This is a genomic window from Methylobacterium sp. 2A, from assembly GCF_009806555.1.
Lineage (GTDB): Bacteria > Pseudomonadota > Alphaproteobacteria > Rhizobiales > Beijerinckiaceae > Methylobacterium.
In genome coordinates, this window is sequence record NZ_VUOK01000052.1 from 111,922 (window position 1) to 155,764 (window position 43,843).

The 43,843-nt window shown below is 70.7% G+C and carries 38 protein-coding genes (1 of these 38 cut by a window edge); 19 read left to right on the forward strand and 19 right to left on the reverse strand.

All coding sequences use genetic code 11. From position 1 onward, the window contains the following. The 3 genes from FVE89_RS23315 to FVE89_RS23325 form a co-directional block, all read left to right on the forward strand. A protein-coding gene (locus tag FVE89_RS23315) for an ABC transporter ATP-binding protein (RefSeq protein ID WP_160536648.1) crosses the window boundary here: on the forward strand, nucleotides 1-575 show its 3' portion. Its footprint begins 196 nt before the window's first position; 575 of the gene's 771 nt are visible here — the last part of the coding sequence; its start codon lies off the left edge, out of view; it ends in the stop codon at nucleotides 573-575. Continuing rightward, nucleotides 568-1,506, forward strand: a complete 939-nt coding sequence (locus FVE89_RS23320; protein WP_246731144.1) for an ABC transporter permease — start codon at nucleotides 568-570, stop codon at nucleotides 1,504-1,506. The genes FVE89_RS23315 and FVE89_RS23320 overlap by 8 nt, the downstream gene beginning before the upstream one ends. A 485-nt stretch (nucleotides 1,507-1,991) precedes the next feature. Continuing rightward, nucleotides 1,992-2,441 (forward strand): MucR family transcriptional regulator, encoded by a 450-nt coding sequence (locus tag FVE89_RS23325; protein ID WP_342390074.1) that lies wholly within the window; start codon nucleotides 1,992-1,994, stop codon nucleotides 2,439-2,441. A gap of 19 nt (nucleotides 2,442-2,460) precedes the next feature. Here the strand turns inward: FVE89_RS23325 and FVE89_RS23330 are convergent, their stop codons facing one another. From FVE89_RS23330 to FVE89_RS23355, 6 genes are all read right to left on the reverse strand, one after another. Beyond that, complete coding sequence (locus FVE89_RS23330) at nucleotides 2,461-2,781, reverse strand: hypothetical protein (protein WP_160536650.1); 321 nt, start codon at nucleotides 2,779-2,781, stop codon at nucleotides 2,461-2,463. Between the two features lie 149 nt (nucleotides 2,782-2,930). After that, nucleotides 2,931-4,565 (reverse strand): ABC transporter ATP-binding protein, encoded by a 1,635-nt coding sequence (locus tag FVE89_RS23335; RefSeq protein ID WP_160536651.1) that lies wholly within the window; start codon nucleotides 4,563-4,565, stop codon nucleotides 2,931-2,933. Between the two features lie 3 nt (nucleotides 4,566-4,568). Beyond that, nucleotides 4,569-5,990, reverse strand: coding sequence for a M20 family metallopeptidase (locus tag FVE89_RS23340; RefSeq protein ID WP_160536652.1), 1,422 nt, complete (start codon nucleotides 5,988-5,990; stop codon nucleotides 4,569-4,571). 56 nt (nucleotides 5,991-6,046) lie between these two features. After that, entirely contained in the window at nucleotides 6,047-6,982 is a 936-nt protein-coding gene (locus FVE89_RS23345; RefSeq protein ID WP_160536653.1) for an ABC transporter permease, read from the reverse strand. A 14-nt stretch (nucleotides 6,983-6,996) separates the two neighbouring features. Further along, nucleotides 6,997-7,914, reverse strand: coding sequence for an ABC transporter permease (locus FVE89_RS23350; protein WP_160536654.1), 918 nt, complete (start codon nucleotides 7,912-7,914; stop codon nucleotides 6,997-6,999). Nucleotides 7,915-8,153: 239 nt separating this feature from the next. Next, nucleotides 8,154-9,686, reverse strand: coding sequence for an ABC transporter substrate-binding protein (locus FVE89_RS23355; protein WP_160536655.1), 1,533 nt, complete (start codon nucleotides 9,684-9,686; stop codon nucleotides 8,154-8,156). A gap of 170 nt (nucleotides 9,687-9,856) precedes the next feature. On the opposite strand from FVE89_RS23355, the gene FVE89_RS23360 reads away from it, so the two are divergent. Then, a complete protein-coding gene (locus tag FVE89_RS23360; RefSeq protein WP_160536656.1) occupies nucleotides 9,857-10,759 on the forward strand; it encodes a LysR family transcriptional regulator in 903 nt (300 codons plus the stop codon). 129 nt (nucleotides 10,760-10,888) lie between these two features. After that, nucleotides 10,889-11,431, forward strand: coding sequence for an AAA family ATPase (locus FVE89_RS23365; protein WP_160536657.1), 543 nt, complete (start codon nucleotides 10,889-10,891; stop codon nucleotides 11,429-11,431). A 4-nt stretch (nucleotides 11,432-11,435) separates the two neighbouring features. Here the strand turns inward: FVE89_RS23365 and FVE89_RS23370 are convergent, their stop codons facing one another. Then, nucleotides 11,436-12,200, reverse strand: coding sequence for a CDP-diacylglycerol diphosphatase (locus FVE89_RS23370; RefSeq protein ID WP_160536658.1), 765 nt, complete (start codon nucleotides 12,198-12,200; stop codon nucleotides 11,436-11,438). A gap of 138 nt (nucleotides 12,201-12,338) precedes the next feature. On the opposite strand from FVE89_RS23370, the gene FVE89_RS23375 reads away from it, so the two are divergent. Next, a complete protein-coding gene (locus FVE89_RS23375) occupies nucleotides 12,339-13,343 on the forward strand; it encodes a DUF2891 domain-containing protein (protein WP_160536659.1) in 1,005 nt (334 codons plus the stop codon). A 325-nt stretch (nucleotides 13,344-13,668) separates the two neighbouring features. On the opposite strand, the gene FVE89_RS23380 is transcribed toward FVE89_RS23375, so the two are convergent. Next, on the reverse strand, nucleotides 13,669-16,500 hold the full coding sequence (locus tag FVE89_RS23380; RefSeq protein ID WP_160536660.1) for a PAS domain-containing protein: 2,832 nt from the start codon (nucleotides 16,498-16,500) through the stop codon (nucleotides 13,669-13,671). 438 nt (nucleotides 16,501-16,938) lie between these two features. Here FVE89_RS23380 and FVE89_RS23385 point away from each other — a divergent pair, with 438 nt between their 5' ends. Together FVE89_RS23385 and FVE89_RS23390 are read left to right on the forward strand one after the other, a co-directional pair. Further along, nucleotides 16,939-20,232: a DEAD/DEAH box helicase gene (locus FVE89_RS23385; protein WP_160536661.1), complete on the forward strand. Its 3,294-nt coding sequence runs from the start codon at nucleotides 16,939-16,941 to the stop codon at nucleotides 20,230-20,232. 74 nt (nucleotides 20,233-20,306) lie between these two features. Continuing rightward, the gene (locus FVE89_RS23390; protein ID WP_160536662.1) at nucleotides 20,307-20,741 is read left to right on the forward strand and encodes a heme-binding protein; all 435 of its coding nucleotides are present in this window, start codon (nucleotides 20,307-20,309) and stop codon (nucleotides 20,739-20,741) included. A gap of 7 nt (nucleotides 20,742-20,748) precedes the next feature. Here the strand turns inward: FVE89_RS23390 and FVE89_RS23395 are convergent, their stop codons facing one another. Further along, nucleotides 20,749-21,300: a PAS domain-containing protein gene (locus tag FVE89_RS23395; RefSeq protein ID WP_160536663.1), complete on the reverse strand. Its 552-nt coding sequence runs from the start codon at nucleotides 21,298-21,300 to the stop codon at nucleotides 20,749-20,751. 380 nt (nucleotides 21,301-21,680) lie between these two features. Between FVE89_RS23395 and FVE89_RS23400 the strand changes: the two genes are divergently transcribed. Continuing rightward, entirely contained in the window at nucleotides 21,681-22,949 is a 1,269-nt protein-coding gene (locus tag FVE89_RS23400) for an allantoate amidohydrolase (RefSeq protein ID WP_160536664.1), read from the forward strand. A 376-nt stretch (nucleotides 22,950-23,325) separates the two neighbouring features. Here the strand turns inward: FVE89_RS23400 and FVE89_RS23405 are convergent, their stop codons facing one another. Next, on the reverse strand, nucleotides 23,326-23,565 hold the full coding sequence (locus tag FVE89_RS23405) for a DUF4926 domain-containing protein (protein ID WP_202131023.1): 240 nt from the start codon (nucleotides 23,563-23,565) through the stop codon (nucleotides 23,326-23,328). A gap of 131 nt (nucleotides 23,566-23,696) precedes the next feature. On the opposite strand from FVE89_RS23405, the gene FVE89_RS23410 reads away from it, so the two are divergent. Both FVE89_RS23410 and FVE89_RS23415 read left to right on the forward strand, forming a co-directional pair. Then, nucleotides 23,697-24,002: a hypothetical protein gene (locus FVE89_RS23410; protein WP_160536665.1), complete on the forward strand. Its 306-nt coding sequence runs from the start codon at nucleotides 23,697-23,699 to the stop codon at nucleotides 24,000-24,002. A 54-nt stretch (nucleotides 24,003-24,056) separates the two neighbouring features. Further along, nucleotides 24,057-24,575 carry an SRPBCC domain-containing protein gene (locus FVE89_RS23415; RefSeq protein ID WP_160536666.1) on the forward strand — a complete coding sequence of 173 codons (519 nt, stop codon included), beginning with the start codon at nucleotides 24,057-24,059 and terminating at the stop codon, nucleotides 24,573-24,575. Nucleotides 24,576-24,588: 13 nt separating this feature from the next. On the opposite strand, the gene FVE89_RS23420 is transcribed toward FVE89_RS23415, so the two are convergent. Continuing rightward, nucleotides 24,589-24,840, reverse strand: coding sequence for a hypothetical protein (locus tag FVE89_RS23420; protein WP_160536667.1), 252 nt, complete (start codon nucleotides 24,838-24,840; stop codon nucleotides 24,589-24,591). A 116-nt stretch (nucleotides 24,841-24,956) separates the two neighbouring features. On the opposite strand from FVE89_RS23420, the gene FVE89_RS23425 reads away from it, so the two are divergent. The 4 genes from FVE89_RS23425 (at nucleotide 24,957) to FVE89_RS23440 (ending at nucleotide 28,990) form a co-directional block, all read left to right on the forward strand. Beyond that, on the forward strand, nucleotides 24,957-25,700 hold the full coding sequence (locus FVE89_RS23425; RefSeq protein ID WP_342389733.1) for a hypothetical protein: 744 nt from the start codon (nucleotides 24,957-24,959) through the stop codon (nucleotides 25,698-25,700). A 66-nt stretch (nucleotides 25,701-25,766) separates the two neighbouring features. Beyond that, complete coding sequence (locus tag FVE89_RS23430; RefSeq protein WP_160536668.1) at nucleotides 25,767-25,973, forward strand: hypothetical protein; 207 nt, start codon at nucleotides 25,767-25,769, stop codon at nucleotides 25,971-25,973. 93 nt (nucleotides 25,974-26,066) lie between these two features. Further along, a complete protein-coding gene (locus tag FVE89_RS23435; RefSeq protein ID WP_160536669.1) occupies nucleotides 26,067-28,412 on the forward strand; it encodes an Orn/Lys/Arg decarboxylase N-terminal domain-containing protein in 2,346 nt (781 codons plus the stop codon). Beyond that, entirely contained in the window at nucleotides 28,412-28,990 is a 579-nt protein-coding gene (locus FVE89_RS23440) for a GNAT family N-acetyltransferase (protein WP_160536670.1), read from the forward strand. The genes FVE89_RS23435 and FVE89_RS23440 overlap by 1 nt, the downstream gene beginning before the upstream one ends. 194 nt (nucleotides 28,991-29,184) lie before the next feature. On the opposite strand, the gene FVE89_RS23445 is transcribed toward FVE89_RS23440, so the two are convergent. Further along, nucleotides 29,185-29,793, reverse strand: coding sequence for a YceI family protein (locus FVE89_RS23445; protein WP_160536671.1), 609 nt, complete (start codon nucleotides 29,791-29,793; stop codon nucleotides 29,185-29,187). A 101-nt stretch (nucleotides 29,794-29,894) separates the two neighbouring features. Between FVE89_RS23445 and FVE89_RS23450 the strand changes: the two genes are divergently transcribed. Then, the gene (locus tag FVE89_RS23450) at nucleotides 29,895-30,833 is read left to right on the forward strand and encodes a LysR family transcriptional regulator (protein WP_160536672.1); all 939 of its coding nucleotides are present in this window, start codon (nucleotides 29,895-29,897) and stop codon (nucleotides 30,831-30,833) included. Nucleotides 30,834-30,970: 137 nt separating this feature from the next. Then, nucleotides 30,971-31,384: a hypothetical protein gene (locus tag FVE89_RS23455; RefSeq protein ID WP_342389734.1), complete on the forward strand. Its 414-nt coding sequence runs from the start codon at nucleotides 30,971-30,973 to the stop codon at nucleotides 31,382-31,384. A 72-nt stretch (nucleotides 31,385-31,456) separates the two neighbouring features. On the opposite strand, the gene FVE89_RS31340 is transcribed toward FVE89_RS23455, so the two are convergent. The 4 genes from FVE89_RS31340 to FVE89_RS31350 form a co-directional block, all read right to left on the reverse strand. Continuing rightward, nucleotides 31,457-32,197, reverse strand: coding sequence for a hypothetical protein (locus tag FVE89_RS31340; RefSeq protein WP_246731145.1), 741 nt, complete (start codon nucleotides 32,195-32,197; stop codon nucleotides 31,457-31,459). Between the two features lie 29 nt (nucleotides 32,198-32,226). Continuing rightward, nucleotides 32,227-33,207, reverse strand: coding sequence for a hydroxyacid dehydrogenase (locus FVE89_RS23465; protein WP_160536673.1), 981 nt, complete (start codon nucleotides 33,205-33,207; stop codon nucleotides 32,227-32,229). A gap of 138 nt (nucleotides 33,208-33,345) precedes the next feature. Next, nucleotides 33,346-34,071, reverse strand: coding sequence for a phytanoyl-CoA dioxygenase family protein (locus FVE89_RS31345; RefSeq protein ID WP_342389736.1), 726 nt, complete (start codon nucleotides 34,069-34,071; stop codon nucleotides 33,346-33,348). Then, complete coding sequence (locus tag FVE89_RS31350) at nucleotides 34,020-34,385, reverse strand: hypothetical protein (RefSeq protein WP_246731146.1); 366 nt, start codon at nucleotides 34,383-34,385, stop codon at nucleotides 34,020-34,022. Before FVE89_RS31350 ends, FVE89_RS31345 begins: the two co-directional genes overlap by 52 nt. A gap of 265 nt (nucleotides 34,386-34,650) precedes the next feature. Between FVE89_RS31350 and FVE89_RS23475 the strand changes: the two genes are divergently transcribed. Then, complete coding sequence (locus FVE89_RS23475) at nucleotides 34,651-35,418, forward strand: hypothetical protein (RefSeq protein WP_160536674.1); 768 nt, start codon at nucleotides 34,651-34,653, stop codon at nucleotides 35,416-35,418. 9 nt (nucleotides 35,419-35,427) lie between these two features. On the opposite strand, the gene metB is transcribed toward FVE89_RS23475, so the two are convergent. After that, nucleotides 35,428-36,588, reverse strand: a complete 1,161-nt coding sequence (gene metB, locus FVE89_RS23480; RefSeq protein WP_160536675.1) for a cystathionine gamma-synthase — start codon at nucleotides 36,586-36,588, stop codon at nucleotides 35,428-35,430. A 661-nt stretch (nucleotides 36,589-37,249) separates the two neighbouring features. Here metB and FVE89_RS23485 point away from each other — a divergent pair. Beyond that, on the forward strand, nucleotides 37,250-40,297 hold the full coding sequence (locus tag FVE89_RS23485) for an autotransporter domain-containing protein (protein WP_160536676.1): 3,048 nt from the start codon (nucleotides 37,250-37,252) through the stop codon (nucleotides 40,295-40,297). 112 nt (nucleotides 40,298-40,409) lie between these two features. On the opposite strand, the gene FVE89_RS23490 is transcribed toward FVE89_RS23485, so the two are convergent. Both FVE89_RS23490 and FVE89_RS23495 read right to left on the reverse strand, forming a co-directional pair. Then, a complete protein-coding gene (locus FVE89_RS23490; RefSeq protein WP_160536677.1) occupies nucleotides 40,410-41,297 on the reverse strand; it encodes a BLUF domain-containing protein in 888 nt (295 codons plus the stop codon). Nucleotides 41,298-41,320: 23 nt separating this feature from the next. After that, nucleotides 41,321-43,042 (reverse strand): EAL domain-containing protein, encoded by a 1,722-nt coding sequence (locus FVE89_RS23495; protein ID WP_160536678.1) that lies wholly within the window; start codon nucleotides 43,040-43,042, stop codon nucleotides 41,321-41,323. Nucleotides 43,043-43,843 lie beyond the last annotated feature (801 nt).

A 43,843-nucleotide genomic window follows, 5' to 3' on the forward strand; every position in this document is an offset into this window, starting at 1 on the left:
GCGAGATCCGCCTCAAGGGCCGGCCCGTCACCCAGCCCGGACCCGACCGCATGATGGTGTTCCAGGAGTTCGACCAGCTCCTCCCCTGGAAGACGGTCCGCCAGAACGTCGTCTTCGCGCTCGAAGCCTCCGGCCGTCTGAAGGGCCGGGAGGCGCGCGAGCGGGCGGACCTGTATATCGACAAGGTCCATCTGACGCGGTTTGCCGACAGCTACCCGCACACGCTCTCGGGCGGCATGAAGCAGCGCGTGGCCATCGCCCGCGGCATGGCCATGGAGCCCGACATCCTGCTCATGGACGAGCCCTTCGCGGCGCTGGACGCGCTCACGCGCCGGCGCATGCAGGACGAGCTTCTGGCCCTGTGGGAGGGCACGCGCTTCACCGTGCTGTTCGTCACCCACTCGATCCCCGAGGCGATCAAGGTCGGCGGGCGCATCCTGCTGCTCTCGCCCCATCCGGGCGAGGTCAAGGCCGAGCTCAACACCGCCGATACGCCCGAGGCCGCGCTGGCCCTGGAGAGCCGCATCCAGCACATGCTGTTTGCCGAGGACATCCCGGAGGCCGAGAATGTCTAGCGCCCCTCTCCTCGACGCGGCCCCCGCCCGCACAGCGGCGCCGGTCGCCCCGTCCCGCCCGGCGCCTTCGGCGCGGCCCGAGATCGAGCACGCGCTGGGCCCGGCCCGCGGCGGGGCGGGTGCGCCGGTGGTGGAGAAGCCGCTGTCGGTCTTCGAGCGGCTGTTCAACCAGGGCTGGCTGCGCAAGCTGGTGATCCTGGCGGTGCTGGCCGGGATCTGGGAGGCCTATGGGCGCTACCTCGACAACGACCTCCTGTTCCCGACCTTCTCGGCCACCGTAGAGGCCTTTGTCCGCGGCATCCTGGACGGCACCCTGCCGGCCCGCGCGTGGTCCTCGCTCAAGGTGCTGCTGATGGGCTACGCGGCCGGGGTCGGGCTGGCGAGCCTGCTCACCGGAATCGCCATCGCCTCGCGGGTCGGCACGGACGTGCTGGAGACGCTGACCGCGATGTTCAACCCGCTGCCGGCGATCGCGCTGCTGCCGCTGGCGCTGATCTGGTTCGGCCTCGGCAACGGCAGCCTCGTGTTCGTGCTGGTCCACTCGGTGACCTGGGCGATCGCGCTCAACACGCATTCCGGCTTCCTGTCGGTGAGCCGGACGCTGACCATGGTGGGGCGCAATTACGGGCTGTCGGGCCCGCGGCTGATCGGCAAGATCCTGATCCCGGCGGCCTTCCCGGCGATTCTGACCGGGCTGAAGGTGGGCTGGGCCTTCGCGTGGCGCACGCTGATCGCGGCGGAACTGGTGTTCGGGGTGTCGTCGGGCTCGGGCGGCCTGGGCTGGTTCATCTTCGAGAACAAGAACATGCTCGACATCCCCAACGTGTTCGCCGGGCTGCTCACCGTGATCCTGATCGGCCTCGTGGTCGAGAACCTGATCTTCCAGACCATCGAGGCCCGCACCATCCGCCGCTGGGGCATGCAGGCCTGAGGTCACGCGGTTCCCGCGGGCTCGTCTGGCCGAGCGGATCCCGGTTCGAGGCGGGCGAGCCGCGTCGAACCGGGATCCGGCGCTGCGCGGCGAGACGGTGCGATCCGCGACGGCGATGCCCTGTCCGCCGACGCGACGCTGATTCCCCTTCGACAGCTCCAGCAGCCGCGGAGCCCGATCGCCCCGCTTCGCGATCCACAGGCCTTCCCTTCATCGCGGCCGGGAACAGTCTTGCACCGTACAAAACGGTCGGTACCCCGCAGGATGATGTATTAAACGCCGGCCACATCCCGTGGTGCCGTGAATAACGGCGGCTTTTTGCTCAAATGCTCGCAGAAAGGCCCATTCGCGGCCGGATGTGCACGGTGCGAGTCGGGCTGCGCCCTCGTCGATGCACGGTCGTCCAAGGCCATCTTGACATATGCATGTTTTTTGCTTTTGAAATCTACGACCTCACCCTCAAAAGCTTTGATCGGACTGGCGTCGTGCCCGAAAAAAATTCAGAGATCGCCCTCGAACGCGTCAAGCTCGCTGCCGAGATCGTTGCGGCTTATGTCGCGAACAATTCCGTTCCGCCGTCGGCGCTGCCCGAGCTGATGGCAGGCGTGCATGTGGCGCTGAACAATCTCGGCGGTCAGCCCCCCGCCGTGGCCGCGCCGCCGGTCGAGCAGCCGACGCCCGCGCAGATCCGCAAGTCGGTCCAGCAGGACGGCATCACCAGCTTCATCGACGGGCGGTCCTACAAGACCCTGAAGCGCCACCTGACCGCCCATGGCCTGACGCCCGAGCTCTACCGCGAGCGCTACGGCCTGCCGGAGGATTACCCGATGACGGCGCCCGGCTACGCCGCGCAGCGCTCGGCGCTCGCGAAGGCGATCGGCCTCGGCGTCCCCGGCGGCCGGGTCGATCAGCGCAGGACCGGCACGAACGGCTGATCGCCGCGCTCCGCCGATCCTACCGGGTCCGGAACGGCAGCACCTGGGCCGTCACCGGATCGGACCGGAACAACCGCCCGAAATCGGGGCGGGCGGGACGGCCGAAGGTATCGGCCCAGCTCAGCTTGATGACCTGGCCCCGCATCACCTGCCCCGGCATCATCTGGCCCGTCGCGCCCGCGCCCATGGTCTCGGCACCCGGCAACGCTGCCTTGTGCTGACCCGAGCCGATCCGGCGCGCGACCCGCTTGTCGGCACCCCGACGAAGCGGGGTCGGCACGGCCGGCACGGAGTGCTTGGCGGTTCGCCGGAGGTCCTGGGGCTTGTCTGAGGTCGACACGCTGAAAAATCCCGTCCACGTTCGAAGTGCCGAGCGTGGACGGATAGCGGGTTCGGCCGTGAATCCGTCGGGGCGCTCGACCCTCGACACGGCCCATCCTACCGAAAGGTCCGATCCCGGACAGGGCAACTCTGTCCAAAAAACTTGTCTCAGCGTCCCAGATGGGCCCGATCGGCCTGCTTGGACGCGTGTGCGCCCGGAACGGCCGCCAGCAGGCTGCGGGTGTAGGCGTGCTCCGGCGCCGCAAACAGATCGGCGGTGCCCCGCATCTCCACGACGGCGCCCCGGTGCATCACGGCGATCCCGTCGCAGATCGTGGCCGCCACCCGCAGGTCGTGGGTGATGAACAGCATCGCCAGGGACAATCTCTGCTTCAGATCCTCCAGCAGGTCCAGCACCTGCCGCTGGACCGAGACGTCCAGCGCCGAGACCGCCTCGTCGGCCACCAGCACGTCCGGCTCCATGGCGAGCGCCCGGGCGATGCCGATGCGCTGGCGCTGCCCGCCCGAGAAGGCGTTCGGATAGCGGGCGGCGGCCCTGGGATCGAGGCCGACGAGATCGAGGAGGCTGCGCGCCCGCTCCCGCGCCTCGGCGGCCGGGACCCCGTGGGCGATCGGGCCCGCCGTGATGATCTGCTCCACGGTGCGCCGCGGGTTGAGCGACGCGAACGGGTCCTGAAAAATCATCTGGATGCGGCTGCGCTTGGCGCGCAGGGCCGTCTTGCCCAGGGCCGTATAGTCGAGGTCGCCCAGCCGGACCGTGCCGCCGTCGGGCTCGATCAGGCGGATCGCGAGCCGCGCCGTGGTCGACTTCCCCGAGCCGGATTCGCCCACGATCCCCAGGGTCTCGCCGCGGCGGACGTCGAAGGAGACTTGCCTGACCGCCGCCACGACCCGCGGCTTGCCGAACAGGCCGGAGCGCCCGGAATAGGTCTTGGACAGCCCGGTCACCGAGAGGGCGACCGGGGCCGCCTCCAGGGCTGCGCGCGGCGGCGGGGTGAGGCTCGGGACGGCGGCGAGCAGCGCCCTGGTGTAGGGCGCCTGCGGGTTGCGCAGCACGGATTCGGCGGTGCCGGATTCCACGAGCCGCCCGCGCTGGAGCACCGCCACGTGGTCGGCGATCTCCGCCACCACGCCGAAATCGTGGGTGATGAACAGGACGCTCATCCCGCGCTTCCGCTGCAGGTCGCGCACCAGCCGGAGGATCTGGGCCTGGGTGGTGACGTCGAGCGCCGTGGTCGGCTCGTCGGCGACCAGGACGGAGGGTTCCAGCGCCAGCGCCATGGCGATCATCGCCCGCTGCCGCTGGCCGCCGGAAAGCTGGTGCGGATAGGCCCGCACCGCCTCCTCGGGGTTCGGCAGCCCGACCTCGGCGGCGAGCGCCACCGCCCGCGCCCGGCGCGCGCTGCGGGTGAGCAGGTTGTGGGCCTCGAACATCTCGGCGATCTGGTCGCCGATCCGCATCACCGGGTTCAGCGCCGTCATGGGCTCCTGGAACACCATGGCGATGCGCCGGCCGCGCAACCCGCGCCATGCGGGCTCATCGAGGGTCAGGAGGTCCCGGCCCTCGAACAGGATCGTGCCGGTGGTGGGTTTGAGCGCCCGGGGCAGGAGGCCGGTCAGCGCATAGGCGCTCATCGACTTGCCCGAGCCCGATTCCCCGACCACGCACAGGATCTTTCCGGCCTCCAGGTCGAGGTTCAGGCCCTCGACCGCGTGCGGCCGGTCGGCGCCTTTGGGAAGCGCGATCGTCAGATCGCGGATGCGGACGACCGGCTCGCTCATGGTTCAGGCCCTCGCTGTGCGGCGGCGGAGGATGTCGGGTCCGGCCTCGGCCAGATCCCAGAACAGGCCGGCCATGATCGCCAGGCCCTCGCGGGTGCCGGAGGCCAGCATGTGCTCGTCGGGCCCGTGCTGGCGGCAGGCCGGGTAGGAATGCGGCACCCAGAGGGTCGGCAGGCCCAAAATCTCCGAGAAGGCGTCGTTCGGCAGCGAGCCGCCGAGATTGGGCAGCAGCGCCGGTTTTTTGTTGGTGCTCGCCTCGATCGACTGGAGCGCCCACGCGACCCAGGGATCCTCCACGGGCAGACGCGTCGCCTGGAAGACTTCCGCCGCGCGCGCCGGCCGGACCTCGATCATCGGGAAGCCGTGCGCATCGAGATGGGCGCGCACGTTCCGGATGAGGTTCTGCCAGTCGGTACCGACCACGAAGCGCAGCTGCAGGGTCGCCTTGGCGTGAGGTGGCACGGCGTTGAGCGGCCCGTCGGGATCGCCGGTCTTGAAGGCCAGCACCTCCAGCGTGTTCCAGGCGAAGACCCGCTCGGCCGGGGTGAGGCCCGGCTCGCCCCAGTCGGCATCGATCTTCGGGGCGGTCGGGTCCTCGCCGACGCGGATATCGGCGAGCGCCGCGCGCACGCCCTCGGGGATCGGCGGCGGCCGCAGGGCCTCGACCAGGATGCTGCCCCGCGCGTCGACCATCGAGGCGATCGCCGAGGCCAGCACCGTGCCGGGGTTGCGCAGCAGGCCGCCCCAGTTGCCGGAATGGTGCGGGCCTTCCCGCAGGTTGAGGCTCAGCTCGAAATTGTAGGCGCCGCGGGAGCCCAGGAAGAGGGTCGGGCGCTCGCCGTTCAGCCGCGGCCCGTCCGAGGCGATCAGCACGTCGGCGCTGAGCGCCTCGGCCTGCTCCCGGCAGAACGGCCGCAGGCCCGGGGAGCCCGATTCCTCGCCCATCTCGATCAGCAGCTTCACGTTGAAGCCGAGATGGCCTTCCCGGGCCGCGATCACCTGCTCCAGGGCGGCGAGGTTGAGGACGTGCTGGCCCTTGTTGTCGGCGGTGCCGCGCCCGTACCAGCGGTCGCCCTCGACCACGATCTCCCAGGGGCCGAGCCCTTCCCGCCACTGCTCGGGATAGCCCCGCACCGTGTCGCCGTGGCCGTAGATCAGCACGGTCGGCAGGTCCGCGCCCTCGTGCCGCTCGGCGATCAGGAACGGGCCGTGCACCCCGTCCGGGTTGGGGAAGATTTTTGGGGCCGCGAAGCCGAGGCGAGCGACGAGCGGCGTGATGAAGGCGTCGAGATAGGCGCGCAAAGCCGCCTCCTGGCCGGGGGCCTGGCTCTCGGTCGGCATCGCCACCGCCTCCCGGAGGAGCGCGAGGAACGCCCCTGAATCGAAGGCCTCTGTGGCGCGCGCGATGGCGGCGTCTCGCGTCATGGTGTGTGTCCCGTGAAACATGTCGGTGCCGGGCCGTCAGGTCCCGTGCCGGGCGGTCAGTGGCGCGCCTCGGGCGCCGTGATGTCGCGCAGGCCGTCGCCCAGAAGATTGATCGCCAGCACGAGGAGGAGGAGTGCCACGCCCGGGATGGTGATCACCCAGGGCTGGAAGAACATGTACTGCTTGCCCTCGGCGATCATCAGGCCCCAGGAGGGCAGGGGCGGCTGCACGCCGAGCCCGAGGAACGAGAGCGCGGCCTCCAGCAGGATCGCGTGGGCCATCTCCAGGGTCGCCACGACGATCAGCGCGTTCATGATGTTGGGCAGGATCTCCTGGCCGATGATCCGCAGGTCCGTGAGGCCCGCGGCGCGCGCCGCCGAGACGAAATCCTGATTGCGGATCTGCTGGGTGGCGGCCCGGGTCACCACGGCGAAGCGGTCCCAGAGCAGGAAGCCCAGCACCAGCACCACCACCTTGAGCGAGCCGCCGACGAGGGCCGCCATGGCGAGCGCCACCAGCACCACCGGCATGGCGAGCCGCGTGGTGACGATGTAGCTCACCACCGAATCGACCCAGCCGCCGAAATAGCCGGCGCAGAGCCCCAGCGTCGTGCCGATCAGCCCGGAGATCAGCGCCGCCGAGAGCCCGATCAGGAGGGAGATCTGGCCGCCGTAGAGCAGGCGGCTCAGGTAGTCGCGGCCGAGCTTGTCGGTGCCGAGCACGTGGTCCCAGGTGCCCTTGGCCTGCCAGACCGGCGGGATCAGGCGGCGGGACACGTCCTGCGCGTAGGGATCGTGCGGGGCGATGAGCGGGGCGGCGAGCGCCGCCAGAACGATCAGCCCGAGGATCCCGGCGCCGATCAGGAAGCCGGAGTGGCGCAGGCCCCGCCGCAGGATCAGGCGTGTGGGGGAGGGGACCGGCGCCAGCGCGACCGGCGTCTCTGGGGGCAGGGCGGGGGCGGCGAGCGCCGCCGTATCGGGGGGGAGGCTCATGGCAGGCTCCATCCTCACGACTGGCGCAGGCGCGGGTCGAGGAAGGCGTTCAAGAGGTCGGCGGCGAGCGTCAGGCCGATATAGATCATGGCCAGAACCAGCACGATCGCCTGGACGACCGGGAAGTCGTTGCGGGCGATCGACTCCCAGGCGAGCTGCCCAAGCCCCTGGAGCGAGAACACCGCCTCGATCACGATCGAGCCGCCGAGCATGAAGCCGAACTGCACCGCCGCGAGCGCAATCACCGGGATCACGGCGTTGCGCAGCGCGTGGCGCACCAGGATCTTTCGCGGCGGCAGCCCCTTGGCGCGGGCGGTGCGGACATAGTCCGAGGCCAGCACCTCCAGCATGCCGTTGCGGGTCAGGCGCATCACGGCCGGCATCGCGTAGTAGCCGAGCGCCACCGCGGGCAGGACGAAGTTCTTCCACGTGGCGTTGCCCGAGACCGGCAGCCAGCGGAGGTTGACGGAGAAGATCAGGATCAGCGTTAGGCCGAACCAGAAGCTCGGCATCGCCTGGCCGAGCACCGAGACGGCGAGCGCCGTCCGGTCGATCCAGGTGTCCCGCTTCACGGCCGCGATGACGCCCAGCGGAATCGCCACGAACAGCGCGACGGCGAGCGCGATGAACCCGAGATAGAGGGTGATCGGCAGGCGAGCGGCCAGCAGGTCGATCACCCGCTCGCGGAAATAGAAGGAGTTGCCGAAATCGAGGTGCAAAGCCCGCCAGCCCCAGGTGAGGAACTGGGTCAGCAGCGGCTGGTCCAGCCCGTAATCCTGGCGGATCTGCGCGATCTGCGGCCCGGTGGCCTCCGGCCCGGCGATGGCGGTGGCGAGGTCGCCCGAGAGGTGGAGGAGCAGGAAGCTCGCCACCGAGACCGTGACGGCCACCGCCAGGGCGACCAGCACGCGTCGGACCGTGAAGGCCAGCATGGCTCAGGCTCCCTTTTGGCCGTGACGGTGGCGTGCGCGTTCCCTCCGCCCGTTGCGGGGGAGGGTGGCCCCTGCGTCAGCAGGGGTCGGGAGAGGGGAGCGACGGTGCCGGAGGAGACATCGGCCTTCATGAAGGCTGCGCCGGATCCTGAAGCCGGGTTCCCCTCTCCCGCCCCCCTTCGGGGGCCACCCTCCCCCGCAGAGGGGGGAGGGGGACCGTCGCGATGCGGCCACCGCCCTCACTTCCAAGACGCCGCGTAGAAGCGCGGCACCTCGTCGGGCTGGGCGGTGAAGTTCAGGTCCGACGTGAAGGCGTAGTTCGTCGAGTAGGAGAACATCGGCAGCGCGTAGGCCTGCGCGGCGATCCGCTGGAGCGCCTTGGCGTAGGCGGCCTTGCGCGTCTCGGGATCGGTGGAGCCGTCGCCCTCCTGCAGGTCGGCGATCACCTGCGGATCCTTGGTCAGGTCCTCCTCGCCGCCGCGGAAATACACCCCGTCGAAGGCCGAGACGTCCAGCACCGAGAACGACCCCCAGGTCTGGTAGCCGATCGAGACCTTGCCGGCCCGCAGCGAATCCCGGAACGCCGCGTAGCGCAGGTAGTTGAGCCGCGCCTTGATGCCGACGGCACCCAGATACCCGATCACCGCCTCGGCGTAGTCGCGCTCGCGATAGGCGCCGAGATCGATCTCGAACCCGTTTCCGTAGCCGGCATCCTTGAGCAGAGCCTTGGCCTTGGCGGGATCGTAGGGGTAGCGCATCACCCCCTGGTCGGTGCAGCCGAACTGGTCGACGAAGCACAGCGCGTTCATCACCCGCGAGGCGCCGCGCACGAGGTTGTCGACCATCGCCTTGCGGTCGATGGCGTAAGAGATCGCCTGCCGGACGCGCACGTCCTTGAGGGGCGAGTTCTCCTTGGCGCGGCCCAGCGTGTCGAATTGCAGGAAGCCGACCCGCATCGTCTCGGAGTTCAGCACCGTGATGTTGGGGGCGGCGCGCAGCTGCTCGGCCTGGTCGCTCGGCACCCGCCAGATCCAGTCGACGCCGCCGGTCATCAGCTCGGCCATCCGGCTCTCGCCGTCCGGGATGACGCGGAACTGCAGCTTGCCGATCTTCGGTTTTCCGAGCGGGCTCCCCGCCCAGTACGTGTCGAACCGCTCCATGCTGACGCCGCGGCCGCTATCGACCTTGGTGATCCGGTAGGGACCGCTGCCGACCGGCGCCTTGGCGAAGCCGTCGAGGCCGACCTTCTTGAAGTAGGCGGCCGGGAAGATCGGGGTCGGGCCGGCGAGGTATTCGAGCGCGGCCGGGAACGGCGCCTTGAGGTGGATGCGGACCGTATGCGGGCCGGTCACCTCCACCGACTTCATCCAGTCCACGTTCTGGCGGGTGACCGTGCGGGCCTCCGGCGTCAGCACGTAGTTGAACGTGAAGGCCACGTCCTCCGGTCCGAGCGGGTCGCCGTTGTGGAAGACCACACCCTCGCGGATCGTGAGATCGAGGGTGGTGTCGTCCGCCCAGGTCCAGGCTGTCGCCAGCATCGGCTTGTAGGTGCCGTCCTCGGGGTCGCGCCACAGCAGCGTGTCCCAGCAGTTCCGGGCCAGGATCACGCCCTCGCGGGCGCTGTTGTGATACGGGCTGACGTTTTCGGGCTCGCTGTCGGAGGCGTAGACCAGGGTGTCGTCCGCCTTGCCGGCGAGCGCCGGGTGCGCGGCGATCAGGGTCGCGAGCGAAGCGGCCAAGGCGGCGGCCCGGGTGAGACTCCGTAGCGGCATTGAGGCTCCGACGGCGCGGCGGACAGGTCCCACGGAGCAATCCGCGTCTGCCGCCTTTTTCACCCTGCGATGATGTTGTGCATCTGGGATCGCAACAAGTAGAATTTGGCGAGTGCTGCCTTGCCAAATCGGCAACGGGTGTGGCTGTATTGTCGGACTGAGGTAAGATAGTGCAAACGACGGGCCTCCGCTACTTCCTGGCCGTGGCCCGCACCGGCTCGATTGCTGCGGCCTCCGCGCAGCTCAACGTCGCGGCCTCGGCGATCAGCCGGCAGATCGCCAACCTGGAGGCCGAGCTCGACTGCGTGCTGTTCGAGCGGCGCCCGCGCGGCATGGTGCCGAGCCCGGCAGGCGAATTGCTGGCCCAGCACGCCCATCAGGTGCTGATCCGCGCCGAGCAGGTGGTGACGGAGATTCGCGAGCTCGAAGGGCTTGCCCGGGGGCTGATCCGGGTGGCGAGCGCCGAGGGATTCGCCCTCGATATCGTGCCGAACGCCATCGCGGCCTTCCACGCGGCCCATCCGGGCATCCGATTCGAGGTGACGGTCCTGCCGCCCGCGCAGGTGACCCAGACGGTTGCGGTGGGGGAGGCCGATCTCGGGATCACCTTCGCGCTCGCGCCCACCGCGCAGGTCGAGGTGCTGTATGACGGGCAGGTGGAGATGCGGGTGCTCGCCGCCGCCGACCATCCCCTGGCGGGCGCGCCGGCCCTGCGCCTTGCCGATCTGGCGACGTATCCGGTCGCGCTGACGACCCGGGACACGACCCTGCGGCAGGCCTTCGACGCCGCCTGCGCACTGGAGGGCATCGCGGTCGAGCCGATCCTGACCGCCAACACCCTCTCGACGCTGCTGCCCTTCGTGCGGCGCTCGCGGGGACTGGCGCTGATGTCGGCGCTGTCGGTGCAGACGCCCGTGCAGCTCAAGGAACTGGTCAGCCTGCCGATCCGCGCCCGGGGGAGTCTCGCCCGCGGCATCCAGGTCCAGGCCATGCGCGACCGGCGGCTGCCGAAGGCGGTGCGGGCATTCCTGCGCCAGCTGCTGAGTGCGCTGCCGCCGCCGGTCCTGTCCTGATCGCCTCATCCCAAGACGCGGCGGCGCCGCGCGAAGCTCTGCCGAAGAACAGATTGGCCCGACGGCTCGGATGTGCTTGACGGGATCGATCAGATTCGTGCCATCAGCCTACGATATCGAGCGATCGACATGAGAATCGAGGCGCTCGGCCCGCGCATCTGCATCATCGGGCCGTCGAACAGCGGAAAATCCACCCTGGCGGCGGCGATCGGCCGGGCGCGCAATCTGCCGCCGATCCATCTCGATCAGCTCTACCATCGGCCGAACACCGACTGGGAGCCCCGCCCGGCGGAGGAGTTCCAGGCGCTGCACGACGCCGCCATCCTGGGCCCGCGCTGGATCATGGACGGCAACTACTCCCGGTGCCTGCCGCAGCGTCTGGAGCGGGCGACGGGCCTCATCGTGCTCGATGTCCCGACCGCCGTCAGCCTCGTCCGCTACCTGCGCCGGACGTGGTTCGAGCGCGACCGCTACGGCACCCTCGAAGGCGGTCGGGACAGCGTGAAATGGTCCATGATCCGCCACATCGTCGTCACTACACCGGCGAACCGGAAACGCTACGCGCAGATGTTCGGAGCAACCGGCCTTCCGACACTACGGCTCGACACGCCGCAGGCTCTGGCCCGGTTCTACCGGCGGGAAGGCCTGAGTCGGATGCCGGGCGGCCGATGATGGCTCAGGCGCCCCGGTCCGCGGCGGCGCAGCTGTGGTCCAGCACATCCTCGGCGCTGGCGCTCGGGGCCCGGTAGGCCAGCAGGATGAAGCCCGGCTCCGGATCGCCCGGCGGCGTCGCCACCGCCGCGAAGCTCGTCCGGTGCAGGTCCGGCCGGGCGCCCGGCAGGCGGTGCAGGGCCGCGAACGGGTTGAAGCGCTCGGCCTCCGCCTCCGGCACGCGCAGGGCGAAGTAGCGGTCGCCGGCGAGCGGCACCGGGAAGCGGCTCCAGCTCCGGTGGATCTGGCGGCCATGGGCTTTCAGGGCCGCCAGGACGCCCGGCCGCAGGCAGTCGAGATGGATGTGGAGCTGGTCCTGGCTGCGGCCCCGGGCCGAGTTGACGGCGAGCCCCACCGCCGCAGGCGACAGCTTCCCCTTGAACACGTCCGACACGTAGGGCCGCGCCGCGAGCGCCGCCCGCCAGTAGGCGGCCCCGCGCGGGCCCCGCAGGACCGGTGCCTCGAGGCCCGCCACCGTGTCGGTGGGCATGATGACGCTGTGGGTCGGCTCCCCCGGCGCACGCAGGACCGCCGTGCCCGGACGCTCCCCGTCGCCCAGATCGACCGAGAGGCAGGGAAAGGTCCGGTTGGCGAGGCGCTTGGCGAGCACGCAGGTCTTCAGCGCCGCCCAGAGGATGTCGCGGCTTGGATCCGGCGCGGCCGCGAGCGGCGCGGGGACCACGAGGGCGGCCAGGGTGGTGAGAAGGACGGCGAGCAGCGCGCGGCGCATGGGGGCTTCCGGTGCGGCCAGCGAGGCGGCCCGCGGCCTCGATAGCCGAACTGCCGGCGCGCCGGCAAAGCGTCCCGATGTCCTGACGGCGGGCTTGGGAACGGCTATGCCGGCCCGTCCCGAACCCGGAGTCCCGCGATGGCGCCAGCCCTCACCCCGGAGATCGCCGCCCGCTTCGCGGCGCTCGCCCTCGGCCACGTCACCCGCGAATACCCGAACAAGCCGGGCCATGTCCTGGCAGGGCCGGAGGATGCGCGCACCCCCGCCGAACTGCATCCGGTCTTCCACGGCAGCTACGATTGGCATTCCTGCGTCCACGCGACCTGGCTGCTCGCCCGCGTGCTGCGCCTGTTTCCGGAGGGCGCGCAGGCGGGCGCGATCCGCGCGCATTTCGACGCGCAGCTGACCCCCGAAAAGGTTGCCGGGGAATGCGCCTATCTCGGCCGGCCCAATGCCCGGGGCTTCGAGCGGCCCTACGGCTGGGCGTGGCTCCTGAAGCTCGCCGACGAGCTCGCCCGCCTGGACGAGCGCCGCTGGGCCGAGGCGCTGGCGCCGCTCGCCAAGATCGTGGTCCGGCGGTTCCGGGATTTCCTGCCGCTGGCCCCCTACCCGGTGCGGGTCGGAACCCATTTCAACACCGCCTTCGCGCTGCGCTTGGCCGCCGACTACGCCGAAGGCGCGGGCGATGCGGCGCTCCGGGCCCTGCTGCTGCAGAAGGCCGAGCGCTGGTACGGGGCGGACGTGGAGTGCCCCGCCTGGGGCGAGCCGGGCGGCGACGATTTCCTGTCCTCCGCGCTGATCGAGGCCGAATGCATGCGCCGCCTGCTGCCGCCGGAGCGGTTCGGCCCCTGGTTCGACCGGTTCCTGCCCGATCTCGCATCGGGCCGGCCCGCGACCCTGTTCCGCCCGGCCGCGGTCACGGATCGCAGCGACGGCAAGATCGCCCATCTCGACGGGCTGAATCTCAGCCGGGCGTGGTGCTTCCGGGCGCTGGCCGCCGCCCTGCCTCCGGAGGATCCCCGCCGGCCGCTGCTGATCGCGGCGGCCGAGGTGCATCTGGCGGCGGGGCTGCCGCACGTGGCGGGCGACTATATGGGCGAGCACTGGCTGGCGACCTTCGCGCTGCTCGCCCTGGAAGCGTGAGGCAGCTCCTCATGGCGGCCGGCAAACGATGAAAGGGTCCTGAGAACGTCCCGTCGCGGGCTGCCTTGATCCTCCTTGGGCAAAAAAAGACCGCCCTCAAGGAGCGGTCCGAAGTCTAGGGAGGAAACGCCCACGAGGGGCAGCAGCGCGACGACGCCATCGTCGTGCTGCACTGCGTCAACCCGAGAGGGGCGAGGTTGTTCCGGCTCGGGCTTCTTGAGGTTCGGGGCTTGATTGGCGGGGGCTCACCGATCCGTGGCCCGACCCTGTCCCGGGCGCCTGCCGCGCGCTCAACCCAGGACACCGCCGCCCCGGTCGCGGGCCGTCACTCCTGCGCCGCACCTTCCACGGGGAGGCGGCGCAGCGCCCGTGGTGGGCCGCGCCGCTTGGCCGCCTCGTACAGCACCTGGGCGAGTTGCGCGGCCGAGTAGGGCTTGCGCACGAGTGCGAAGCCGTGGGCGTCGTCCTTGGCGAGCACGTGGCTGTAACCCGAGGTCAGCACCACCGGCAGGTCGGGCCGCGTGGTCTGCAATTGCCGGGCGAGCGCGAAGCCGCCCATGCCGGGCATCACCACGTCCGAGAACACCACGTCGAAGCGGTCCGGCGTGCTGTCGAGTTCGGCGAGCGCCTCCTCGGCGGATTTCGTCCAGACCGGGGCGTGGCCCAGATCCTCCAGGATCTGGGTGCAGAAGCGGCCGACCCCGAGATTGTCCTCCACCACGAGGATGCACAGGCCCCGCTGCGGCTCCGTCTCCGGCTGCGCATCGCGGCCGGTCTCGGCCGCCGCCGCGGGGGCCGCGACCTGCGGCAGGTAGAGAGTGAAGGTGGTCCCGCCCCCAAGCGCGCTCGCCACGTCGATGTCGCCGCCCGATTGCTTGGCGAAGCCGATCACCTGGGACAGGCCGAGCCCGGTCCCCTTGCCGACCTCCTTGGTGGTGAAGAACGGCTCGAAGATCCGCCCGAGATCCGGGGCCGGGATGCCGGCGCCCGTATCGGAGACCCGCACGGCCACGAACGGCCCCCGCGCGCCGGCATGCCCGCGGATCGGCGGCATCGGGCAATCGCCGTCGAGGCGCAGGGTCAGGCCGCCTTCCCCGTCCATCGCGTCCCGGGCGTTGACCGCCATGTTGATCAGCGCGGTCTCGAACTGGCTCTCGTCGGCGCGCACGTAGCGGGGCGTGTCCGGCAGGTCGATGGTGACGCGGATCCGCGCGCCGGTCACCGAATCGAGCATGTCGGCGATGCTGCGCAGCCGGGCGCAGATGTCGAAGACCTGGGGCTTCAGCGCCTGCCGTCGGGCGAAGGCGAGGAGCTGGCCGGTGAGCTTGGCGGCCCGGTCGACCGTGTCGGAGACCGCATCGAGGTAGCGCCGCCGCCGCTCCTCAGCCAGCTCGGGCCGGCGCAGGAACTCCACGGAGGAGCGGATGATCGTCAGCAGGTTGTTGAAGTCGTGCGCCACGCCGCCGGTGAGCTGGCCGATCGCCTCCAGCTTCTGCGACTGCCGCAACGCCTCCTCGGCCTGGCGCTGCTCGGTGATGTCGCGGCCGAATCCGTAGAACAGCCCGTCCTCCGGGACGACCGTCCAGAGCACGCGCCGCCGGTCCCCGGAATGGGTCACGCAGGCGAGTTCCACGTCCTCGACCCGCCGGTCCTCGCAGAGCGGCCGCAGGGCGGCCCGCGCGGCCTCGCGCTCCGGCTCCGCGATGAAATCCAGGGCGGCCCGGCCCAGGGTCTCCGCCTCGGACCAGCCGAGCGCCCGGCTCCAGGAGGGGTTCACCGACTGGACCCGCCCGTCGCGATCCGAGACGAGCTTCAGCACCGGCGAGAGCGTCCAGACCCGGTCGCGGTCCCGGGTCTGCTGGGCGACCTGCGCCTCCAGGCGCTCCGCCCGGGATTGGAGGAGTTCCTCGATCCGCTTCCGCTCGGAGATGTCGTGCGCGAAGACGTAGAACCCATCGACCTGCCCGTCCGGCCCGCGCCGCGGGAGGTAGCGCGTGTCGGCGGTGCGGCTCTCGCCGTCCGGGAAGGTCCAGGCCCATTCGTGCCGGATCTCCTGGCCCGCGAGCGCCCGCGCGATGGCGGCGCGCCGGGCCTCGAAGGCCTCGGGGCCGAGGAGGTCGACCACGGTTCGCCCCACGACGTCGGCGGCCGACAGGCCGGTCCAGGTCTCGTAGGCCGCGTTGGCGAACTGGTAGACGAGGTTGCGATCGATGAAGGCGATCAGCACCGGCATCGCGTCCGCGACGAGGCGCAGTTCGGCCTCCCGCGCCTGCAGCACCATCTCGCTCCGGCGGCGCTCGGTGATGTCGTTGAACAGGATCGCGACGCGGTTCCGCAGCGGCCCGTCGACCCGGTAGGCATGCACGTCGTACCAGCGGCCGAGGCCGGCGGCCTGCTGCTCGAACCGGACCGGCTCCCCGGTGAGGGCGACCTGGCCGTAGAGGTCGAACCAGTGCTGCTCGTGGCCGGGCACGAGCTCCCGCATCGTGCGGCCGACCACGCCGGCCAGGCCGGTCTGTTGCTCGAAGGCGGGGTTGACCTCGAGGAAGCGGTAATCGACCGCCCGGCTGTCCGCGCCGAAGATCAACTCCACGATGCAGAAGCCGGCATTGATGAAGGCGAACAGCGAGCGGTGGCGCTCCTCGGTGCGGCGCAGGGCGGCCTCGGCGCAGCGGGACTCCAGCTGCGTCATCACCGCCCGGGCGAGCGCCTTCAGGACGAAGACCTGCTGGTCGGTCAGGATGCGCGGCTCCCGGTCGAGCACGCAGAGGGTACCGATCACCCAGCCGTCGGGCGTCACCAGGGCGACGCCCGCGTAGAAGCGCAGATGCGGCTCCCCGGTGACGAGGACATTGCCGGCGGTATCCGGCTCCGCCGTCAGGTCCGGCAGGATCAGGATGCCGTCCGCGCGCATCGCCTCGGTGCAGAAGCCGAAGGCGAGCGGCATCGCCTGCTGCGCGTGGCCTACCGCGGCCTTGATCCATTGCCGGTCGGCGTCGATGAAGTTGATATGCGCCATCGGTGTGCCGCAGGCCAGGGCGGCCATCTCGGCGATCTCGTCGAACGCCCGTTCCGGGGGCGTGTCGAGAATCGCGTAGGCTCGCAGGGCCGCGAGGCGCTGGGGATGCTGGGGCTCGAAACCCGACGGGCGGGGCATTGTCTGGGTCCGCGACACGGAGGCGTCATAGCCTACGCCTTCGACCCTCCCAAGTGAGTCCATGCAACGCAGCTCCGGCAATAAGACCAACAAAGGGTTTGCGCGGGGGGAAGCTCCTGAACGCGCAGGGCGGATCCCGCCCGGCCTTCATCCCTGCGCGGGTTCTGCGAATCGCCGCGCCCCCCGCGGCGCGGCGGATTGCTATCTTGAGTTGCAGATATGACTCTTACGGTTACGGGAGGGGGGAACGGGCCGCCCTGATCGCTCCCGCGTTCCCGCCCGCGGTAACATTTCCGTGTTCCGGGGGCTGCCCGACCGGGCGGCGCGTACCCGGCAACCGGACCGGCACGGTGCGCCGCTGTGGATGGGATTGTCGCGTCCGGGAGCCCCTGCGGCCCGTGCCGCGTTGGCGGGGCTGGGATATGGATCCGGACCGAGATGGCCAATCGCAGGTTGAAGTCGCGCGTGCAGCCCGGCGGTGAGGACGCGCCGCTGATGCCCACGGGGGCCCTCGCTGTGGCGCTCCTCGGCTACGACGCGGGGACCGCGCCCCTCGTCCACGTCGCCCGGGACGGCCGCCGCCTGGAGGAGCTCGCCGCGACCCTGCGGGCGCTCGACCCCGAGGCCCGGGTCGCGATCTTCCCCGAATGGGATTGCCTGCCCTTCGACCACGCCTCGCCGTCCCGGGCCACCATGGGCGCCCGGGCCGCCGTGATGCGCTGGCTGACCGACCGGGACGCGCTGCCCGATTTCGTGCTGACCACCGCCCCGGCCCTGATCCAGCGTGTGCCCCCGCCGGAGACCTGGGCTACGGCCCGGGTGACGCTCCGGGTCGGCGACCCCCTCGACGTCGCGGCCGCGACCGCCGACCTCAAGCGCCTCGGCTACATCCTCGACGAGCGGGTCGACGAGCCCGGCGAGATCGCGGTGCGCGGACGGACCGTGGAGGTCTTCCCCGCGGCGGCGCCCCGCCCCTGCCGGATCGAGCACATGGAGGGCCGCGTCGCCGCGATCCGCTCCTACGACCCGATCTCGCAGCGCTCGGTCGCCGAGGCGGACGAACTCGTGATCGATCCCGCCACCGAGATCATCCTGGAGCCGGGCTCCGGCCAGAGCTTCGAGCCCTTCACCGGCCAGGAGCACCGGCTGGAGCGCTACTACCCGCGCCTCGTGACCCTGCTCGATTACGTGCCCGAGGCGCGCCTCGTGATCGAGGACGGTACCCAGGCCCGGATCGACGCCGTGTTCGAGCAGATGGCGGAGGCGCGGGGCCGGCTCGGCGCCCGCGACGGTCGGGGGCAGGCCGAGGCCGGCCTCTATCTGACGCCGCAGGCGTGGCGTGACATCGTGGCGGCCCATGATCGGATCGCCGCCACCGAGGAGGCCGGGGACTCGCTGGCGCTGCCCTCCTTCGCCCGCGAGCGCCGGCCGGGCACCGCCTTCGCCAAGCTGCTGCGCGAGCGGCTGAAGGCCGGCGACGTGATCGTCCTGGCCGGCGGCCGCCAGCCGCTGCGGCGGCTCGTGCGCCAGGCCGGCAGGATCGCCGAGCGCCCGATCCGGCTGATCGACGCCTGGGCGGATGTCGCCGCTTCCGCCCCGGGGGACGTCCTCGCCCTGGAGGCGCCCCTCGGGGCCGGGTTCCGGGTGCCCGACGAGGGCGCGACCGTCATCGCCGCCGCGGACCTGTTCGGGCCGGATGCCGCGGTGGCGGGGGGCACCCGGGCGATCCTGCCGATGGGCGAGGTCGACCTGCGCCCGGGCGACGTCGCGGTCGACCGCGATCACGGCCTGTGCGTGTTCGAGGGGCTGGAGCCGGTGGCCACGCAGGGCGCTGACCCCTCCGAGGCCCTGCGCCTGCGCTTTGCCGGCGACGCGATCCTGATGGTGCCGGTCTCCCAGGCGGACCGGATCTGGCGCTACGGCCCGGAGCCCGACGCCGTCACCCTCGACAAGCTCGATGGCGGCACCTGGCCCCGCCGCCGCCTGGAGGCCGAGGCCACCATGGCGCGCACCGCCCGGCTCATGCTGGAGGCTGCCCGCGCCCGCCGGGAGACGGACGCGCCGGTCCTGGCGCCGCCGGCCAGGGAGATGGAGCGCTTCGCCGCCGGCTTCGGCTTCGCGCCGACCCCGGATCAGGCCGGTGCCATCGACGAATTGATGGCCGATCTCGCCTCCGGCCGGCCGATGGACCGGCTGGTCTGCGGCGATGTCGGCTTCGGCAAGACCGAGGTGGCGCTGCGGGCGCTCGCGGCCGCGATCTTCTCCGGCAGGCAGGCCGCGCTCATCGCCCCCACCACCGTGCTGGCGCGGCAGCACGCCGAGACCCTGCGCCGCCGTTTCGGCCGCTTCGGGATCGAGGTCGCGCAGCTCTCCCGTCTCGTGGCGCCGGCCGAGGCCAGGCGCGTCAAGGCCGGGCTGGCCGATGGCTCGATCCGCTTGGTCGTCGGCACCCATGCGCTCGCCGGCAAGGGCGTCCATTTCGCTGACCTCGCCCTGACGGTGATCGACGAGGAGCAGCGCTTCGGCGCGAAGATGAAGGCCGATCTGCGCCGCCTCGCCGAGGGCGGGCACGTGCTGACGCTCACCGCCACGCCGATCCCGCGCACGCTCCAGGCGGCGCTCGTCGGCCTCCAGAGCCTCAGCGTCCTGGCGACGCCGCCGGCGCTGCGCCAGCCGGTCCGCACCGTGGTGGCGCCCTACGATCCCGAGGCCGTGCGCGAGGCGCTGATCCGCGAGCATCGGCGCGGCGGCCAGAGCTTCGTGGTCTGCCCGCGGATCGAGGACATCGCCCCCATGGCCGAGCGCCTGCGCGCGCTCGTGCCCGATCTCTCGATCCTGGTGGCACACGGGGACCTCAAGCCCTCCGCCATGGACGAGGTGATGGTCCGGTTCGCGGAGGGCGACGGCGACGTGCTGCTGGCCACCGCCATCGTGGAGAGCGGGCTCGACGTGCCCCGGGCCAACACCATGCTGGTCTGGGAGGCGGCGAAATTCGGGCTGGCGCAGCTCCACCAGCTGCGGGGCCGCGTCGGCCGCGGCCAGCGGCGCGGCACCGTCCACTTGCTGAGCGACCCGGCCGCGCCCCCGCCGCCGGCCGCGCTCCAGCGCCTGCGCGCCCTGGAGGCGCTCGACCGGCTCGGCGCCGGCTTTGCGGTCAGCGCCCGGGACCTCGACCTGCGCGGAGCCGGCGACCTCGTCGGCGAGGATCAGGCGGGGCACGCCAAGCTCGTCGGGCTCGGCCTCTATCAGCACCTGCTGCAGCTGGCGCTGACCGCCGCCAAGGGCGGCCGCGCCGAGGATTGGAGCCCGGAGATCGAGCTCGGGCTGCCGAGCCGGATCCCCGAGGATTACGTGCCGGAGCCGGAGATCCGCCTGAGCCTCTACACGCGGCTCCTGCGCCTGCGCGAGGCCGAGGCGATCGACGCCCTGGCCGGGGAGGTGGAGGACCGGTTCGGCGCGGCCCCCGCCTCGATGCGCGCCCTGTTCGATCTGGCGCGGCTGCGCGCGGCCTGCTGCGAACTGGGCGTCGCGCGTCTCCGGGGCGGCCCACAGGGCGTCGCGGCTGATCTCAGGCCGGACCGGCCGCTGCCCGCCCTGCCGGTGACGGATGGGGTGATCCTGCGCGAGGGCCGCGTGGTCTGGAAGCGGCCCTGTCCCGACGCGGACGCCTGCGCGGCGCTGGCGGGCGAACTCTTGGAGCGTGTCCGCACCGCCCGGGAGCGCGCCGGCTGAGCCTGTCGGAACTTGCGCCCGGCGCTTCAAAGGGTCACAGCCTGTCGATCAGAAACTGCGAACGGGAGCGCCACATGCACGTCACGATTGAGCAGGCCGAAAAGGCCATTGCCGCCGCCCGGGCGAAGGCGATCGAGCTCGGCACCCAGATGTGCATCGCGGTGGTGGATTCCGGCGGCAACTTGAAGGCGTTCCACCGCATGGACGACGCCTGGGTCGGTTCCATCGACATCGCCCACAAGAAGGCCAAGACATCGGTGTTCTTCGGCATGATGACCGGCCAGATCGGCCAGCTGTCGCAGCCCGGCGGTCCGCTCTACGGCATCGAGCACTCGAACGACGGGCTGATCACCTTTCCGGGCGGCATTCCGATCGTCGATGCCGATGGCGTGATGTCGGGCGCCATCGGCGTCAGCGGCTCCACGGTGGAGAACGACCACACGGTCGCGGAGGCCGGCGCCAAGGCCATCGGTCGGACCGAACTGCCGGCCCATCCCTGGCGAACGTAACGGGCGGTCAGGACGCGCGCTGCGCGAGCGCGCGTCCGATCCCGAGCAGCAGCATGCCCGACAACTGGCGCAGGGCAGTATCGCCGTGGCGCTCCAGGGCGGTATGGGCCTGGATGCAATGGTCGGCCGCGGCGTCCAGATGCTCTGTCGGCGTCGTGTTGTCCTCCCGCGGTGACGCCCAGCGCCGGTACAGCTCGGTGATGTCGATATAGGCCCCGCACCCGTGAAGACGCCCGGCCTCGTCGGGAGCCAGGAGGCCCTGGTCGAGGATCCAGCGGGTCTCGCCCGTCCCGGTCAGGATGCGGAACTCGATGGCCACCGGTCCGCCCACCGCGTGGAGGGCCTGGATCGTCCCGAAGACTCGCTCGCGATCCTCCGGGTGGATCCGCCCGAGGGCGACATCGAGGGGCAGAGGCTTGCCGACCAGCCCGGGATTCCCCGCCAGCACGGATGCGGCGCCGAGGTCGAGCACGGATCGGCCGGCGGGAACATCCGTGTCCCAGGTGCCGATGAATCCCGCGGCTTGCAGGGCTGGTGCGGCCGTGGAGGCCAGTAGCATGAGAACCCCTATCCGCCTGAGGCCGGCCCGCGTTCCGCGGCCGGATGAACCATCCGACGAGTATCTGCGGCGGCGCAGTCCGGACGGCGCAGAAGCATCAGGGCATTCGAGACGCTGATCAGGATCTCATAAACCATTGCATGGGTCAAATATTTGGCAAAAATAGAACGTCCAAAACTAAGTGCAGTTTTATACAAAAACGTATCGTCGAACTTTGGCGCCTGTCTTGGCTCTGCCCGTTGGCGCTGCCCGCCCCGTGGCGGGACCGTCCGCCGTCCTGCAGGCTCCGGACGTCCGATCCCGGTCCCGCCCTGGTGCCGATCCGGATCGCGGCCTAACCTTCGCATCCGGTACGCCTTCGACAGAGAGGCATCGCAGCCATGGATCGCATCAACCTCCCGCTCTCGCGGGACCGGCTCTGGGACAGCCTCATGGAACTCGCCGGGATCGGGGCGTTGCCCAACGGCGGCAACGACCGCCAGACCCTGACCGATCGGGATGCCGAGGGGCGCGCCCTGTTCCGGCGCTGGGGCGAGGCGGTGGGGCTCACCCTCACCGTCGACCGGGTCGGCAATATGGTCTTCCGCCGCCCGGGGCGGAATCCGGACCTGAAGCCGGTGGCGATCGGCAGCCATCTCGACACCCAGCCCACCGGGGGCAAATTCGACGGCCCTCTCGGCGTGCTCGCCGGGCTCGAAATCATGCGTGCCCTGGACGAGGCCGGCCTCGAGACCGAGGCGCCGCTCCTGCTGATCAACTGGTGCAACGAGGAGGGGTCGCGCTTCCCGCCGCCGATGAGCGGCAGCGGCGTCGCCATGGGGATCGTCCCGGAGGCCGAAGTGCTGGCGACCCGGGACCTCGCGGGCCTCGTCTTCGGCGACGAATTGCGGCGGATCGGCTGGCAGGGCGAGGCCGATCCGGCGGCCCTGCGCGGGATCGGCGCCTATTTCGAGCTGCATATCGAGCAGGGCAAGCGCCTGGAGGATGCGGGCCTGACCATCGGAGTGGTCGACCGGGCGCTGGCCCAGATCTGGTACGAGATCACCGTGCAGGGCGAGGAGGCCCATGCCGGCAGCCCCATGGACGGGCGGCGCGACGCCCTGATGGCCGCGGCGGCGCTGATCGCCTCTCTCGAAGGCATCGCGCGGGACGCGGTCGGGGCCGGCGGCGAGCGCGGGCGGGCCACCGTGGGCGTGCTGAAGGCCGAGCCGGAGAGCCGCAACATCACGCCGGGCCGGGTCTGGTTCAGCCTCGACACGCGCCACGGCGACACGGAGCAGCTGGAGGCGATGCGGGGGCGGATCCAGGCCCGGGCTGACGCCCTGGCGGCGGAGCGCGGCGTCGCGATCCGCGTCGAAGAGTTCTGGCGCGCGCCGCCGACCCCGTTCGACTCGGTGCTGGTCGACCGGATCCAGGCCGCCGCCGAGGCAAGGGGCCACGCCTGGACGCGGATGCCGACGGCGATCTACCACGATGCGGTCTACTGCGCCCGCGCGGTCCCGGCCGCCCTGGTGTTCTGCCCCTGCCATGGCGGCATCAGCCACAACGAGGCCGAGAGCATCACGCCCGATTGGGCCGGGGCCGGTCTGGAGGTTTTGGCCGACGCGGTCCTCGCGACGGCGGGCTTGGGCGCCAGGAAGGCAGGGTGAGAGACCTCACTACGGTCCGGGTTTTGAGCGACGGCGCGTCAGGAGAACCGCGGTCACGAAGTGCATCTCGCGCACGGACCCGATATCCCGCGGTTCCCAGACCGTGCGCAGGGGCGTGTCCCGGCCATCAGGTGCCAACACCGTTCCCTCGAACACGACGGCCAGCATGCCGACGCGCGTCGTGGAGGGCTGCCGGACAGGTTGCCCGTCGCGTGCAGGACGAGGGCATTCGCGAGGATCGCGGGCTCGGCGGGCGTGAAGCCGAAGCGCATCAGGTACTTCGCCTTCGGGCCGCCGACCGGATGCGCCAAGTCGGTCAGGTAGCGGGAAATCTTATGCGCATCGATGTGCCATGTGACCGGCGCGCGATCATCGGTCAAAGGGCTGGATGCTCGACGCGGCGTATCTCATGCGGGAAGACCGAGACGAGAGCCCCGGGCGGCTCGGCGAACTCGACGACGTAGCTTTCGCCCTCGCCGTGGACGCTGACGATCGTGCCTTCACGCCCGCTCGGAATGAGCTCGCCGTCATCGCTCACGGTGTCGGCGAGCAGCACCACATCGTCGAGGTCCCGAAGGCTCGACTGCGGAACATCCTGCTGGAATCGATAGGCCAACGCGACCGACCTGCCGATAGGGTAGGATGTCCGATAAGACTGGACAAGTCGGCCGCCTCCACGGGCCGCAAGGGAGGAGCCCGGGCCGATCCCGGTGTCCGGCACGCGGCTCGCAGAGGGAGGTTCCCGCCATGCCCGACGACAACGTCATCCGCCCCGCCTTCGGCACGCCGCGCCGGCCTGAGCCCGCCGGGCCGGAGGCGGCCGACCAGCCGTCCCTGCGCGTTCTCGGCACGGGGGCGGGCCATCGGGTCGGCCTGATCCGGGATCCGTCCGCGCAGGAGGGCGAGGTCTTCCGGATCGTCGTTGGACTGGAGGACGAACCCGAGGTCGAGACCGTGGCGCTGCTGCCGGCCACCGCCGGCGCGGAGGAAGAGGCCGAGCGGATCGGCTTCGCGGTCCTGCGGGCCCTGGAGGTGGTCGAGGGCGCGATCTGAGCCGCACCGTTTTCGGTCCAGGGGTGTTCTTCACGACAGGCGCGGGAGGGACGCATGACGGTCGGCAAGAGGACTGTCGACAAGAGAACCGTCGACAAGGGGGCAGCCGGCAAGGACCGCCCGGCCGGCCGGGTCAGCAGCACGACGATCGCGATTCCCGCCCGGGCCGGGATGGTCTGGTCGGTGCTGACGGATCTCGAATCCTATCCGGACTGGAATCCGTTCATCCGGAAGGCCGAGGGGCAGCGGCGCGCGGGCGCGCGCTGGCGCCTGGAGCTGACCCTGAACGGCCGGTCCTACCGGACGGTGTGCGTGCAGGTGACCGGCTGGGAGCCCGGCCGGTGCCTGACCTGGCGCGGCGGCATCGCGACGCCACCCCTGATCATCGGCACGCACGCGTTCCGGATCGCCGAGACCCGGCAGGGCGTCGACCTCGTCCAGGCGGAAACCTTCGCGGGCTGGCTCGCCCCCGTGCTGTTCCCCTGGCTGCGGGCCCGCATGCAGGCCCGGTTCGCCGAGATGAACGCGGCGTTGCGGGACGAGGTCGCGCGCCGGACGGCCGAGACGGCCTGACCGGCGGCCCCGCTCAGTCGACCGGCTTCGGCTTGACGATGGGCGAGCGGGTCAGACTCTGGATCTCGCGGCCGGGCCGCCCCGCCTTCAGGGCGATCTCCGCCTCCTGCTCGAGGATGAGCTGCCGGGCCGGCTCGTCGCCGTCCAGCCCCCCCAGGATCTCCATCGGCACCCGCCGGTTCGAGGCCCGGGAGCCGTCGGTATAGACGACATCGAACATCACGAAGCCCCGCTCCTGCGGTCTCGACTTGATACGCTTGGCCATAGGTGCTGATACGCCGCCGGTATTGGTCGCGGCAAGCCGCTGCGACGCGCGGGGGGCGTGCGGCGCGCAAAGGCCGCGCCCCCGCGGCACTCCCGCGCCAGACGAGGACGCTGCCCGTGATACCCTGGGTTCATCTCGACACCGGATCCGTGCCCGGCGGCGGCACGCCCTTGCGCCTGATGCGGCGCGGCGACGAGTTCGCGATCCTGGCCGATACGATCGAGCTGATGAACAACCGCCGCAGCGGCTCCGAGGTGGCGCTCGCGGCGATGACCTGCGCCCGGCTCGCCGACCGGCCCCGGGCCCGGATCCTGATCGGCGGCCTTGGCATGGGCTTCACCCTGCGGGCGGCGCTCGCGAATCTCGGCCCCGAGGCGCGGGTGGTGGTGGCCGAGCTGGTGCCGGCGGTGATCGCCTGGGCGCGGGGTCCGCTGGCGCATGTCTTCGCCGGCTGCCTGGACGATCCACGGGTCGACCTGCAGGAGGCCGACGTGAACCGCCTGATCCAGGCGGGGCCGGAGCGCTACGACGCGATCCTGCTCGATGTCGATAACGGCCCGGAGGGCCTGATGCTCCGGTCGAACGACCGGCTCTACGACACCTGGGGCCTCAAGCGCGCCCGCTGGGCCCTGCGGCCGGGCGGGATCCTCGGCGTCTGGTCGGGGGCGCCGGACCGGAAGTTCAAGAGCCGGATGCAACGCTCCGGCTTCGCGGTGGACGAGCAGCGCGTCCATGCCAGCGGCCGGGGCAGCGGGCCCAAGCACGTGGTCTGGCTCGGGACGAAGGTCGCCAATTTCGCCGCGCCGGCTCACGATGCGCCGGCGCAGGCCGTCGCCGGCCGGGTGAGGCGGGTCCGATAGGTCGCCTGCTGCCGCTCACGGTCGCACCCCCTGTACCGGCGGCGCGGTCTCCCGCACATTCAGCCCATGGGTGCGAATTGCGGGCATCTCTACACGGTTGAAGTCAGGCCGAGCCGGCATGATCCGGGTCGCTTCACCTGGGCGATCCGGGATCGCGGCAAGCTGGTCCGGGGCTCGTACCGTCCGCACGCCTCCGAGCACGCCGCGCGCGCCGTGGCCCTGGCCGAGGTCGAGCGGCTGATCGGGCATGACGGCCGGTCGGGCGGGGCCTGATCCGCCGATTCCGCGCCCCGGCCCAGCGCTGTCATCCAATCGTCACGGGCCGGCCAGAAAGCCTCGCGCTGCATCCCCGGCAGAGAGGGCTCCATGGACTTCCACCGTCGCTTCACGGTCCTGATGTGCACGCCGGCCTTCGATCCGGACGACCTGGAGGGCGCGCGCGTCAATCAGATCGTGGCGGCCGTGGAGAGCCGCGGCTTCGAGGTGGTGCGCGCCCGGCGGGTCGAGGACGCGGCCATCGCCGTCCAGACCGACGCGGCGGTGGGCTGCCTCGTGGTCGATTGGGGCAAGCGCGGCCTCGACGGCAAGGCCGCCGCCCTGATCGACATGATGAGGAAGCGCGGCCTGGAGATGCCGATCGTCATCATGGTCCGCCGCAAGCGGCTGGAGGACATCCCGGTCGAGCTCCTGGACTTCATCGACGGCTACATCTTCCTCGCCGAGGAGACGCCGGAATTCATCGCCCGCGGCCTCGTCAGCCGGGTGACGCAGTACGCCGAGACGCTCAAGACCCCGTTCTTCGGCGCGCTGGTCGACTACGCCGAGAAGGGTAACCAGCTCTGGACCTGCCCCGGCCACAACGGCGGCATCTTCTACAACCGCTCGCCGATCGGCCGGATCTTCGTCGAGCATCTGGGCGAGGCGATCTTTCGCGACGACCTCGACAATTCGGTCCTCGATCTCGGCGACCTCCTGACCCACGAGGGTCCGGCGCTGAAGGCCCAGAAGGAGGCCGCCCGGATCTTCGGGGCGGAAAAGACCTACTTCGTCCTCAACGGCACCTCGGCCTCCAACAAGATCGTCCTGTCCTCCCTGGTGGCGGAGGACGACCTCGTCCTGTTCGACCGCAACAACCACAAGGCGGCCCATCACGGCGCCCTGTTCCTCGGCGGCGGCATCCCGATTTTTCTGGAAACGGATCGGAATGCCTATGGGCTGATCGGCCCGATCTACCACGAGGCCCTGGACGAAACGCGGATTCGCGAAAAAATCCGCCGGAACCCGCTGGTGACCGATCCGGAGGCGTGGCGCCGGGAGCGGCCGTTCCGCGTCGCGGTGATCGAGCAATGCACCTATGACGGCACGATCTACGACGCCCAGGAGATCCTGGAGAAGATCGGCCATCTCTGCGACTACATCCTGTTCGACGAGGCCTGGGCGGGCTTCATGAAGTTCCACCCGCTCTACGCCCGCCGCTTCGCCATGGGGCTGACCGGGCTCGACGAGACCTCGCCCGGCATCGTCGCCACGCAATCGACCCACAAGCAGCTCGCGAGCTTCAGCCAGGCCTCGCAGATCCACACCCGCGACGGCCATATCCGCGGCCAGACCCGGCGGGTCGAGCACAAGCGGCTGAACGAGAGCTTTCTGGTCCACGCCTCCACGTCGCCGTTCTATCCCCTGTTCGCCTCCCTCGATGTCGGCGCCCAGATGATGAAGGGGCGCTCGGGCATGATCCTGTGGGACGACACGATCCGGCTCGGGATCGAGTGGCGCAAGAAGGTCCGGGCGATCCGGCGGGAATTCGAGGAAAACGAGCGCGATCCGGCCCGGCGCTGGTTCTTCGACCCCTTCGTGCCGGACGTGACCAAGGACGCCGACGGCGATGAGGTGCCCTGGGAGAGCGTGCCGACCGACGAACTCGCCGCCACGCCGCGCCATTGGGAGCTGAAGCCCGGCGCGCGCTGGCACGGCTTCACCCATGTGGCGCCGGGCTACGCCATCACCGACCCGAACAAGCTGACCGTGCTCACCCCGGGCTTCGACCGGAAGACGGGGGCCTATGCCGAGCACGGCGTGCCGGCACCGATCGTGGCGCAATACCTGCGTGAGAACCGGATCGTCGCCGAGAAGAACGACCTGAACTCGCTGCTCTTCCTGCTGACCCCGGGGGTCGAATCCTCCAAGGCCGGCACGCTGATTTCGGGCCTCGTCGCCTTCAAGCGGCTCCACGACGACAACGTCCCGCTGGAGGAGGCCATGCCGGAATTCGTCGCGCGCCGGCCGAACCGCTACCGGGGCGTGCGCCTGCGCGACCTCTGCGGCGAGTTCCACGCCTTCCACCGGGAGGCCGGCACCTCCACGCTGCAGCGGCGGCAATTCGCCCCCGAGCACCTGCCCGAGATGGTGATGCCCCCGAAGCGCGCCGCCCAGATGCTGACCCGCAACAAGGTGGATTACGTGCCGATCGCCGAGGCCGAGGGTCGGATCGCCACCACGCTGATGCTGGTCTATCCGCCGGGCATCGGCACGGTTCTGCCGGGCGAGCGGCTCGACGAGCGGGCCAAGCCCATGCTCGACTATTTCAAGATGTTCGAGGCCTCGGCCAACCTGTTCCCGGGCTTCGAGGCCGAGATCCAGGGCGTCTACCGCGAGGTCGATCCGGACGGGCGGATCCGCTTCCACACCTATGTCGTGCGCGAGGGGGCCTGATGGAGATCGAGGTCGAGGCCCCCGGCCCGCTCCCATCCCGGCCCTGCCCCGACATCGTCATCCGCGCCTCCTCGGACGCGGATCTCGAGGCGATGGTGGCGATCTACGAGCACCATATCGGCAAGGGCGTGGGCGATGTCGGGGCCTTCGAGGAGGCGCGTCTGCTCCCCGACGACCTGAAGCGGCGGCGCAAGTCGATGCGCAAGAAGCGCCTGCCGCATCTCGTGGCCGATCGCGGCGGCGTGGTGGCGGGCTACGCCTACGCGGTGCCGTTCCGGAAGCGCCCGGCCTACCGCTACACGCTCAAGCACTCGATCTACGTGCATCCCGACCACCTGCATGCCGGGATCGGCCGGCGGCTGCTGCCGGCGCTGATCGAGGCCTGCGCGGCGGGCGGCTACCGGCAGATCATCGGCTATATCGATGCCGAGAACGAGGCCTCCTTGCGCCTCCACGAGGCCTGCGGCTTCGAGCGGGTCGGCTACCTGCGGGCGGTGGCGTTCAAGTACGGCCACTGGGCCGACAGCGTGATGGTCCAGCGGGCACTGGGCACGGGGTCGGAGGACCGGCCGGGGTAGGGGACTGTTGCGCCGCTGGCGCGGCTGGTCTTTGCTGGGGCCGGTTTCCTTGGAAAAGGCAGGACGGCACCGCGCCTCTCCCTCCCCCGCAGAGGGGGGAGGGAGAGGCGGGGGCCTTCGTCCTGGTTCTCGAAAGCAGAGGACGCCCGCGCAACGGCTCCGGACAGCAGCCGTCCGCGGCCGTCAGCCCGCCCTCAATCCTGCTTCTCGAAGGCGCCCGCGATGGTGAGGTGCAGCTCGTCGCCGATCAGCGGCACGTAGGTCTTCACGCCGAACTCCGAGCGCTTGAGCGTGCCGGTGGCCTCGAAGCCGACCGTGACTTTCTTGCTCAGCGGGTTCACGCCGGCGCCGACCAGCGTGACGTCGAGCGTCACCGGCTTGGTCACGCCGTGGAGCGTCAGGTCGCCCGTCACCTTCGCGTGGTCCTTCGCCGTGGGCACGACCTTGGTGGACACGAAGGTCATGTCGGGGAACTTCGCGGCGTCGAGCCACTGGTCGCCCTTCAGCTCGTCGGTGAGCTTGGCGCTGGTGGTCGTCACCGAGGCCACCGGGATCTTCACCGAAAGCTTCGCGGCGGCCGGGTTCTTCGGCTGCAGCTCCAGCGTGCCGGAGGCGTCCGAGAAGCCGCCCGCGTAGTTCGAGAAGCCCATATGGGACACCCGCCAGCCGACCTGGGTGTGATTGGGATCGACCGCGTAGGTGCCGGCCTGGATCTGGGCCGGGTCACGCGTCGCGGGGCTCTGGGCCAGGGTGGGCGTGGCGATCAGGAGGGCCAGAAGGCCGGAGGCGAGAAGCGACTTCACGGGGATCTCCCACACGAGCAACGGTCGGGCGCGATTCGGCGCGCCGTCGGAGCCCTGTAGCGCCGTTCACGGCCAGGGTTGAGCCTGCTATCCGGAACCCCATGGTTGCCAGAACGGAAACGTTTCGCGGAGGACTCGACGACGTGCGGGCCTTCTGCACGGTCGTCGATCTCGGGACCGTGACGGCGGCCGCCGCCAGCCTGCGGGAGACCAAGGGCAGTGTCAGCCGGCGGATCTCCCGGCTGGAGCGGGCGCTCGGCGCCCGGCTGATGGCGCGGACCTCCCGGGCGGTCTCGCCCACCGCCGAGGGACTCGCCTTCTACGCCAAGGCGCAGGAGAGCCTGACGCTCCTCGACGAGGCCGCCGAGACCGCCCGCGACGCCCGCACGGTGCCGGCCGGGCACCTGCGGATCACGACCTCGATCGATTTCGGCATCGAGGTGATGCCCGAGATCATCGCGAGTTTTCGCGAAGCCTATCCGCAGATCACCGTGGAGATGCTGAACACCGATGCGCGCCTCGATCTGGCGGCCAACCGGATCGACCTCGCCCTGCGGCTCGGCAGCGCCGAGGAGACCGGCTACCGGGCCGTCGTCCTGGCGACGCTCGCGGCGGGCCTCTATGCCGCCCCCGCCTACCTGCTGCGCCGGCCGGCCCCGGCGGACCTCGCCGCCCTGCACGATCACGACCTGATCCTCGCCCGCGAACGGTTCGGCACGGCGGCCCTCGCGCTGACCGACGGACGGGGCCGCACCGAGCCGCTCTCCGTGAGCCCGGCGATCCGGGTCAGCGACTTCGCCACCGCGCACCGGTTGACCCTGGCGGGCGCCGGGATCGGCCATCTCCCCACCCTGGTGGCCGCCCGCGCCGTGGCGGCGGGCCAGCTCCGGCGGGTGCTGGCGCCCTGGGCGAGCCGCGGCGCGGCCCTGCGCGCCGTCACCCTGGCCGGGCGCGACCTGCCGGCCCGGGTCCGGGTGTTCCGCGACCACGTGAGCGCCGCCCTGGCAGTCTACGACTGCACGCGCGAGCCCAGGATTTAGGCGCCAATACTGTCTATGATCAAACACATGAAATAATGAGGCAACAGATTTTAGAAATTCGATAAAATGATAGCGATGGCGATATCATTTCGTTGGTGGGCGTCCGTCACCATGCGGTGCAACAAGCCCGACACCCCGTGAGCGATCCGGGTCGGTCGGGGCCGTTCAAGACCATCGCGGACGCCATCATGCCTCCTCGCCGCAGGTGCCTGCGCTCTCTCCTCATCGTCGGCACGCTGACCCTCGCGGGCTCCAGCGTGGCACCGGAAATAGCGCGGGCGACCCTGTCGAGCGCAGTCCGGATCGTGCTGCAGAAAGGGCGGCACTATGCGCCGACCGACCTGTATCTCCGCCAGGGCGATACGATCACCCTGCGCAACGGCGACGACAGCCTGACCCACCACGCTTTCATCGAGGCGGAACGGTTCTCGTTCGACGCTGGCGATCAGGAGCCCGGTACCGAGACGCGGCTGACGCTGGTCGAGCCCGGGGATTTCGTGATCCAGTGCGGCATCCATCCGAAGATGAAGCTCACCATCCACGTTCAGTAGAGCCTCATCCCGAACGATGGCCGCCGGCCTGCGGATCGGGATGGGATCACGAAAAGGACTGGGCGCCTCGGGTCAGCTGTCGCGGCCGAATCCGAGACCGCGCAGGATGTCGCCGATCGGGTCGATCCGCCGGCTGGCCTCCGATGCGGGCTGCGGCGCAGCTTGCGGCATCGCGGCCGGATCGACCGCGGCGGTGTGGGCCCGGGCGGAGCGATGCAGGCGGGCGACCCGGGATCGATTCCGCTCCGCCCCCTTCCCGCGATGGAGCGCGGTGCTTCTGCGGGGCAGTTCGGCGGTCGCCGAAGCGGGAGCCGGCGGAGTCGCGGTGGGCAGGAGTACCGGCGACGGCGACGCGAGCGTCCCGGTCGTCTCGGTGGTGCGGCGCGCCGGCGGATCGGTCCAGGCCACCGGCGTGACCAGGGATGCGGCGGCCGCGGCGGACCGCACCTGCCCGTCGCGATCGTGCGAATGCAGATTCTGAACAGCCACGCCCAGCCCGAATACGGCAAGGACCGTGGTTGCGAGGGCAGAGCGAGCGTATTTCATGACGGGAAAACGTGCGGTCAAGCTCCCGGTTCCGCTTGACTGCTGTGGCGAGTTCTGACGACGCGCCGTCGCCAGGCCGCGATCCGAAAATAAAAAAGGCCACTCCCGAAGGAGCGGCCCGAAGTCTAGGGAGGAAACGCCCAAGAAGGGCAGCGGGAGGGCGACGCCATCGCCGTCCCGCAATGCACAGATAGGATATCGCAATGCGGTAGGCAATGGCGTGATGCGCTGGAAGACAGGCGCATCGCGCATTTTCATGGCTTCCATGCTCTGGCGTCATGCCGGCGCCCGCCGCCTCACGCGCCGCGCCGCTGATCCCAGACCTCCGGATTGACCAGCCCGCCCGGGTGCCGGCCGGCCAGCACGTCGACCACCCGGGCCGCGGCGGTCTCGGCCGTGCGGATCAGGGCGGCCTCGGTGGAGCCGCCGACATGGGGGGTCAGGATCACCCGCTCCTGGCGGGCGAGGGGATGACCGGAGGGCAGCGGCTCCTGCGCGGTGACGTCGAGCCCCGCGCCGGCGATCGTGCCGGCCTCCAGGGCCTCCACCAGGGCGGCCTCGTCGATGAGGCCGCCGCGGCTGGTATTGATGAGGAAGGCGCCCCGCTTCATCCGGGCGAGCTGCTCGCGGCCGATCAATCCCCTGGTGCTGGCGGTGAGCGGCAGGTGCAGCGAGACGATGTCGGCCTCCGCCAGCACGGCCTCCACCGAGGTGGCGCGCAGGGCCCCCACGGTGGCGAAATCCGTCTCCGGGCGGCTCGGCCCGTAGGCCAGCACCCGCAGGCCCAGAGCGGCGCCGAGCCGGGCCGTGGCCTGTCCGATCGCCCCGAAGCCGACGAGGCCGAGGGTGAGGCCGGCGAGTTCGACCAGACGAGCGGTGAACTTGAAGCTGTCGTCGCCCTGCCGGACCGACCGGTCGGCCCCGGGCAGCGCCTTCGCCAGGGCGAAGATCAGCGCCAGGGTCTGCTCGGCCACCGAGACGGCGTTGGCGCCGGGCGTGTTGACCACCACGATGCCCGCCTCGGTCGCCGCCGCCTTGGCGACGTGATCGGTGCCGGTGCCGTGCACGCCGATCACCCGCAGGTCCGCCGCCGCCGCGATGGCCTCGGCCGGGAAGCCGGTGTTGCGCGTGATGACGGCGACGCAGCCTTCGACGTCGCGGGCCAGGGTCTCGGCGTCGGTGCCGCGGGCCGGGCGCGGCTCCAGACCGGCCGCGCGCAGCCGGTCGAGGCCCGCCGCATGGATCGGCTGGACGATGAGGCACGGACCGGTGATCACGGGGCAGGGTATCCTTGGCCGACCGGGGAGGCCGGGTTCGAGCGCTGGGAACCCGATCGTCCTAGGACCGACCCTGCGCCGAGGCAACGGGCGTTCCCGCCATGCCGGCCGCGCGTCGAGCGGAACCCCTCAGGCCGTTCAGACGATCCGCGGCGGGGCGTCGGCGGTGAGCGGCCCCACCGGGCGCCAGACGTTCTTGCGCAGGCCGAGCTGCTCCAGCCGGTCGAGGAGCCACCACTCGATCCGGGTGCGCCAGCGGGCGAGGCCCATGAGCGACCAGACATCGAACCCGGCGAGCGGCAGGAACGGGTTGTGCCGGTCGTAGGCCCAGACCTCGATGCGCACCGCCGGCCGCAGGGACGGGCCGCGGGCATGGAAGCCCACCGTGTCGCCCACCACCAGCGTATTGCCCGGGACCGCGAAGGCGACCGGATCGGCATAGCCCATCCGCTTCAGCTCCGCGGGGCTGGCCCGGAACGAACCCCGGCCGCTGAGCCGGTCGAGGCCGCTCGCCGCGTTGATCGCGGTGCGCCGCTCCCAGGCGAGCCGCCGCTTGGTCAGGCGGTGCGAGCCCGGCACATAGGTGAACGGCCCCTCGTCGGCGGCGACGTCGGTGAGGAACAGCCACGCCTTCATGGTCGGGTGGAACGTGTCGATGTGGAAGTTGGTCTGCGGGTCCGGCGGCGCGTCGGTGACGTGCGACAGGATCGTCTGCACGGTCAGGATCGGCTCGCAGTTGAAGCTCGCCACGTAGCGCAGGAGGTTCTTCCATTCGGGCATCGCCAGGAGACGGCGCATGGCCGGCATCCGCTTCAGCGTCTCCGGATCGAGGGGGATGCGGCGGGTGACGGTGTCGCCCTGCACCTGCTCGCGGCCCTCGGCCGTGCGCCGGTCACCTCCGCGTAGACCGCCCTGTGCAGGTCGGCCGGCATGAAGTCGGCCCGCTTGATGAAGCCGTCGCGGGCGAAGTCGGCCCGGTCCTGGGCGCTCACCAGATGGGCGAGCTGGCGGCGGCGCAGGCCCGCCATGGCATGGGCGAGCCGCACCCGCAGCGTGTGCAGGCCGGCGCGGTTGAGCCGCTCCGAGCCGAGGATCGGGTTGTCGACGAACGACTTCGCCCCCGTGGCGAGCTGCGCCACCCAGAGCGGCACCATCGCCACCCGCCCGAACGATGCCATGTCGCTCTCCACCAGTAGAACAGGCCGATCGGCCGCGAATCTTTGAAATGTTAAAGAGTGTTAGGCGGTGATCCACCGTAGAGAGAAGAGTTGTTATACATTGCGGCGGATTTTTGGACGGCCCCATATCGAGGGCTGGTGCCGATCCGGCGGTTGCCCCGGTCGTCGCCGGTGTTTCACGGGAAACACAGCGCTCCGGCCCGCACGATCCTGTGGCGGCGGCGTCATCGCCACGCGGGCCGCCGCTTGGTAGCACCGGCCCGGCATGACGACATCGCAGTGGCGCACCCTACGGAACGGGCAGGCCCGGGCGCGGCTGGAGCGGGCGCTGCCGCCGATCTTCCCGGCTCCGGTCCTCCGGCACGCCCTGTCGCGACCCCTGATCCCGCCGACGCCACGGCTCGCCGTCGAGAGCTACTGGCGCAACCACATCCTCCGGGCCGACCGGCTCGCCCGCGCCCTGGCGGCCCGCTCCGGCACGCCGGAGGGCTGGACGTGGCAGCTCGACCGCAATGGCTCGGGTGAGGGGCGCGCCGGCAGCTTCCGGACGCCGCCCGCCCCCTATCGCGATCCCGCCTTCGCCCGCGGCCGCGGCGCCTGCTGCATCTGCGGCCAGCCGGTCTACCGGTTCGGCTGGCACCGGGATCTCTGGGGCGGCGGCGCACCCAACGCCCGGGCCGGCTGGCATGCGGCCTGTGTCGCGGCCTGGAAGTTCTGGCTCGCCCCGCACGCGCAGGTCCGGGCGCTGAAGCTCCGTCAGCGGCATCGCTGCGCCACCTCCGGCAAGCGGCTGCTGCGCACGGCCGAGGTCGACCATGCCCTGCCGCTCTACCAAGTCTGGCGGGAGCACCGCACCCGCCCCTGGCCGGAACTCCTCGCCTATTGGGGCGCGCCGAATCTCCAGGTGGTCAACCGCGCCGTCCACGTCCTCAAGTGCCGGGACGAGGCCGCGGAGCGGTCCCAGACCCTGCGGCTCTCCCGCTTCCGGGTGATCGAGGACGAGTCCGGGTTCAGCGTGATCGAGGAGGGCTGAGCGGCCCGCTCAGCCGCCCACCGCCGCGAGGCCGCGGGATAGATCGGCCAGCAGATCGTCCTCGGCCTCCAGGCCGACCGACAGCCGCAGCAACCCATCGGTGATGCCGGCGATCGCCCGCGCCTCCGGGTCCATCGCGGCATGCGTCATGGTCGGCGGATGGGCGACCAGGCTCTCGACCCCGCCGAGGGACTCGGCGAGGGTGAAGACCCGCACGGCCCCGACGAAGGCCCGCACCGCCTCAAGGCCGCCCGCGAGCTCGAAGCTCAGCATGGCGCCGAAGCCGGCCTGCTGCGCCTTGGCGAGGGCATGTCCGGGATGGGACGGCAGGCCCGGATAGTGGACGCGGCTCACCGCCGGATGCGCGTCGAGGAAGCTGGCGATCCGACCGGCGTTGCGCTGCTGCTGTTCGACCCGCACGAACAGGGTGCGCAGGCCCCGGAGGGTCAGGTAGGCGTCGAGCGGCGAGCCGGTGACGCCGATCGTGTTCGCCCAGGCGGCGAGGTCCTCGCCGACCGCCTTGTCGGCCGCGATCACGGCCCCGCCGATCACGTCGGAATGGCCGTTGAGGAACTTCGTGGTGGAATGGACCACGAGGTCCGCCCCCAGGGCGATCGGCTGCTGCAGGGCCGGCGACAGGAAGGTGTTGTCGACCACCGCCAGCGCGCCGACGGCCTTCGCGGCGGCGGTGACGCGCCGGACATCCACCACCCGCATCAGCGGGTTGCTCGGCGTCTCGACGAGCACGACCTTCGGCCGCTTGGCCAAAGCCGCCGCGAGGGCGTCCGGGTCGGTCTGATCGACGAAGTCGACGCGGTAATGGCCCCTTGCGGCGCGGAAGCTCAGCAGGCGATGGGTCCCGCCGTAGAGATCGTGCGGCGCGACCAGCAGGTCGCCGGGCCGCAGGCTCGACAGCGCGAGGTCGAGCGCCGCCATGCCGCTCGCCACCATCACGGCCCGGGCGCCGCCTTCGAGCTTGGCGATCGTGTCGGCCAGCGCGTCCCGCGTCGGGTTGCCGAGGCGCGAGTAATCGTAGGGGCCGGGCTGCTCGAAGGCCGGGAACTTGAAGGTGGTCGACAGGTGGATCGGCGCGATGACCGCCCCGAAGGCCGTATCCTGGGCCACGCCGTTGGCCGCCGCGACGGTGCGAGCCGCGAATCCGTCTGACATCGACTTTCCTCCAGGCCGATCCGCGGCCCCGAGTCCTGCCTCGGGTCGCGGGCCGTTCTTTAAACAGGACGTATCCGTCTTTCAAGAGAACGACATGCGGTCGCGCCTCTCCAGTGGAGAAATGCGGTGGGCGAGGCATACCACGCCTTGCCGGCGCCGAAGCAGCCAATTGGCCGCTGGGTCGCCCGGCTCAACCTGAGCTGACGGACCGGCGGCGGATGAATCGCAAATAATATAGGTGCCTCGGCGAGAAAAATTTTTCTTCTGCGGTCGATATAACGGCGTGATGGAATAAATAATCTCAATTTTTTCTCGAAGACGCAATTAACTCTGAATATCTGGGCGCATTGTTTTTATTCAGCGCAAGACGCCGAATATATCTAGAGTTAATTATCTGAGAGTGTCATATTTTTGTTATTGGTACCGAACTATGAGGCGCTGTCTTTTCCCGAATTGCCACAGAGACCGCAGAGAACCAAATAATATCGACGTAAGACTCGAGGTTCGTCTGGATTTAAGCACATCAATCGATCGGTAATTTGGGTGATAACTGAGACGGGGGGCGACGCGCGGGCGCAGGGCATTCCATTCGCCGAACGGTACAGCTTGGACGATGCGTAGGCAGATCGCGGTTGGCTCCCTCGTGAGCCTGATGTCTTTGATGAGTACGGCGCTGGCCCAGACCGTCCCGCAGAAGGATGGTATCGACGTCTTGAGCGGGTTCCTGAACCTGCCGCGATCGACCTATCAGCAGGCCCTGCAGGTCACGGTCGGGTTCAACGCAAGCCCCTCGAAGGAACGGCTCGATCAGGCGGTCTACGATGCCGCCCTGTTCGACTATGCGGGCTTCGGAACCAAGATCAACGCCCTGATGCTCCGCGCCTTCAACGATCCGGCGTCGCCGGGCTACGGGGTCGTGCGCTTCGTCGACAGCATGGGCTCAACCCGGGTCGGCAACGACACGACTTGGCTGCGGATCTACTATGGACAGATCAACACCTACGGCAGCGTGTTCGGTCTGACGACGCCCGGCGTCCCCAACCCGCAGGGCAACCCGCGGCCGTATCAGGTGAACGACCAGATCCACCTCGATCCGCGCTATGGTGCGGGCACGTACAATTCGGGATCCTACCCGAGCGGCCACGCGATGAACGCGAACGTCCAGACACTGCTCTACGCGGTGATGGCGCCCGAACTCTATCAGCCGCTGCTGGCGCGCTCGGCGGAATCGCAGAACAGCCGCCTCATCCTGGGCGTGCACTACGCCCTCGACGTGATCGCCGGCCGGATCCTGGCGACCGAGGAGGTGGTCCATCTCCTCAACAACACGCCGGGCTACCTCCAGCCCGGGGAGGATTTCGCCAAGCGGGTCTCGGACGGTGCCGTGGCGCTGCACGCGTTCATCCAGGCGCAATGCGGTGTCAGCCTGCTGGACTGCGCCAACGCCAACCCGAGCGCCTACAGCGACAAGGCCCGGAACAAGGCGGCCTATACGGCGAGCCTGACCTACGGCCTCGCGCCCGTCGGCCGCACCGACCTGCCGCCGGTCGTGCCGGAAGGCGCCGAGGTGCTGCTCGCGACCCGCTTCCCCTACCTCACAGCCGCGCAGCGCCGCGACGTGCTGGCCACCACCGAGATCGCGTCGGGCCAGCCCCTCGACACCGGCACCGGCTGGGCGCGCCTGAACCTGTTCGCGGCGGCGGACGGCTACGGGGCGTTCAACGGTCCCGTCACCATCACCATGGATGCCGCCAAGGGCGGCTTCTCGGCCCTCGACAGCTTCGGCAACGACATCGGTGGAGCCGGCTCGCTCACCAAGGCGGGCACCGGCACCCTCGTCCTCACCGGCACGAACAGCTACGCGGGCGGCACCACCGTCGCGGGCGGCACCCTGGTGGGGCACGCCCAGGCCTTCGGCTCAGGTCCGATCACCGACAACGCCAACCTCGTCCTCGACCAAGCGACCGACGCCAGCATGGCCAACGCCATCGGCGGGACCGGCACGCTCACGAAGATCAACGCCGGCACCCTGGCGCTCACCGGCACCAGCAGCCTCTCGGGTCCGACCACGGTGCTCGGCGGCATGCTCAGGGTCAACGGCTCCCTGGCGAACTCCGTCGTCACGGTCGGCCCCGGCGCCATCCTCGGCGGATCGGGCACGGTCGGCGGCATCCAGGCGCTCGGCGGCGCCATCGTCGCCCCCGGCAATTCCATCGGCACCCTCACGGCCACCGGGCCGGTCGCCTTCGCGCCCGGGTCGACCGTCCGGATCGAGGCCAACGCGGCCGGTCAGTCCGACCGGATCGTCGCCGCCGACACCGCAAGCCTGGCGGGCGGTACCGTTCAGGTCCTGGCGGCCCAGGGCACCTACGCGCCGCGCACGCTCTACCCGATCCTCACGGCCCGCGGCGGTGTTCAGGGTCAGTTCGCGGGCGTCACCTCGAACTTCGCTTTCCTGACCCCGACCCTGCGCTACAACCCGGGAGAGGTCGATCTCATCCTCACGCGCAACGACCTGCCCTTCGCCAGCGTCGCCCGGAATCGTAACCAGGCCGCCGCCGCGACGGCGATCCAGGCCGGAGGCCCGGATCGTCCGGCCTATACCCGCACCATCGGCCTCAGCGCCGACGAGGCCGCCACGGCCTTCGGCGCCCTGTCGGGCGACGTCCACGCCAGCACGGTTTCGGCCGCCTACGAGACCGCGGCCTTCCTGCGCGAGACCGTTCTCGACCGGCTGCGCAACGCCGCCCCGGCAGCGCGCGACTTCGGCACGCTGGCCGCCAGCTACACCGCCGACCTGCCCGGCCGGCCCGCTGCCGTGACGCCGGTACCGATGCGCATCCTCGACCCGCAGGCCTTCGGACTGTGGGGCCAGGGCTTCGGCAGCTTCGGCCGAACCCGAACGGATGGGAACGCGGCCAGCCTCGGCCGCGACAGGGCCGGGCTGGCCTTCGGCGCGGACATGCGGGGCGAGAACGGCCTGACGTTCGGCGTCGCGGCCGGCTACATCTCGACCAGCCTGGACACGGCGGGCCAGCGCGTCTCGGGGACGATCGAGGGCGGCTTCGGCAGCGTCTACGGCGGCTACGCGGCCGGTCCGTTCGCCCTGCGTGTCGGGGCGGCCTATGCCGCGGACGGCCTGAACCTGCGCCGCACCGTCGCGGTCCCGGGCTTCACGGAGACGGAGGCCGCGCGCTACGGCGGCTCGACAATCCAGGGCTTCGGCGAACTCGGCTACCGGATCGCGCTCGGCGCCCTGCCGCCGGTCTTCAATGCGCCGATCTCGGCCGCCCTCGAACCCTTCGTGGGCGGCGCCTACGTGGACATCGCGCGCGATCGTTTCGCCGAGACGGGCGGCAGCGCGGCGCTGACCGGGGCCGCGCGGAATGCCGGGATTCCGACGCTGACCGCCGGCCTGCGGGGCGAGGCGAGCCTCGACCAGGCTTCCGAATCGCCCCTCTTGCTGCACGGCCTGATCGGCTACCGGCGTGCGTTCGGCGACGTGATCCCAGCCGCGCGGGTGGCCTTCGCGACCGGGCCGGGCTTCGTCACCGCGGGCCTTCCGATCGCCCGCGACGCGCTTGTGGCTTCGGCGGGCGTGGATCTGCAGGTCTCGACCGCCACGTCGCTGGGCATCTCCTATACCGGGCAGATCGGCACGGCATCCCAGGACCATGCCGTCAAGGGGGCGTTCCTGTACCGCTTCTGAGGCGTGGCCGTCACGACAAAGGCTCCGGCCGTCGCGCCTGCGCGGGGCGGCCGAACATCCGCGCTGGAACCGATCCGCCCGATCGACGATCCCGGTCTCGGCGTCCGGGCGATCAGGCGGCGATGTTGTCGGAGCCGGTTCCGGGACGAGCCCCGTCCCGCGTCGCAACCGGCCCATGGGCTGCGGCCCGGACATCGTCGGCTTCCCGTGCGATGGCGTCGGCGAGAAGCCGCGCCCGCCCCGCCCAGAGGTCCCGCTCGCCGCGCACGGCACCGATCCGCTCCTCGGCCGAGGCCAGGGCGATCCGGAGGGCGTCGATCTCGGCCCGCAGCTCGGTGGTGCGCGCCCGCTCGCTCGCGAGCGCCGCCTTGAGCACGTGGAGGGCGGCCTCGGTCCCATCCCGTGGCGCGGCGGCGCGGATCGGGGCCGCGGCCGGAGCCGATGCGGGCACCGGCGCCTGTGCCACCGCCTCCGGCCGCAGCTGGGCGATCTCCGCGCGCACCTGCACCACGTCGAGCGCCGCGACCGTGCGCGACGCCGCAGCCGGCGGGGCGGCCGCCGGGGCCGGGAGGCCCTCTTCCTCCATCACCAGCCCGTGCAGCATCGAAAAGACCCGGTCGCCGTCGAGGCGCGACAGGTCGAACCCGCTCTCGGCCGCGAGGCCGCTGAACCGGGCCTGCCCGCCGGCCGACTGGCCGACGAACGCCATGGACCAATTCGCGAAGCCGCGGCTCTCCGTCGGGCCGCATTGGAGGACCGTCACGTCGCTGTGGCGCAGGTCGCGCTGGATCCGCTCGAAGGTGGCCTCGACGCCGGCCCGCGGGCCTTCGAGCACCTGCGCGAAGGCGCCCCCGTTGAACATCAGCGCGCCGGTGACGCCGACCGCCTCGTTGTTGCGCCGGGAGGCGTCCAGGATCTGCCGGACCTCGGCGGTGACCTCGGCCTCCGGCCCCCGGAGCAGGTTCTTGCTGGCGTAGACGAGGCGGTAGAGGTCGGTCATGGCGATGCGTCCGGGGAAGGGGATCAGGCCTGCGGATAGGCGGCGAAGACCTGGAGCAGGTCCTCGGAGGGGACGGGGCGACTGATGAGATAGCCCTGGACGTCGGTGCAGCCCTCCAGGCGGATGCGCTGCATCTGCTCGGGCGTCTCCACGCCCTCGGCGACCGTGGTCATGCCGAGGCTCTTGCCCAGCCCCGCGATGGCGCGGATGATCGCCTCGCCGTCGGGCTTGGTGGCGAGGTCCTTCACGAACGAGCGGTCGATCTTGATCTTGTCGAAGGGGAAGCTGCGCAGGTAGCTGAGCGACGAGTAGCCGGTGCCGAAATCGTCCATCGAGACGCGCACGCCGAGTTCCCGCAGCCGGTGCAGGGTCTGGAGCGTCTTGTCGTTCTCCTGCAGCAGCACGCCCTCGGTGATCTCCACCTCCAGCCGCCGGGCCGGGAGCCCCGAACTCGCCAGCGCCGAGATGATCGTCTCCACGAGCCGGTCGCTCTTGAACTGCGCGGGCGAGACGTTCACCGCCACCGACATGTGCGCCGGCCAGGTCATCGCGTCCCGGCAGGCCTGACGGATCACCCATTCCCCGATCGGGACGATCAGCCCGATCTCCTCGGCGAGCGGGATGAAGTCGAGGGGGGAGACCAGCCCCCGGTCGGGGTGGCGCCAGCGGATCAGCGCCTCGCAGCCGATCAGCTTCTCGCTCTCGAGTTGCAGCTGCGGCTGGTAGTGCAGCTGGAACTCCCGGCGCGCGAGGGCCTGGCGCATGTCGAGTTCGAGCTTGCGGCGCGCCTGCATGCGCGCATCCATCTCGGGCTCGAAGAACCGGTAGGTGCCGCGCCCGTCGAGCTTGGCCCGGTAGAGGGCGAGATCGGCGTTCTTCAGCAGCCTGTCGGCATCCGCGCCGTCCTCGGGGGCCAGCGCCACGCCGACGCTCGCCCCGATGGTCAGGAGGTGGCCCTCGACCATGTAGGTCCGGCCGATCAGGTCGACGATCCGGCGGGCCAGCGCCTGCGTGCCGGCGGCATCGCGCACGCCGGCCTGCAGGATGACGAACTCGTCGCCGCCGATCCGCGCCACCGTATCGGTCGGCCGCACGGTGGAGCGCAGCCGGTCGGCCACCTTCTCCAGCAGCGCGTCGCCGATCGGGTGGCCGAGCGTGTCGTTGACCGGCTTGAACCGGTCGAGGTCGATCAGCAGCAGGGCGCAGGCCTCGCCGGTCCGGACCAGCCGCGCCAGGGCCTCCGCGAGGCGCTCGCGCAGGAGCAGCCGGTTCGGCAGGCCGGTGAGCGGATCGAGGCGGGCCATCGCGTCGGCCCGCGCCTCGCTCGCCTTGCGGGTGCTGACATCCTCCAGCGTCACCACCCAGCTTCCGCCCGCCACGGGTTGAAGCTCCGCCTGCACCGTGTGGTCGGCGCACCGGACTTCCAATGTGCGCGGCTGCCGCTGGTCGAGAGCGTGGCGCAGGGTATCGAGGATCGCGCGGCGGGCCTGCGGGGTCTCGCCGCGCAGGAGGCGCAGGAGCGGCAGGGCGGGGGCCTTCTCCCGCAGAGCCACGTTGAGGCTGGACAGGATCTGCCGCGCCGACGCGCTCGCCACGACGACCGAGCCGGATCGGTCGATCATCAGCAGGCCCTGCCGGACCGCATCGAGATAGCGAAGCAGGGTGTCGCGCCCCCCGGGATCCGGACGGCCCGGGAGCCCCGTGGTCCGGCTGGCAGCGGAGACGGGCTGAAAATCCGCGCTCATGCACGAGGCCTTGGGTCTGCCGGGCAGGGCCCGTGATCGGAGAACCCAGCGGTTCTATCGTCAGAGATCCTAACTTCCGGTTTCATTACCGGTGCTGATCAACCTGACATAGGTTAGCCGGGGTAAAGAGCCGTCCGGTTTCGAGTATTGCCGGCGAGCGGTCGCCGGAGCCGGGCGATCGCGGCAGCCGCGAGACAGCTGGACCCGGGGCCTTCGACCGAAGGTGGCGGCCCGGTCACGGCCGGCGCTTGGGCAGCCAGCCCTGGCACGCATGGGACAGCCCCGCGACATCCCGAGCCTTGCAGAATCGGTTCGACTGCGCCATATCGGGTCCATCGGCAGCGACGGAACGCCGTTCGCCGAAACCTCCAACCCTTCAGTCGACCATACCCGCTCCGGCGGGGCGTCGGCGTGCCGGAGCCTGATCCAGGTGCGGCGGAGGGATGGATGCCTCTCATCGAAGCACGTGCAGCCGGCCTTCGGGACGCGCTGTCGTGTTTGGCGGGAGTGACCTTGTTCCGAGGGGCTGCCGCGGGCGGTTCCTTCGCCGGGAAAAGGTCGGTTGACAGGGGGGTCGGGGTCAGCCTATACGGCGCCTCCCGACGCGGTGCCGAAGCAAAACGGCCCGGGTCGGACGGACTTCCCGAGGTTTAGAAAAGTAGATCTGGCGAAAGCCAAGGTGCTTGACTTCTCCTCGAAAGGTAATTACGAGAGTGATTACTGATCTTTGACAAGTTGTGATTGAGGAAGGGAGACGCGGGCGGCGTTTGTCCTTGCGGCCGGGTCGAGAGACCTGGCGTG

What these genes read in the sequence shown, in the direction of transcription:
- FVE89_RS23320 (WP_246731144.1), top strand. Translation starts at nt 568, where the DNA reads ATGTCTAGCGCCCCTCTCCTCGACGCGGCCCCCGCCCGCACAGCGGCG.
- FVE89_RS23335 (WP_160536651.1), bottom strand. Translation starts at nt 4,565, where the DNA reads ATGAGCGAGCCGGTCGTCCGCATCCGCGATCTGACGATCGCGCTTCCC.
- FVE89_RS23340 (WP_160536652.1), bottom strand. Translation starts at nt 5,990, where the DNA reads ATGACGCGAGACGCCGCCATCGCGCGCGCCACAGAGGCCTTCGATTCA.
- FVE89_RS23345 (WP_160536653.1), bottom strand. Translation starts at nt 6,982, where the DNA reads ATGAGCCTCCCCCCCGATACGGCGGCGCTCGCCGCCCCCGCCCTGCCC.
- FVE89_RS23350 (WP_160536654.1), bottom strand. Translation starts at nt 7,914, where the DNA reads ATGCTGGCCTTCACGGTCCGACGCGTGCTGGTCGCCCTGGCGGTGGCC.
- FVE89_RS23355 (WP_160536655.1), bottom strand. Translation starts at nt 9,686, where the DNA reads ATGCCGCTACGGAGTCTCACCCGGGCCGCCGCCTTGGCCGCTTCGCTC.
- FVE89_RS23365 (WP_160536657.1), top strand. Translation starts at nt 10,889, where the DNA reads ATGAGAATCGAGGCGCTCGGCCCGCGCATCTGCATCATCGGGCCGTCG.
- FVE89_RS23370 (WP_160536658.1), bottom strand. Translation starts at nt 12,200, where the DNA reads ATGCGCCGCGCGCTGCTCGCCGTCCTTCTCACCACCCTGGCCGCCCTC.
- FVE89_RS23375 (WP_160536659.1), top strand. Translation starts at nt 12,339, where the DNA reads ATGGCGCCAGCCCTCACCCCGGAGATCGCCGCCCGCTTCGCGGCGCTC.
- FVE89_RS23380 (WP_160536660.1), bottom strand. Translation starts at nt 16,500, where the DNA reads ATGCCCCGCCCGTCGGGTTTCGAGCCCCAGCATCCCCAGCGCCTCGCG.
- FVE89_RS23385 (WP_160536661.1), top strand. Translation starts at nt 16,939, where the DNA reads ATGGCCAATCGCAGGTTGAAGTCGCGCGTGCAGCCCGGCGGTGAGGAC.
- FVE89_RS23390 (WP_160536662.1), top strand. Translation starts at nt 20,307, where the DNA reads ATGCACGTCACGATTGAGCAGGCCGAAAAGGCCATTGCCGCCGCCCGG.
- FVE89_RS23395 (WP_160536663.1), bottom strand. Translation starts at nt 21,300, where the DNA reads ATGCTACTGGCCTCCACGGCCGCACCAGCCCTGCAAGCCGCGGGATTC.
- FVE89_RS23400 (WP_160536664.1), top strand. Translation starts at nt 21,681, where the DNA reads ATGGATCGCATCAACCTCCCGCTCTCGCGGGACCGGCTCTGGGACAGC.
- FVE89_RS23410 (WP_160536665.1), top strand. Translation starts at nt 23,697, where the DNA reads ATGCCCGACGACAACGTCATCCGCCCCGCCTTCGGCACGCCGCGCCGG.
- FVE89_RS23415 (WP_160536666.1), top strand. Translation starts at nt 24,057, where the DNA reads ATGACGGTCGGCAAGAGGACTGTCGACAAGAGAACCGTCGACAAGGGG.
- FVE89_RS23420 (WP_160536667.1), bottom strand. Translation starts at nt 24,840, where the DNA reads ATGGCCAAGCGTATCAAGTCGAGACCGCAGGAGCGGGGCTTCGTGATG.
- FVE89_RS23430 (WP_160536668.1), top strand. Translation starts at nt 25,767, where the DNA reads ATGGGTGCGAATTGCGGGCATCTCTACACGGTTGAAGTCAGGCCGAGC.
- FVE89_RS23435 (WP_160536669.1), top strand. Translation starts at nt 26,067, where the DNA reads ATGGACTTCCACCGTCGCTTCACGGTCCTGATGTGCACGCCGGCCTTC.
- FVE89_RS23440 (WP_160536670.1), top strand. Translation starts at nt 28,412, where the DNA reads ATGGAGATCGAGGTCGAGGCCCCCGGCCCGCTCCCATCCCGGCCCTGC.
- FVE89_RS23450 (WP_160536672.1), top strand. Translation starts at nt 29,895, where the DNA reads ATGGTTGCCAGAACGGAAACGTTTCGCGGAGGACTCGACGACGTGCGG.
- FVE89_RS31340 (WP_246731145.1), bottom strand. Translation starts at nt 32,197, where the DNA reads ATGGAAGCCATGAAAATGCGCGATGCGCCTGTCTTCCAGCGCATCACG.
- FVE89_RS31350 (WP_246731146.1), bottom strand. Translation starts at nt 34,385, where the DNA reads ATGGCATCGTTCGGGCGGGTGGCGATGGTGCCGCTCTGGGTGGCGCAG.
- FVE89_RS23475 (WP_160536674.1), top strand. Translation starts at nt 34,651, where the DNA reads ATGACGACATCGCAGTGGCGCACCCTACGGAACGGGCAGGCCCGGGCG.
- metB (WP_160536675.1), bottom strand. Translation starts at nt 36,588, where the DNA reads ATGTCAGACGGATTCGCGGCTCGCACCGTCGCGGCGGCCAACGGCGTG.
- FVE89_RS23485 (WP_160536676.1), top strand. Translation starts at nt 37,250, where the DNA reads ATGAGTACGGCGCTGGCCCAGACCGTCCCGCAGAAGGATGGTATCGAC.
- FVE89_RS23490 (WP_160536677.1), bottom strand. Translation starts at nt 41,297, where the DNA reads ATGACCGACCTCTACCGCCTCGTCTACGCCAGCAAGAACCTGCTCCGG.
- FVE89_RS23495 (WP_160536678.1), bottom strand. Translation starts at nt 43,042, where the DNA reads ATGAGCGCGGATTTTCAGCCCGTCTCCGCTGCCAGCCGGACCACGGGG.